The organism is Microbacterium testaceum (assembly GCF_029761935.1).
Lineage (GTDB): Bacteria > Actinomycetota > Actinomycetes > Actinomycetales > Microbacteriaceae > Microbacterium > Microbacterium testaceum_A.
Genome location: NZ_CP121699.1, coordinates 3,002,686 through 3,058,375, shown reverse-complemented (window position 1 = coordinate 3,058,375; position 55,690 = coordinate 3,002,686). Strand labels below are relative to the sequence as shown.

General features: G+C 70.8%; 55 protein-coding genes and 1 pseudogene (1 of these 56 cut by a window edge). 25 read left to right on the top strand and 31 right to left on the bottom strand.

Translation table 11 applies throughout. From position 1 onward, the window contains the following. Window position 1 precedes the first annotated feature (1 nt). Entirely contained in the window at window positions 2-454 is a 453-nt protein-coding gene (locus QBE02_RS14665; RefSeq protein ID WP_279366376.1) for a MarR family winged helix-turn-helix transcriptional regulator, read from the bottom strand. Window positions 455-670: 216 nt separating this feature from the next. Between QBE02_RS14665 and QBE02_RS14660 the strand changes: the two genes are divergently transcribed. The 5 genes from QBE02_RS14660 (at window position 671) to QBE02_RS14640 (ending at window position 5,207) form a co-directional block, all read left to right on the top strand. Then, a complete protein-coding gene (locus QBE02_RS14660) occupies window positions 671-859 on the top strand; it encodes a hypothetical protein (RefSeq protein ID WP_279366375.1) in 189 nt (62 codons plus the stop codon). 173 nt (window positions 860-1,032) lie between these two features. After that, complete coding sequence (locus tag QBE02_RS14655) at window positions 1,033-2,229, top strand: glycosyltransferase (RefSeq protein ID WP_279366374.1); 1,197 nt, start codon at window positions 1,033-1,035, stop codon at window positions 2,227-2,229. A gap of 77 nt (window positions 2,230-2,306) precedes the next feature. Beyond that, window positions 2,307-3,401: a type III polyketide synthase gene (locus QBE02_RS14650; RefSeq protein WP_279366373.1), complete on the top strand. Its 1,095-nt coding sequence runs from the start codon at window positions 2,307-2,309 to the stop codon at window positions 3,399-3,401. Window positions 3,402-3,436: 35 nt separating this feature from the next. After that, window positions 3,437-4,102, top strand: coding sequence for a methyltransferase domain-containing protein (locus tag QBE02_RS14645; protein WP_431844600.1), 666 nt, complete (start codon window positions 3,437-3,439; stop codon window positions 4,100-4,102). Further along, window positions 4,095-5,207, top strand: a complete 1,113-nt coding sequence (locus QBE02_RS14640) for an FAD-dependent oxidoreductase (RefSeq protein ID WP_279366371.1) — start codon at window positions 4,095-4,097, stop codon at window positions 5,205-5,207. The genes QBE02_RS14645 and QBE02_RS14640 overlap by 8 nt, the downstream gene beginning before the upstream one ends. 153 nt (window positions 5,208-5,360) lie before the next feature. On the opposite strand, the gene QBE02_RS14635 is transcribed toward QBE02_RS14640, so the two are convergent. After that, window positions 5,361-6,188, bottom strand: coding sequence for a UbiA family prenyltransferase (locus QBE02_RS14635; RefSeq protein WP_279366370.1), 828 nt, complete (start codon window positions 6,186-6,188; stop codon window positions 5,361-5,363). A 237-nt stretch (window positions 6,189-6,425) separates the two neighbouring features. Between QBE02_RS14635 and QBE02_RS14630 the strand changes: the two genes are divergently transcribed. Continuing rightward, complete coding sequence (locus tag QBE02_RS14630; RefSeq protein ID WP_279366369.1) at window positions 6,426-7,316, top strand: SDR family NAD(P)-dependent oxidoreductase; 891 nt, start codon at window positions 6,426-6,428, stop codon at window positions 7,314-7,316. On the opposite strand, the gene QBE02_RS14625 is transcribed toward QBE02_RS14630, so the two are convergent. After that, window positions 7,246-7,755, bottom strand: coding sequence for a DUF2231 domain-containing protein (locus tag QBE02_RS14625; protein WP_279366368.1), 510 nt, complete (start codon window positions 7,753-7,755; stop codon window positions 7,246-7,248). The two genes, QBE02_RS14630 and QBE02_RS14625, sit on opposite strands and share 71 nt — an antisense overlap. After that, window positions 7,752-8,632: pseudogene (locus QBE02_RS14620) on the bottom strand (manganese catalase family protein). The gene QBE02_RS14625 and the pseudogene QBE02_RS14620 overlap by 4 nt, the downstream one beginning before the upstream one ends. Window positions 8,633-8,876: 244 nt before the next feature. On the opposite strand from QBE02_RS14620, the gene QBE02_RS14615 reads away from it, so the two are divergent. Beyond that, window positions 8,877-9,332 carry an Hsp20/alpha crystallin family protein gene (locus QBE02_RS14615; RefSeq protein WP_056229676.1) on the top strand — a complete coding sequence of 152 codons (456 nt, stop codon included), beginning with the start codon at window positions 8,877-8,879 and terminating at the stop codon, window positions 9,330-9,332. 203 nt (window positions 9,333-9,535) lie between these two features. Here QBE02_RS14615 and QBE02_RS14610 read toward each other — a convergent pair whose 3' ends face one another. Beyond that, on the bottom strand, window positions 9,536-9,895 hold the full coding sequence (locus tag QBE02_RS14610) for a hypothetical protein (protein ID WP_056229680.1): 360 nt from the start codon (window positions 9,893-9,895) through the stop codon (window positions 9,536-9,538). 321 nt (window positions 9,896-10,216) lie between these two features. Between QBE02_RS14610 and QBE02_RS14605 the strand changes: the two genes are divergently transcribed. The 4 genes from QBE02_RS14605 (at window position 10,217) to QBE02_RS14590 (ending at window position 12,829) form a co-directional block, all read left to right on the top strand. Next, window positions 10,217-10,525 carry a helix-turn-helix transcriptional regulator gene (locus QBE02_RS14605; RefSeq protein WP_279366367.1) on the top strand — a complete coding sequence of 103 codons (309 nt, stop codon included), beginning with the start codon at window positions 10,217-10,219 and terminating at the stop codon, window positions 10,523-10,525. A 115-nt stretch (window positions 10,526-10,640) separates the two neighbouring features. Beyond that, window positions 10,641-10,967 (top strand): ATP-dependent DNA ligase, encoded by a 327-nt coding sequence (locus QBE02_RS14600; protein ID WP_279366366.1) that lies wholly within the window; start codon window positions 10,641-10,643, stop codon window positions 10,965-10,967. An 85-nt stretch (window positions 10,968-11,052) separates the two neighbouring features. Beyond that, window positions 11,053-12,246, top strand: coding sequence for an NAD(P)/FAD-dependent oxidoreductase (locus QBE02_RS14595; RefSeq protein ID WP_279366365.1), 1,194 nt, complete (start codon window positions 11,053-11,055; stop codon window positions 12,244-12,246). 130 nt (window positions 12,247-12,376) lie between these two features. Next, window positions 12,377-12,829, top strand: coding sequence for an SRPBCC family protein (locus QBE02_RS14590; protein WP_279366364.1), 453 nt, complete (start codon window positions 12,377-12,379; stop codon window positions 12,827-12,829). A gap of 95 nt (window positions 12,830-12,924) precedes the next feature. Here the strand turns inward: QBE02_RS14590 and QBE02_RS14585 are convergent, their stop codons facing one another. Then, window positions 12,925-13,917 (bottom strand): aldo/keto reductase, encoded by a 993-nt coding sequence (locus QBE02_RS14585; RefSeq protein WP_279366363.1) that lies wholly within the window; start codon window positions 13,915-13,917, stop codon window positions 12,925-12,927. Window positions 13,918-14,616: 699 nt separating this feature from the next. After that, a complete protein-coding gene (locus QBE02_RS14580; RefSeq protein ID WP_279366361.1) occupies window positions 14,617-15,945 on the bottom strand; it encodes a serine hydrolase in 1,329 nt (442 codons plus the stop codon). A gap of 116 nt (window positions 15,946-16,061) precedes the next feature. Here QBE02_RS14580 and QBE02_RS14575 point away from each other — a divergent pair, with 116 nt between their 5' ends. After that, a complete protein-coding gene (locus QBE02_RS14575; RefSeq protein ID WP_264631367.1) occupies window positions 16,062-16,475 on the top strand; it encodes a GNAT family N-acetyltransferase in 414 nt (137 codons plus the stop codon). A gap of 69 nt (window positions 16,476-16,544) precedes the next feature. Here the strand turns inward: QBE02_RS14575 and QBE02_RS14570 are convergent, their stop codons facing one another. From QBE02_RS14570 to QBE02_RS14550, 5 genes are all read right to left on the bottom strand, one after another. Next, the gene (locus QBE02_RS14570) at window positions 16,545-18,053 is read right to left on the bottom strand and encodes a PepSY-associated TM helix domain-containing protein (RefSeq protein WP_431844599.1); all 1,509 of its coding nucleotides are present in this window, start codon (window positions 18,051-18,053) and stop codon (window positions 16,545-16,547) included. Then, a complete protein-coding gene (locus QBE02_RS14565; protein WP_279366359.1) occupies window positions 18,011-19,234 on the bottom strand; it encodes a Dyp-type peroxidase in 1,224 nt (407 codons plus the stop codon). The genes QBE02_RS14570 and QBE02_RS14565 overlap by 43 nt, the downstream gene beginning before the upstream one ends. Continuing rightward, entirely contained in the window at window positions 19,234-19,758 is a 525-nt protein-coding gene (locus QBE02_RS14560) for a copper chaperone PCu(A)C (protein WP_279366358.1), read from the bottom strand. Before QBE02_RS14560 ends, QBE02_RS14565 begins: the two co-directional genes overlap by 1 nt. 10 nt (window positions 19,759-19,768) lie before the next feature. Next, window positions 19,769-20,323: a copper resistance CopC family protein gene (locus tag QBE02_RS14555; protein WP_279366357.1), complete on the bottom strand. Its 555-nt coding sequence runs from the start codon at window positions 20,321-20,323 to the stop codon at window positions 19,769-19,771. 252 nt (window positions 20,324-20,575) lie between these two features. After that, the gene (locus tag QBE02_RS14550) at window positions 20,576-21,178 is read right to left on the bottom strand and encodes a hypothetical protein (protein ID WP_279366356.1); all 603 of its coding nucleotides are present in this window, start codon (window positions 21,176-21,178) and stop codon (window positions 20,576-20,578) included. A 118-nt stretch (window positions 21,179-21,296) separates the two neighbouring features. On the opposite strand from QBE02_RS14550, the gene QBE02_RS14545 reads away from it, so the two are divergent. After that, window positions 21,297-22,319, top strand: coding sequence for an epimerase (locus tag QBE02_RS14545; protein WP_279366355.1), 1,023 nt, complete (start codon window positions 21,297-21,299; stop codon window positions 22,317-22,319). Window positions 22,320-22,421: 102 nt separating this feature from the next. On the opposite strand, the gene QBE02_RS14540 is transcribed toward QBE02_RS14545, so the two are convergent. After that, entirely contained in the window at window positions 22,422-22,580 is a 159-nt protein-coding gene (locus tag QBE02_RS14540) for a hypothetical protein (RefSeq protein WP_167494188.1), read from the bottom strand. A 142-nt stretch (window positions 22,581-22,722) separates the two neighbouring features. Between QBE02_RS14540 and QBE02_RS14535 the strand changes: the two genes are divergently transcribed. After that, window positions 22,723-22,995 carry a hypothetical protein gene (locus tag QBE02_RS14535; protein ID WP_279366353.1) on the top strand — a complete coding sequence of 91 codons (273 nt, stop codon included), beginning with the start codon at window positions 22,723-22,725 and terminating at the stop codon, window positions 22,993-22,995. A 4-nt stretch (window positions 22,996-22,999) separates the two neighbouring features. On the opposite strand, the gene QBE02_RS14530 is transcribed toward QBE02_RS14535, so the two are convergent. Continuing rightward, window positions 23,000-23,959, bottom strand: coding sequence for a helix-turn-helix domain-containing protein (locus QBE02_RS14530; RefSeq protein ID WP_279366352.1), 960 nt, complete (start codon window positions 23,957-23,959; stop codon window positions 23,000-23,002). Window positions 23,960-24,016: 57 nt separating this feature from the next. On the opposite strand from QBE02_RS14530, the gene QBE02_RS14525 reads away from it, so the two are divergent. Continuing rightward, a complete protein-coding gene (locus QBE02_RS14525; RefSeq protein WP_056229741.1) occupies window positions 24,017-24,481 on the top strand; it encodes a GNAT family N-acetyltransferase in 465 nt (154 codons plus the stop codon). A gap of 66 nt (window positions 24,482-24,547) precedes the next feature. On the opposite strand, the gene QBE02_RS14520 is transcribed toward QBE02_RS14525, so the two are convergent. The 6 genes from QBE02_RS14520 to QBE02_RS14495 form a co-directional block, all read right to left on the bottom strand. Beyond that, entirely contained in the window at window positions 24,548-25,441 is an 894-nt protein-coding gene (locus QBE02_RS14520; protein ID WP_279366351.1) for an SDR family oxidoreductase, read from the bottom strand. A gap of 53 nt (window positions 25,442-25,494) precedes the next feature. Continuing rightward, window positions 25,495-27,303 carry a glycoside hydrolase family 15 protein gene (locus tag QBE02_RS14515; RefSeq protein WP_279366349.1) on the bottom strand — a complete coding sequence of 603 codons (1,809 nt, stop codon included), beginning with the start codon at window positions 27,301-27,303 and terminating at the stop codon, window positions 25,495-25,497. A gap of 746 nt (window positions 27,304-28,049) precedes the next feature. Continuing rightward, entirely contained in the window at window positions 28,050-28,652 is a 603-nt protein-coding gene (locus QBE02_RS14510; protein WP_279366348.1) for a hypothetical protein, read from the bottom strand. 970 nt (window positions 28,653-29,622) lie between these two features. Further along, a complete protein-coding gene (locus QBE02_RS14505) occupies window positions 29,623-30,132 on the bottom strand; it encodes a hypothetical protein (protein ID WP_113576068.1) in 510 nt (169 codons plus the stop codon). A 98-nt stretch (window positions 30,133-30,230) separates the two neighbouring features. Continuing rightward, complete coding sequence (locus QBE02_RS14500; RefSeq protein ID WP_279366347.1) at window positions 30,231-36,626, bottom strand: RHS repeat-associated core domain-containing protein; 6,396 nt, start codon at window positions 36,624-36,626, stop codon at window positions 30,231-30,233. After that, window positions 36,623-37,240, bottom strand: a complete 618-nt coding sequence (locus QBE02_RS14495) for a hypothetical protein (protein ID WP_279366346.1) — start codon at window positions 37,238-37,240, stop codon at window positions 36,623-36,625. Before QBE02_RS14495 ends, QBE02_RS14500 begins: the two co-directional genes overlap by 4 nt. Before the next feature lie 206 nt (window positions 37,241-37,446). Between QBE02_RS14495 and QBE02_RS14490 the strand changes: the two genes are divergently transcribed. Next, window positions 37,447-38,007, top strand: coding sequence for a Dps family protein (locus QBE02_RS14490; protein ID WP_056230174.1), 561 nt, complete (start codon window positions 37,447-37,449; stop codon window positions 38,005-38,007). Window positions 38,008-38,097: 90 nt separating this feature from the next. Here QBE02_RS14490 and QBE02_RS14485 read toward each other — a convergent pair whose 3' ends face one another. Continuing rightward, complete coding sequence (locus QBE02_RS14485; RefSeq protein WP_279366345.1) at window positions 38,098-40,689, bottom strand: DEAD/DEAH box helicase; 2,592 nt, start codon at window positions 40,687-40,689, stop codon at window positions 38,098-38,100. A 184-nt stretch (window positions 40,690-40,873) separates the two neighbouring features. Continuing rightward, complete coding sequence (locus QBE02_RS14480) at window positions 40,874-41,650, bottom strand: hypothetical protein (RefSeq protein ID WP_279366344.1); 777 nt, start codon at window positions 41,648-41,650, stop codon at window positions 40,874-40,876. Between the two features lie 90 nt (window positions 41,651-41,740). Here QBE02_RS14480 and QBE02_RS14475 point away from each other — a divergent pair, with 90 nt between their 5' ends. After that, on the top strand, window positions 41,741-42,775 hold the full coding sequence (locus QBE02_RS14475) for an LLM class flavin-dependent oxidoreductase (protein WP_056230183.1): 1,035 nt from the start codon (window positions 41,741-41,743) through the stop codon (window positions 42,773-42,775). Window positions 42,776-42,896: 121 nt separating this feature from the next. Continuing rightward, on the top strand, window positions 42,897-43,367 hold the full coding sequence (locus tag QBE02_RS14470) for a GNAT family N-acetyltransferase (RefSeq protein WP_279366343.1): 471 nt from the start codon (window positions 42,897-42,899) through the stop codon (window positions 43,365-43,367). Between the two features lie 75 nt (window positions 43,368-43,442). On the opposite strand, the gene QBE02_RS14465 is transcribed toward QBE02_RS14470, so the two are convergent. Beyond that, the gene (locus QBE02_RS14465; RefSeq protein WP_279366342.1) at window positions 43,443-43,718 is read right to left on the bottom strand and encodes a hypothetical protein; all 276 of its coding nucleotides are present in this window, start codon (window positions 43,716-43,718) and stop codon (window positions 43,443-43,445) included. A 223-nt stretch (window positions 43,719-43,941) separates the two neighbouring features. On the opposite strand from QBE02_RS14465, the gene QBE02_RS14460 reads away from it, so the two are divergent. Further along, window positions 43,942-45,108, top strand: coding sequence for a GNAT family N-acetyltransferase (locus QBE02_RS14460; RefSeq protein WP_279366341.1), 1,167 nt, complete (start codon window positions 43,942-43,944; stop codon window positions 45,106-45,108). Window positions 45,109-45,112: 4 nt separating this feature from the next. Here QBE02_RS14460 and yiaA read toward each other — a convergent pair whose 3' ends face one another. After that, window positions 45,113-45,580 (bottom strand): inner membrane protein YiaA, encoded by a 468-nt coding sequence (yiaA, locus tag QBE02_RS14455; protein WP_279366340.1) that lies wholly within the window; start codon window positions 45,578-45,580, stop codon window positions 45,113-45,115. Window positions 45,581-45,786: 206 nt separating this feature from the next. Between yiaA and QBE02_RS14450 the strand changes: the two genes are divergently transcribed. Next, entirely contained in the window at window positions 45,787-47,100 is a 1,314-nt protein-coding gene (locus QBE02_RS14450; protein ID WP_279366339.1) for an HNH endonuclease signature motif containing protein, read from the top strand. Between the two features lie 93 nt (window positions 47,101-47,193). Beyond that, window positions 47,194-48,165: an NAD-dependent epimerase/dehydratase family protein gene (locus QBE02_RS14445; protein ID WP_279366338.1), complete on the top strand. Its 972-nt coding sequence runs from the start codon at window positions 47,194-47,196 to the stop codon at window positions 48,163-48,165. Here QBE02_RS14445 and QBE02_RS14440 read toward each other — a convergent pair. From QBE02_RS14440 to QBE02_RS14420, 5 genes are all read right to left on the bottom strand, one after another. Continuing rightward, complete coding sequence (locus QBE02_RS14440) at window positions 48,162-48,728, bottom strand: ribonuclease H family protein (protein WP_279366337.1); 567 nt, start codon at window positions 48,726-48,728, stop codon at window positions 48,162-48,164. The two genes, QBE02_RS14445 and QBE02_RS14440, sit on opposite strands and share 4 nt — an antisense overlap. A 90-nt stretch (window positions 48,729-48,818) precedes the next feature. Next, window positions 48,819-49,880, bottom strand: coding sequence for a phosphogluconate dehydrogenase (NAD(+)-dependent, decarboxylating) (gene gnd, locus QBE02_RS14435; RefSeq protein ID WP_279366336.1), 1,062 nt, complete (start codon window positions 49,878-49,880; stop codon window positions 48,819-48,821). 86 nt (window positions 49,881-49,966) lie between these two features. After that, window positions 49,967-50,470, bottom strand: coding sequence for a bifunctional nuclease family protein (locus QBE02_RS14430; protein ID WP_279366335.1), 504 nt, complete (start codon window positions 50,468-50,470; stop codon window positions 49,967-49,969). A gap of 37 nt (window positions 50,471-50,507) precedes the next feature. After that, on the bottom strand, window positions 50,508-51,128 hold the full coding sequence (locus QBE02_RS14425) for a response regulator transcription factor (protein WP_279366334.1): 621 nt from the start codon (window positions 51,126-51,128) through the stop codon (window positions 50,508-50,510). Further along, window positions 51,125-52,288 (bottom strand): sensor histidine kinase, encoded by a 1,164-nt coding sequence (locus tag QBE02_RS14420; protein ID WP_279366333.1) that lies wholly within the window; start codon window positions 52,286-52,288, stop codon window positions 51,125-51,127. The genes QBE02_RS14425 and QBE02_RS14420 overlap by 4 nt, the downstream gene beginning before the upstream one ends. 146 nt (window positions 52,289-52,434) lie before the next feature. Between QBE02_RS14420 and QBE02_RS14415 the strand changes: the two genes are divergently transcribed. Beyond that, window positions 52,435-53,496: an ABC transporter permease gene (locus QBE02_RS14415; protein WP_279366332.1), complete on the top strand. Its 1,062-nt coding sequence runs from the start codon at window positions 52,435-52,437 to the stop codon at window positions 53,494-53,496. Then, on the top strand, window positions 53,493-54,188 hold the full coding sequence (locus QBE02_RS14410; protein ID WP_279366331.1) for an ABC transporter ATP-binding protein: 696 nt from the start codon (window positions 53,493-53,495) through the stop codon (window positions 54,186-54,188). Before QBE02_RS14415 ends, QBE02_RS14410 begins: the two co-directional genes overlap by 4 nt. Here QBE02_RS14410 and QBE02_RS14405 read toward each other — a convergent pair. Beyond that, entirely contained in the window at window positions 54,169-54,531 is a 363-nt protein-coding gene (locus QBE02_RS14405; RefSeq protein WP_279366330.1) for a hypothetical protein, read from the bottom strand. The genes QBE02_RS14410 and QBE02_RS14405 overlap by 20 nt on opposite strands. Window positions 54,532-54,761: 230 nt before the next feature. On the opposite strand from QBE02_RS14405, the gene QBE02_RS14400 reads away from it, so the two are divergent. Together QBE02_RS14400 and QBE02_RS14395 are read left to right on the top strand one after the other, a co-directional pair. Further along, entirely contained in the window at window positions 54,762-55,043 is a 282-nt protein-coding gene (locus QBE02_RS14400; RefSeq protein ID WP_056230224.1) for a metal-sensitive transcriptional regulator, read from the top strand. Between the two features lie 9 nt (window positions 55,044-55,052). Beyond that, window positions 55,053-55,394, top strand: a complete 342-nt coding sequence (locus QBE02_RS14395; RefSeq protein ID WP_279366329.1) for a heavy-metal-associated domain-containing protein — start codon at window positions 55,053-55,055, stop codon at window positions 55,392-55,394. A gap of 41 nt (window positions 55,395-55,435) precedes the next feature. Here the strand turns inward: QBE02_RS14395 and QBE02_RS14390 are convergent, their stop codons facing one another. Next, window positions 55,436-55,690, bottom strand: the 3' portion of a protein-coding gene (locus tag QBE02_RS14390) for a hypothetical protein (RefSeq protein ID WP_279366328.1). Its footprint extends 39 nt past the window's final position; only the last 255 of its 294 coding nucleotides appear in the window; its start codon lies off the right edge, out of view — the gene reads right to left on this strand; it ends in the stop codon at window positions 55,436-55,438.

Sequence of the window (55,690 nt, the reverse complement as noted above, 5' to 3'; positions counted from 1 at the left end):
CTCAGCCGCCGGCGTGCGCCGTGATGTGCGTGAGCAACAGCGCGACGCGTCGTGCTTCTTCGGGATCGAGTTCGGCGACCGCCTCTTCCACCGCCGCGTCGAACGCGCGCAGCTGCGACCACGGCGGGGCGCCGAGATCGACGATCGCGGTGATGTGGTTGACGCGACGGTCCTCGGCGTCGAGATCGCGGCGCACGGCTCCGCGCTGCACGAGCCGGTCGATGAGAGTGGTCACGCCGGCCGATGTGATGCCGAGATGGTCGCGGACGTGCGTGGGCCGGGCTCCGGGGTTCTCCGCGACGAAAAGCAGGGCGCGCGCGTCGAGCTCGTTCAGAGACAGCTCTCGACGGGCCTCCGCGGCGGCGACGCGACGCGCTTCTCCATAGGAGAGAAGGGCGCGACCGAGCTCCGACCCCGGCGAGGGGGGAGGCGAAGAATCGGGGGACGAGTGCACGACCCATGATCGTACTCATTCCTGCCCAGCGCGCGCGCAGCTTGCACGGAGCGCCCCCGCGTGTTCCACGGGCCCCCGGCGGGCGAACCGGGGGCCAAGCGCACCCGGTGACGCCTGTCAAGCCGGTCTCGGCCCCCGCCACCGCGGTCTATGACGGAGGGAGAGCCGTCGGGAGACGGCCGGACCCCGTCGGGAGACGGGAATGAGGAGAACACCATGATCTACGGACAGCAGAGCGAACGACAGACGGGCTCGGTGTGGAGCATCGCCATGACGGCCGCCATGGGCAACGGCATCGGCCCGCGCTCGATCGAGGAGTCGCCCGCGCCGCGCGCGGAGAAGCGGTGGCCCTGGTCGCGCACGGCCCCGTCCGGCGAAACGATGGTCGTCGCGCACCGCGCCTAATCACCCACCCCTTCACCCGGCGCGTCGGCTTCTTCCCCCGGAAGTCGGCGCGTCGGCTCGTGTCCGGGCGTTCACACGATGGTCTCTGCCGTGTAACCCACCGCACGGGGTCGAGGCCTCAGCATGGGACGACCGCATCCGCGGTGGTAGATCCCGGCTGGAAAGCGACCCCGATGACCCGACCCGTGCGCGTGCTCTCGCTCTACGAAGGCTTCTTCGCCGGAGGGGCGAGGATCCTGCATTCCGACGTCGTGGCGGGTCTCGCCTCCGACGGATCGCAAAAGCATCGCGTGCTGTCGCTCACCTCGGCCGCGCGCCGCGACGCTTCCCTCCAGTTCGCGCGCGACGACACCCGCTTCCGCCGCCTGCAGGACCGCGGGGTTCGCATCGACACCTTCGACCGTGTCGCGGGCGATCGACCGCTGGCTCCCGAGGGGTTCTCGCGGATCGAGCTGGAGCACGCCGCGCGACTGTTCGACGAGGCCGATGTCATCCTCTCGCTCAAGGAGCAGCCGCTGAGCCTCGTGGTCGCGCTCGAGCGCGCCGGACTGCTGCCCGACCGGCCGGTCGCGGCCTGCCTCCACCGATCCGACCCCACCCATTCCGGCCCCGCACTGGGCTGGTTGGTCGAGGCCGCCGATTCCGGCGCGGTGAGCGCGACGATCGCGTGCGCCGAATCCACCTCCCGCGCCTACGCGCGCGCCGGCGTCTCCGCCGGTGAGGCGTGGGTCATCGACAACGGCATCGACACCCGCCGCTTCCGCCCCGGCACGCGCGCCGAGCGCCGACGGATCCGCGGGGGTCTCGGCATCCCGGACTCCGCCCCCGTCGTCCTTCTGGCGGCGCGCTTCGACGCCATGAAGGACCCGGGGCTGTTCCTCCGCGCCGTCGCGGCTCACGCGCGGACCGCGCCCGGCACGCACTACGTGGTGTGCGGGTCGGGTATGACCCGCACCAACCCCGCTTTCGTCTCGTTGCTGGCCGACAGCGGTGTCGACGACGGGGTGGCGCTGCACGCCCTCGGGCTTCGCGAGGACATGCCGGAGCTGTACCGGATCGCCGACATCGTCGCGCTGACCAGCGCTTTCGGTGAGGCGTCTCCGCTGTGTCTCGTCGAGGGAGCGGCATCCGGAGCCGTCCCGGTGACCACGGACGTCGGAGACGCGGCGCGCCTGGTGGAGGGGTTCGGGCTCGTGACCGGGCGCGAGGTCGACGCGATCGTCGAGGCGTGGGGAGACGCCCTCGCCCTCGGCCCGGCGCTGCGGGCAGCCGCTCTCGCGGCCCGGGGGCGCATGGACCGGGGACGCATGATCGCCGACTACCGGACGACCGTCGAGGGCCTGCTCGTCTCGCGCATGCTCGCGGCCTGAGACCCGCCACTGTAGACGGCGGGTCGACACGACGCCATCCCCGCCGAGGGGCGCGAGAACCGTGTCTACAGTGAGTCATGACCGCCCGCATCCTCTCGATCGGCACGGCCCTGCCCGACACTCGTGTCGACCAGTCGACCCTGCGTGACCTGTTCGCCGCACAGCCCGGATTCGACCGCAAGGCCCAACGTCTGGTGGGCGCCGCGTTCGATGCGGCGGCCATCGACACCCGCCACGTGGTGCTCCCGCAGCTCGCGGGCGGTGAGGGCGGAGCGCTCGGGGTCCTCGACGGCGACACCCTGCTCATGCCCCCGACCGGAGCGCGCAACGACGAGTACCGCCGCACCGCTCCGCCCCTTTCCGCGGAGGCCTCGCGCGCCGCGATCGCCGGGTCGGGACGGACTCCGGATGCCATCACCCACGTCGTGACCGTCTCGTGCACCGGGATGTTCGCGCCCGGACCCGACTATCACCTGGTCCGCGACCTCGGCCTCTCCCCCACCGTCGAGCGCTACCACCTCGGGTTCATCGGCTGCGCGGCGGCGATCCCGGCCCTGCGTCTCGCGGCGCGCATCGTCGGCGACGACCCCGACGCGGTCGTCCTCGTCTCGTGCACCGAACTGTGCTCGCTGCACTGGCAGACCTCGTCCCACCCCGACCAGATCGTCGCCGCCTCGGTGTTCGCCGACGGGGCGGGGGCCGCGGTCGTGGCATCCGGAGACCCCTCCCGGGCGGGCTTCGACCTCGACGGTTTCGCGACGCACGTGACCGACGAGGGCGAGAAGGACATGGCGTGGACCGTCGGCGACTCGGGGTTCGAGATGACGCTGACCCCCGAGGTTCCGCGCATCATCGGCCGCGAGATCTCGGCGATCGCCGCCGACGTGATCGGCGACCTCGACGAGGTCGACGCGTGGGCGGTGCATCCCGGCGGACGCAGCATCCTCGACCGGGTGGAGAGCGCCCTGTCGCTGGATGCCACGGCCCTGGCCCCCTCGCGGGAGGTGCTGCGTCAGCACGGCAACATGTCGAGCGCGACGCTGCTGTTCATCCTGCGCGACCTGCTCGCGGACTCCGCGCGCGGCGACGGAGACCGCGTCGCGGCTCTCGCGTTCGGCCCGGGGCTCACGGTGGAGGCGGCGCGTCTGACACTGCGCCGCCCGGCGGCGTGACGGGGTTGTCTCAGCGCGACGTCGCGCTGACCGAGATGATGGACGACCCCGACTGCGATCCCCGGGCGCTCGCGGCCACCTACCGCCGCTTCGACCTCGTGAACCGCCTCGTCTCGGCCTGGGGGCACGTCTACCGCACGCGGGTGCGGCCGGAACTGCGCGCCCTGGGGCGCCCCGCGCGCGTTCTCGACCTGGGCTGCGGTGGAGGGGACGTGCTCGTGCGGCTGGCGGGTTTGGCCGCGCGCGACCGCTTCACGGTCGAGTGCGTCGGAGCCGACCCCGACCCGCGCGCGATCTCAGCCGCTCGCGACCGCGGCCGCCCCGGGGTGCGCTTCGTCGCGCAGGACTCGACGGCCCTGCTCGCCGCCGGGGAGCGTTTCGATCTCGTCATCTCGAACCACGTGCTGCACCACCTCGACGCGGCGGCGCTGGCGAGCTTCACCGGCGACTCGCTCGCCCTGTCGACCGGCACCGTGCTGCACGCCGACATCGCCCGCGGGCGTCTGGCGTACGCCCTGTACGCCGTCGGCATCGCGCCGCTGTCGGCGGGCACGTTCCTGCGCGTCGACGGCCTCCGTTCGATCCGCCGAAGCTATCGCGCGCCCGAGCTCGCCGCGGCTCTCGGCTCGCCCTGGCGCGTGGATACCCCGGCGCCGTTCCGGGTGCTCGCGGTCGCCCGCGGGGAGGCCGGGAATGACTGAGGTCCTCGTCGTCGGCGCCGGCCCCGTGGGACTGGCGTTGGCCGCCGACCTGCGTGCGCGCGGCGTCGACGTCGCCCTCGTCGAGCGCCGCACCGAGGTCGGCGCGGGAACGCGGGCGATCGGCATCCACTCCCCCGCCCTCGCCCTGCTCGAGGCCTCGGGCGCCACGGACGGGATCCTCGACCGCGCGGTGCGGATCGCCCGCGGAGAGGCGCAGGCCGACGGGCGCTTGCTCGCCGCGATCCACTTCGACCGGCTGCGGGCGCGGCATCCGTACGTGGCGGCGCTGCCGCAGTCCGACACGATCGAGGTGCTGACGGCCCTGGCCCCGCCGGTGCGGCGCGGCGTGACCGTGGAGTGGCTGCGACAGGACGGCGGCGGCGTGCGGGTCGGGGTCGCGGGCGGCGGCGAGCTGCGCGCGAAGGTCGTGGTCGTGGCCTCCGGATGGGCGGGACGCTCGCTGGTGTACCGCGACGGGGCCGTGCGCACCCACCACTACCCCGACCGCTACGTCATGGCCGACGTCACCGCGCCGGGCGGACCGATCGCGCGCGTGCACCTCGAGCGCGACGGCGTGGTCGAATCGTTCCCCCTCCCCGGCGGGCGCCGACGGCTCGTCGCCTGGGCGGGTCGGGAAGAGGTTCCGGATGCCGCGGGCTTCCTCCACGACGCCGTGGCTCGACGCACGGGGCTCGAGGTCGACACCGCGGGCGCCTCGACCTTCGGCGTCCGGCGGGCGGTGGCTCCCGCACTGCGTCGGGGCCGGGTGATCGTCGTCGGCGACGCCGCGCACGAGGTGAGCCCGATCGGCGGACAGGGCATGAACCTCGGACTGCTCGACGCGCTGACCCTCGCGCCGCTGCTCGCCCCGTGGGTCCGCGCGGGCGACGAGGCGGGCCTGGACCGTTGGGAGCGCGACCGGCTCGCGTCCGCCCGCCACGCCGCGCGCCTGGCGTTCCTCAACACCCTGCTCGGTCGGGCCGCCGCCCCCGTCGCGCACGCGGTGCGTACCGCGGGGCTGCGCGCGGGCCTGCGTGGAACGGGCGGGGCGCTGTTCACCCGGGCGTACGCGATGCGGTTCGACCGGGCGGCACCCGGGACCTGAGCCGCCGCGCCGGCGGGAGACGTGCACAGCGGCGGATGCCGTGCGCGGCACGCCGCCGAAGACGCCGTTGCCGCGGCGTGCCGGGGTCGGCGCCCGCCGTTGGGCGCGGCCGACGATCGACCGGCCTCATCCGCGACGTCGACCGGCCGAGTCTCAGGCGGCCACGAGCTGGGCGGCCAGCACCAGGGCGGCGAGCATCGTGAGTTGGAACACCGCGCGCCCGGGAGGGCGCACGAACACCAGCACCGCGGCGCCGACGGCGAGCGCGAGGACGGCGACGAAGAAGGCGACGCCGAGGGCCGTGGCATCCGTCCCGAAGAAGACGGCGAGCGCCCCGGCGGCGATCCCCACCGCCGCGAGCACCACGGAACGGCGCGCGCCCAGTCGGTGCGGCAGGCCCCGCACCCCCGTGCGGCGGTCGTCGTCGAGATCGCGGACGACGTTGGTCAGGTGGACGGCGGCACCGAGGGCCGCCCCCGCCAGCGACGCCCACCACGCGGCGAGCATCGGCGGCGAAAGGGACAGGGTCGCGAACGAGGGGAAGAGTCCGAAGCTCAGCACGAAAGGCGCAATCGAGACGGGCGTCGACTTGAGCCCCGCATTATAGGCCCAGGCCGAGGCGAGAGCGACGGCGTGAGCAGCGACGAGGCCTGGTCCGAGCGGCAGCGACAGCACGACGGCGAGGATCGCGGATGCCACGGCCACCGCGAGCGCGCGCTCCGGGGTGACCGCTCCCCCGGCGATGGGCTTGTCGGTGCGTCCGACCGCGGCGTCGCGGGCACCGTCGATCGCGTCGTTCGAGAGACCGACCGAGACCTGACCGGCGAAGACCGCGGCGACCAGCACCGCGAGGCGCCAGGTCTCGAGTCCCGCGGCGACGCCCAGGGCGAGCGACAGGACGGTCACGACGAGCGTGGGCCCGGGGTGGGTCGCGCCCCACAGGGCCCGCAGGGGCGACCTCGGGGTCACGCTATCCGTCACGCGTCCGACGCTACCGCGCGGCGGCGGTTCGCCGGCCTCCGTCGTGCATAGCGGCGGAATCTCCCACGACGCGCCGCGGACCGGCATCCGGGGACGGCGTGTCGACCGCGCGGCCCGCCGTCGTGCACGCGCCGGTGGCTGCCGCCGTCCGTCAACCCCCGCGGCATCCGACCCGTCGCCGCCTACCGTCGCGACAGCCGGGGCAGCAGCGTTCCGCACAAGCCTCGAGGAGCCCCGATGCCCCAGGTCGTCGTCATCACTGGAGGATCCCGCGGGATCGGCCGTGCCACCGCACTGCGTTTCGCCCGAGCGGGGGCGCGTCTCGTGCTGGTGGCCCGAGACGATGAGGCGCTCGCGTCGGCCGCGGCGGAGTGCCGAGCCCGCGGCGCCGAGGTGCAGACGGCGTCGATCGACCTCGCCCGCGCCGATGGCCCCCGGCGCGCTGCGGACCTCGCTCTGATGCGGTTCGGGCGGATCGACGTGTGGGTCGCCTCCGCCTCCGTCTTCTCGTACGGCTCTGTCGAGGACACCCCCGACGAGGTGCGCGACCGCGTCATCGAGACGAACCTCACCGGGCACATGCGCGCGGCCCGCGCCGTCATCCCCCATTTCCGCGCGGCGGGCCGGGGCACGATCGTCTTCGTCGGCTCCCTGTACTCGCAGGTGGCGGGCCCGTACGTCTCGTCCTACGTCGCCGCCAAGCACGGACTGCTCGGGTTCACGCGGTCGCTGCGGCAGGAGATGCTCGCTCATCGCGGCATCCGGGTGAAGATCGTGCTCCCGGCGAGCATCGACACGCCCATCTACCAGCGCGCCGCCAATTCGACGGGGCGCACGCCCTTCCCGCTCCCGCCGGTGGTGTCGGCCGACCGCGTCGCCCGGGCCATCGTGCGGGTGGCGCGAGGACCCCGACACGAGGTCGGGGTGGGAGCCGCGCAGTTCGTGACCCGCCCCCTGCAGTTCTTCGCTCCGCGCGTGTACGACCGCTTCATCCGTGCGCTGCAGCATGCCCTGGGGCTGCGCCGTCGCCCCGCCGCAGCGACCACCGGAGCGGTGCTCACCCCGCAGCACGACCCCGGCGCGGTGAGCGGGGGCTGGTCGCGCATCCCGCTGCGCCGCCCGCGCTGACCAGACCGGGAAGGACCCCGGATGCCATGGCATCCGGGGTCCCGTGGACAGCTTCAGGCTGCGGTCTCGAAGCCCTCTCGCTGCGTGTTCTCGCGAGCGCCGTGCGGTGAGCGGGGGTGCCCTTCGGGATGCGCGACATGTCGAGCAGCCCGAGCACCGAGGCGCCCACGGCTCCCCCGAGCCCGATGGCGATGAGCCAGCGCGAGCCTTGCGCGAATCCACGCGGATCGTCGGCGGCCAGGCTGAGCAGATCGAACACCAGGCTCGACGACCAGGCCCCGATGGGGATGGTCACCGCCACCGGGTGGAACGGGTGCCCGTACGGCCCCGCCACGATCGCCCGAGGCACCTTGGCCGCTCGCATCGCGGGGAAGCTCGCCCCGCTCCGCGGCGCCGAGACCGTCGAGGGCCCCGGCGTCGCGGCATCCGTCCCGCTCATTCCTTGTTCAGCGCGTCCTGCGCGCGCCCGGCGAGCTTCTCGAGCGTGTTCGGCAGCTCGGTCGTCCCGTAGAACCGCACGTCGGGCTTGGTGGGCGGGGGCATGGGCACGCCCGCGGGGGGCTCGGGCAGGTAGGTGAACTCGCCCCTGCCGTCGGGGGTCGGGCCCGAGGCCCACGTGCCGTCGCCGGCCTGGGCGCCGTCGCTGAAGTTGATGTACTGGTACGCCACGTCGCGGTCCTCCTTGTCGAGGGGGAAGTTGCTGAGCACGGGGAGCTTCTCGTAGCCCTCGGCCTGCAACTCGGCGGCGGCCGCTGCCCACTGGTTCTGGTGCATCGTGTCGCGCGCCAGCAGGAAGGCGAGCAGATCTTTCACGCCGTGGTCGTCGGTCTGGTGATAGAGCCGCGCGACCTGCACACGGCCCTGCATCTCGGCGTTCGCGTTCGCGGTGAAGTCGGCGAGCAGATTGCCGCTCGCGGTGATGAAGCTCCCCTGCCACGGGTTGCCGTTGGAATCGACGGGGCGCGCGCCGGCGCCCGCGACGATCCCGTGCTGGATGTCGGTGCCGCCGATCACGGCCGCCACGGTCGGGTCGTCCTGCACGGCCTCCTCGGTGATCCCGAGCGGCGACTTCTCGAGCAGCTGGGCGATCATGATCGCGAGCATCTCGACGTGGCCCATCTCCTCCGCGCCGATGCCGAACACCAGGTCGCGGTACTTGCCGGGCATGTGCATGTTCCAGGCCTGGAACTGGTATTGCATCGCGACGGAGATCTCGCCGTACTGCCCGCCGAGCACCTCCTGGAGTTTGCGGGCGTAGACCGCGTCGGGCTTGTCGGGGGTGGCGGAGTCGGCGGTTCTTGCCGGTGGAAGTACATGTCTCTCCTCACGGCGCCGGGGGGATGGCCGGGTGACCGGGGGCGCGTGAGGGCTACGAAACGTCTGTTTCCGCCCTTCACGCGCGGGGATTGTGGGGCGCCGCGACGTGGGCCACAATCGCGCGCCCGAGTCTTGGCACTCTCCAAGGGTGAGTGCTAATCTGAGTGCAGTTGAGCCGTACCGACTCAACTTCACAGAACATCCGGGATGCCGAGTCCCGACCGATCGAAAAGGAGAACGACCATGGCCACCTACGACCCCTTCCGCGACCTCGACCGCCTCGCGTCGACGCTCCTCGACGCCCGCCGCGGCGGTGGTCCGCGACGGATGCCGATGGACCTCTACCGCGACGGCGACCACTACGTGCTGGCCGCAGACCTGCCCGGTGTCGACCCCGGCTCGGTCGACATCGACGTCGACGGCCAGCTGCTCACCATTCGCGCCGAGCGCACCCTCGGCTCGGGCGAAGGCGTCAAGTGGATCACGCGTGAGCGCGAGACGGCGTCGTTCGTCCGCCAGCTCAACCTCGGCCAGGGCATCGACACCGACGGCATCAGCGCGTCGTACCGCAACGGCGTGCTGAGCGTGACGATCCCCGTCAGCGAGAAGGCGAAGCCCCGCCGCATCGCCGTCTCGACCGACGAGCGCGACGGCGTCATCGAGGCGCACGAGAGCACGCCTCAGCTGATCGAGCAGTAACGGCGCGATCTCGAGGGGCGGTCCTGCGGGGCCGCCCCTTTCGCGCGCCTGGGCGCGATGACGACGTCGCTTGTCAAGGGTCTGGCCTTTGCGCCCGCGCGATCGGAGAGTGCCGCGGTGCCCCGCCCGTCCGTCGCCGCGTGCGCGAGGGACGCAGCGAAGCCCCGGGCGTCGCGAACGGGCCCGGGGCTTTCGAGGGTGGGTCAGAGGTCTTCGGGAGCGAGATCGCCCTGGCCTTCTTCGCCGAGTTCGACCACGCCCGGGTCCATGCCCTGGGAGTCGGTGCCGGTGGACTCGGGGTGGATGTCCTCGAGCGGGATGTCGCTGTCATCGGCGGGGATCTCCGCCGGGTCGGCGCCCGTCGCGGTCGCCGGGTTGATGTCGTCGGGGTCGGCACCCTCGTCGAGGGCCGTCGTGGCGTCCCACTCCGCCTGCGCGGGGTCGAGCGTCGGGTCGGGCTCGATGGAGGTGTCGCCGTCGCGCAGGGGCTGCACGCCCGCGATACCCACGTCGGCGGCCGGGGTCGTCGCGTCGGGGGTCGGGTCGATCGAAGCGTCGCTCATGGGGGTCCTTTCGTGGGACGCACGTCACCGCCGGGATCAGCGGTCCCCTCATCAAACGGGGCGCACCGCCCGCGACCCCGCCCCTTGACACGCACGTCCCCGCCTTCGTACGGGGAAGAGACGGGATGCCGCCCCTCGCCGCGGCGGGAGGAACACCATGGCTGACAGGCTGACGGTCCGCTCGCGCGGAATCGACGACGTAGAGCGCGTCTGGCAGCGCTTCGTGCCGAGCGCACGACTGGAGCGCGTGGACCCGCAGCGGGTGTCGTCTACGTCGACGCCCTGCAACGCTCGCACCAGCGCAGGGCCGCCCCGCGCACCGTGCGCCGCGCGATCGCCCACATCGAGGCGCACGCGAAGGAACCTCTCACGCTCGAGGACATCGCCGTGGCATCCGGGATCTCCTCCCGCGGGCTCCAGCACGCGTTCCGCCGCGCGCTCGACACGACGCCGATGGAGTATCTGCGCCTGGTCCGCGTCGTCGGCGCGCACGAGGCGTTGCGCGCGGGCGTCCCGGTATCGGTCGCCGAGGTGGCCCGGCGGTGGGGCTTCTCAAGCGCCTCGCGCTTCGCGCGCTACCACCGCGATCACTACGGGCGGAACCCCGCGCAGGTCGCGCGCATGTTCTGACGCCGTAACGCCTTCGGTCTCGTCGTTGCGCGCGGCGTGCCGGGCCGTGCCCGATCGCACACAGCGAATGCACAGTGAAAAGCGGAGCGGGCACGGTGCCCGCGAGAGGACCACGTTGGGCACGTTCATCTACGAGAGCTGCGTTCGCAACGACTTCGAAGACCGTCTTGTCGCACACCTGCAGGTCGTCGTCGGCAACAAGCTGCGACGGGGCGAACCGTTCTCCTTCGTGTGGAAGGACGACATCAGCACGGGAGGCGGCCGCACCTCGGTGTGGGTCCACCCGCGCTCGAACCTGGTCTTCACCTTCAACGGAGGACGACCCCCGACCCTGAACCGCGCGTGGCTCGAGGCCCTCATGTCGACGGCGAACTCGCCCACCGGGCTCTACGTCGTGCCCGAGCCCGCCGAAGACGCCGCCCCGCCGGAGTCCTTCGCCTGACGCGTCGGACGCGGAGCGTCGGGTGTCAAGGCGCTGGCCGCACGCCGCTCGAGGCCCCACGGTGAGGGAGACGAGAGGATCCCCCATGACCGACTCCCCGCGCATCGTCGTGATCGGCGGCGGAAACGCCGGCCTGTCCGTCGCCGGGCGCCTGCACCGCGCGCGCCTCGGCGAGATCACCGTGATCGAGCCGCGCACGACCCACGTCTTCGCCCCTCTCCAATCGCACATCGCCGGAGGCACCGCGCGCGCGTCCGAAGCCTCGCGGCCGCAGGCCGACGTCATCCCTCCGGGAGTGCGGTGGCTGCGCGATGAGGCCTTCACGGTGGATGCCGACGCCCGGCGCGTGCACCTCGTCTCGGGCGGGCGGATCGACTACGACCAGCTCGTCGTCTGTGCGGGAATGCGCATGGCCTGGGAACAGGTCCCCGGTCTCCCCGAGGCCATGGCCGCCCCCACCGGAATCTCGAACTACGACTACCGGCTCGCCGCGAAGGCCTCCCCCGTGCTGCGCGACCTGCGCTCCGGGACGGTCGTCTTCACACAGCCGCCCGAACCCGCCTCCTGCGGAGCAGCCGCGCAGAAGCCCATGTACCTCGCGTGCGACTGGTGGCGGGCGATCGGGGTGCGCGACGACATCCGCGTCGTGTTCGTCTGCCCCGACCCCGTCCCCTTCGGGGTCCCGGCGATCGACGACGAGCTTCGCCGCAAGCTCGACGAGTACGGCATCGAGGTGCGGTATAGCCAGGATCTCCGACGGGTGGATGCCGACTCCCGCACGCTCGTCATCGGCCGGGGCGACACCGAGGAAACGATGGCGTACGACGTCCTGCACGCGGTCCCCCCACAGCGGGCGCCGGAGTGGATCGCGGGCAGCGGGCTGGCGGCATCCGACGATCCGCATGGCTTCGTCGATGTGGATCCCGAGACCTTGCAGCACGTGCGCCACCCGCAGATCTGGGCCGTGGGCGACGCAGCGACCGTCGCGACCCGACGCTCGGGAGGAGCGATCAGACAGCAGGCGAAGGCGCTCGTGAAGAACATGAAGGCCGCGATGGCGGGGCGTGCGCCCTCCGCGAAATACAACGGTTACAGCGTCGTCCCCTTCACCGTCTCGCGCGGCACCGTCGTGTTCGCAGAATTCGACCGGAGGGGCCGACTGCAGCCGACGGTGCCGTTCTGGCGCTCGCTCTACCGCGAGCGGCGACTGTCGTGGCTCGCGGATCGACGCATCCTGCCGTGGGTGTACTGGCACCTGATCCTGCGCGGCCGCGCCTGACGCCGCGGCCGGAGCAGACGGCACGCACGCGTATAGGCCACGAGGGCCGATCCCTCAACCCCCGGGCCTCGAGACCGGCGGCGAACGAAGACTGGGGGTAGCCCCGGAAACCACACGAAAAGAGGACACCATGGCACAGGTCATCGAAACCGTCGACGTCAACGTTCCCGTCCGCGTCGCGTACAACCAGTGGACGCAGTTCGAGGAGTTCCCGCACTTCATGAGCTTCGTGGAGTCGATCACGCAGAAGAACGAGACCCTCACGCACTGGAAGGTCAAGATCGCCGGTGCCGAGCGCGAGTTCGACGCCGAGATCACCGAGCAGCACCCCGACGAGCGCGTCGCGTGGAACAGCGTGGGCGGCGACGAGAACCACGCGGGCGTCGTCACCTTCCACCGCCTGTCCGACGACGAGACGCGCGTCACGGTCCAGATCGACTGGGCGCCCTCCGGCGTTCTCGAGAAGCTCGGTGCCGTCTTCGGCGCCGACGATCACTCCGTGAAGAAGGACCTCGAGAACTTCAAGAAGTACATCGAGTCGCGCGGTGCCGAGTCCGGCGCCTGGCGCGGCGACGTCAGCTGACGACCGCTCCCCCACGACGAAGCCGGGTCCCGCGAGGGGCCCGGCTTCGTCGTGTCAGGACGCGGGATGCCGCGGCATCCGCTCCGCAACGGCTGTCACCACTGCGGGTGGATCTCCGCGCGCAGGCGACGGTCGTACACGTCGTGCACGAGGGCGTCGAACGCGTCGAGGTCGAACCCTCCCTCGAGAAGATCGGCCGCTGCCGCATTGGCCTGCGCCTGCGCCGTCGACCGGGCCCCCGGGATCACGGAGGTGATCCCCTCGCGCGAGGCGATCCACGCCACGGTCGCCGCGGGCAGGCCGATGCCCTCGGGGAGGGACGCCTTCAGCTCGTCGGCGGCGGCGACGCCCTCGTCGAACGGGACGCCCGAGAACGTCTCGCCCTTGTCGAACGCCTCGCCGTTGCGGTTGTAGGAGCGGTGGTCGTTCTCGGCGAACGTCGTCGAGCGGGCGTACGTGCCCGAGAGCAGTCCGCTCGCCAGCGGCACGCGCGCGAACACGGCGACGTTCTTCTCGGCCGCGAGCGGCAGCACCTCGTCGAGAGGCTTGAGCCGGAAGGGGTTGAAGATGATCTGCAGGTTGGTCAGGTTCGGTCGCCGCAGCGCCGAGAGAGCCTGATCCATCGTCTCGACCGAGGCGCCGTAGGCCGCGATGACCCCCTCGGACACCAGCTGATCGAGAGCGTCCCACGTGGCGTCGTCGTCGATGACGGCCGACGGCGGGCAGTGCAGCTGCACGAGGTCGAGCGTCTCGGTGCCGAGAAGGCGCCGCGACCGGTCGAGCCACACGCGGAAGTTCTCCATCACGTAGTTCTCGGGCACCTGGTCTTCGCGACGGCCCATCTTGGTCGCGACGGTGACGTCGTCGGCATCCCGGCTCTTCAGAAACGCCCCGATGGTCTGCTCGGACCGGCCGTCGCCGTAGACGTCGGCGGTGTCGAAGAGGGTGACGCCGGCGTCGGCGGAGCCCGCCAGGACGGCGCGCGCGTCGTCTTCGCTGACATCACCCCAGTCGGCGCCGAGCTGCCAGGTGCCGAGGCCGATGGCCGAGACCTCGCGGCCGGTACGGGAGAGGGGACGCTGCTGCATTGCGGTTTCCTTTCGAAGCTCCGTCGAGCCTATCCAGCCCCTCCGACACCGGGGCCGCCCGGGACCGGATGCCGCGGACCGGCGTCGCGCAACCCCGCCCCCGCTCGCCGGGCGGCGACCTAGCGTGGCGTCACACCCACGGAAGGATCAGCATGGACACCCCCGCCGACCGGCTCCCCGGAGCCGACGAAGAGAACCTCGTCCCCGAGTCCGACGGTCTGGCCGCCGACATCCCCGCCGGCGCCGCGGGGGCCGACTCCGGCGCCGTCGGAACGGCGCGGATCGATCCCGACGACGAGGCGCGCCTGCAGAACATCTCGAGCCAGAACGACCTGCCCGGCGTCGGCACCCGCGCCGCCGACGGCCTCACCGAGCGGGACTCGAGCGAGGGCGGGTCGACCTCGCGCCACACCGAGGACACGCAGGGCGCCGATCACCACGCGACGGAGAGGACCCCCGTCTCTCCCCCGCGACGCCGACGGCGGCGAGGCGCACGTGGACGCCGACGACCCGATCGCGGCGTTCCAACCGGGCGTCGGCCGCGACTCGGCGGCATCCAGCAAGATCGCCCAGCGCCTCCCCCACTCCGACGACGCCTGACCGGCCCGCGCGGGAGGTTCGGCCGCCGGCGCCTCCCGCGCCCCGTCCCCACGATGGGCTCGCGGATCTCCCACCTCGCCGGAGGTCGAGCCCGTGCCGTCAGTGCGCCAGACGCAGCGCGTCCTCGGCGAGGTGGAAGAAGTCGGTCATCGCCTCCGACACCGCCGCGGCGTCGGTGTCGGCCATCATCAGCACCACCGTCGCCTCCCCCATCTCATCGCGCACGAACCAGCTGCCGGTGAGCACGCCGCGACTCGACCCGCCCTTGAACGCCACGTACGGCCACGTTCCGACGTCGAGTCCCTGCCCCGGGTTCTCGCTCAGGATGCCGAGCACCTCGGCATCCTGGGTCTGCTGCAGCGCGCGATGCACGGCGGCGACGTCGGCGGCCGAGGCGAACCAGTCGAAACCGTCCTGCCACTCGGGCGTGACGACCTTCTCGCCCTCGACGGCGAGCGGGGCCGCGTCGATGCGGTCGAGGAGCGCGCGCTTGCCCGCCTCGTCGGCCGCCTCCCACTCGGCGCGCACGGCGGGGTCACCCCAGCCGAGGGTGAACAGCTCCTTGGTCGAGACGAAGGGCCGCAGCGCGGCGGGATCGGAATGACCGCTTCGCGCCACCGCCGCCTCGACGCGCTCGCGTCCGAGCCGGGCGATCAGCAGGTCGGTCGCGGTGTTGTCGCTGATGCGGATCATCGCCGAGGCCGCCTCGCGCACCGACACCTCGGTGCCGGTGGGAGCATCCTGCAGCTCGCCCGAGGGGAGGCTGCGGTCGGCGTCGTCGAGCACGAGCGTGTCGTCCCACGACAGGTCGCCGGATGCCACGGCATCCGCCACCGCCAGGAGCACGTACAGCTTGAACACCGATGCCAGGGGCGCGGAGCGTTCGGCGTCGATCGACACGACCGTCTCGTCACCGCGCTGCACGAGCGCGCTCACCTGGCCGGGCAGCTCGCGCAGCCGCTGCTCCACCTCGTCGAGCGAGGTCGAGGGTTCCCACGCGGGGGCGACCGGACCCAGCAGCATCGTGGTGACGCGCCCGGCGGAATCGATCGCCAGCGTGAGGTCGAACGGGTCGCCGAGGGCACCGGCGAGCGTGGCACGGGCCTGCGTCTCGGTCCCGGTGTAGGCGGTCACGGTGAAGGGCGCCGCCGGACGGATCTGCCGGTTCACCATCTCGGCGACCTGCTCGGCCGGCACCTGCTTCTGGAAGTTCTCGTCCAGCACGCGGGCCCACGCGCCGGGGGTGGTGTCGTCCTCGGCCTCGAACACGTCGATGATCCACGTCATGCGCTCTCCCACCGGGGTGGCGGGGATGTCGACGGATGCCGCGGGACTCCCGCTCGGAGCGGGTTTCGCGCTCGCGCACGCGGTGAGGGCGGCGACGGCGACGAGGGAGACGAGGGCGGTGAGGCGACGGGCGAGAGTCACGGGGGTCCTTCCGGCGGGGTCCTCCCACGCTAGGACCGCGCGGCGTCTCCCGCCTCCCTCTCACGGCGGAGAAGATCCGGCCGGACCGCCGGGGCCGTTTCTGGGAGGCTGGAACCGTGAACGATCTGCGCCTCGAGCCCCTCGCTCCGTCGCTCGACGATTACCTCGAGCTTCGCCGCGCGTCCGGACTCACCCCGAAGCGCCCCGATCAGGGCGCACCGGCGCTCGCGAACAGCTGGGCGTGGCGACGGGTCGTGGATGCCGACGGCCGAGCGGTCGCCATGGGCCGGGTCGTGGGCGACGGCGGGTGGTACTTCCTCGTCGCCGACATGGCGACCCTGCCCTCTCATCAGCGGCGAGGGCTCGGCCGCCGGATCCTCGAGGACCTGCTCGCAGAGATCCGCGAGAAGGCCCCCGAGGGCGCCTACGTGACGCTGCTGGCCGATCCGCCGGGCCACGCGCTGTATCGGAGCCTCGGCTTCACCGAACCGACGAGCGGCTCCGTGACCATGCACCAGCTCCTGGGCTGACGGGCGCGGGGCGGCACCCCTCGGACGGCCGCCGATGAGGCGTGTCCGCGGGATGCCGCCCCGGGGCGCTCAGCGCGATGCGGTGCCGCGCGACCCCGCGGCCCCGGCGCGGCGCGCGCGCCACCCGAGCAGGAGGTCGATCACCACGAACGCCGCGAGGGTGTAGCCCACGAGCGGCAGGAACAGCCCGATCGCGATCGCGACGACGAGGACCGCCGCGATCCCCCACCACGGCGCGCGACCGAGCACCCCGCGCGCGGGGGCGGTCGCGAGGCCACGGGTCGGCCGCCGCTTCCACCACATCGCGTATCCCAGCACCACCAGGGCCGCGATGCCGAGAGCGAGCGCGAACAGCACGAGCTGGTTCGCGAGGCCGAACATCGTCCCCATGTGCAGGTCGATCCCCCAGCGCGACAGCTTCGCCAGCAGCGGGAAGTCGGCGAAGTCGATCCGGTCGGTCACCTGCATGCTCGATCCGTCGATCGCGACGGCATCCACCTCGGTCGGGAAGCTGCGGTGGATCTCCTGCACCACCCACGCCTTCCCCGCGGCGGCCGGGGGTTTGATCTCGACGTCTCCGCTGTTGACGTTGATGCGCTGCGCGATCGCGAGGACCGCGTCGAAGGTCGCGGGGTTGGCCGCACCCGTCGGCGACGAGGCCGCGCCGCCGTGTCCGGCATGCCCGGCGTGCTCACCGCCCGCGGCCGCCGCGCCGTCGAGCGAGGTCGTCAGCGCGGGAGTGCCCTCTCCGACGGCGGCGCGCAGGTCGGACACGTGGGCTCCCGCGAACGTCGACCAGGTGATGCCCGTCGCCGAGAGGAACACCGCGCCGAGCACGACCCAGATCCCGACCGAGGTGTGCCATCCCGACAGCCGTCGGTACCCGGTGTGACGGCGGTTGGGGCGCAGCAGGTCGCGGCGTCCCCGGCGCGAGCGCACGAAGCGTCCGAGCCACAGTCCGAGTCCCGCGAGAGCGACGATCCCGAGCCAGGATGCCGCGAGCTCGCTGTACCAGCGCCCTGCATCGCCCAGGTGGAGGGAACGGTGCAGGTCGCTGATCCAGTGCCGCAGGGGCAGGGCGCCGCTCGTGCCGTAGGCGGGGAGGTCGCCGCGGATCTCGGTCGTGGCCGGGTCGACGAAGATCGCCCGCGTGGTGCTCTCGGGCAGTGTCTCGTCGGCGAACATGACGCGCGTGGTCGCCCCGGCCTCGGGGGCGGGGCGCACGGCGACGGGCGTCGATCCGTCGCCGAGATACGCCTCGGCCGCTTCGATCTGCGCGGCCAACGGCACCCCGGCGGCATCCGAGGCCGCGGTCAGCTCGTGCGCGTAGACGACCTTCTCGAGCGTCGGGGTGACGGCGTAGAGCGCTCCGCTCACCGCCGCGACGAGGATGAACGGTCCCACGAGGAGACCTGCGAAGAAGTGCAGGCGCCGCAGCAGCGGGGTGAACCATCCGCCGCGGCCGGGACGCATGGCCGCACCCGGGCGGGGAGCCGGTGCCTCCGCGGCGGGCTCGGCGGGTTCGATGGTCGTGGTCACGACAGGATCCCCTCTCCGATGAAGCCGCCTTCGCGGCATCCCGGTGGCACCGCGAACACCGCCGATCCGATGGGGGTCGTCCACTCGTTGAGGAGATCGAGCTCGTCGAGTCTGCGTTGGATGGGCACGAACTGCCTTTCGATGTCTGCTTGGAACGACACGAACAGCAGGCCCGCGTCGCTGACCGCGCCGGCGGGCGGCGTCTGGTCGTAGTTGTAGCCGCGGCGGAAGATCCGCTGCGTGGGGTCATCCGGACGCGAGCGCCGCAGGTGCGAGAACTCGGCGATGACGGGGAAGCCGATGGCATCCGTCGCGTCGAAGTCGGGTTCGTCGAACTCGTCGGTGCCGGTGAGAGGGGCGCCCGAGGACTGGAACCTCCCGACGGCCTGGTCGCGGCCGGGGCGGTCGAGGTGGTCCCACTTGTCGAGGTCCATCGCGATGCGCCGCACCACCATCCCGGTTCCCCCGGCGAGCCATCCCTCCCGCGCCCAGACGATGTCGTCGAAGGCGGTGGTCCCGGGCACCGGGTTGGCGGTGCCGTCGACCTGGCCGAAGAGATTGCGCATCGTCGTCCCGGGGCGCTCGGTGCCGTGCGCCCGACGGAAGCCCTGCTGCACCCACCGCACGGCGGCGAACGCCCGCGCGTCCTTGAGCAGCATGCGCGCCGCGTGCGCGACGGTCACGGGGTCGTCGGCCGCGACCTGCAGCAGCAGGTCGCCGTCGCCGTACTCCGGCCGGAGGCGGTCGATCCCGAACGCCGGGAGCGGCTGCAGCCAGGCCGGGGCGGACGCTCCCGCGCGCGCGACGAAGGCCGGTCCGAACCCGAACGTCACCGTCAGTCGCGCGGGGGCGACGGCCAGCTCGGGTTCGGTGTCGGCCAGGGCGCCGCGCCCCTGGGTCAGCCGGGCGGCGTCGTCGGTGAGGGTGCGCATGAGCCGTCGCATGCCGTCGCGATCGACCTCGGCGAGAAGGTCCAACGCGATGAGCGAGACGTGCGCCTGCGCGTCGGTGTCGACGCCTGCCTGATGCGTCCCGTAGAACGGCACGGTCGTCTCGCCGTTCAGCGGCGTGGACGCCCCGGGATCCTGCGCGCGGGCGGACACGGCCGCATCGATCCCGATCGCCGCCGCCGCCCCGACGCCCGCGACCGCCCCGCCGAGCAGGAAGGTGCGTCTGGTCGCACCTCCGCTGTCGGCGGGGCTTCTGTCTCGGCGGGCCATCAGTGACCCATGTCCATGTCGCCCATGTCGCCGCCCTCGTAGTTCTCGTTCGCGCCCGAGAACTCCTTCACGGGAGCGGTGATCTCGGCCGTCGAGTCGTCGGCGAAGGTGAGCGTGATGGTCGTCTCCTCGCCGGCGCGCAGCGGCGAGGTGACGTCCATGAACATGAGGTGGTTGCCGCCGGGCGCGAGCTCGATCGATCCGCCCGCGGGGATGACGAAGCCGCCCTCGACCTCGCGCATCACCATCTGACCGGACTCGTTCGGCACGGTCTCGTGCAGTTCCATCGCGGAGGTCGCCTCATCGGTCGCCGAGACGACCGTGAGATCGGTGTCGCCGTCATTGCGCAACTGGCCGAAGCCGGCGGTCATGCCGCTGTCGGCGGCCTTGACCCACACGTCGGTCGAGGTGAACGCGTCGGCCTGCGACGAGGCAGGGGTGGTGGATGCCGGGGCGGAGCAGCCGGCGAGGGCGAGAACGGCGGCGACGGCGAGGGCGCTGACGCGCAGGGTACGGAGGGTCATGAGAAGCCTTTCAGGACTGTGCGTCGCGCGCGGCGCGACGGCGGAGGAAGAAGAACACGACGAAGATCGCGAGGGCGACGGCCGCTCCCGCGGCGGCGACGACCACGACGCGGGGGATCCCGGCCGCATCGTCGAGCACCGGATCGGATGCCGCCTCGGCGGCGGGGACCGCGGCGGCGCGCTCGAGGGGAGCGCCGTCGCCGACGGTGAAGGGCACGACGCCCGAGATGGGATGACCGTCGCTCGAGACGACGCGCCACCGCACCTCGTACCCCGCGGCGGGCAGCTCACCGCGCAACGGCACGGTGACCACCCCCGCGGAGAGGAGGGGGTCGGCGCCCGCCCAGTCGACGCCGTCGGCGTCGGCCACGACGACCTCGGCGCCCACGTCGAGCACGTCGGCCGAGAAGCTCAGGGAGATCTCATCGGGGGCGGATGCCAGACGCTCACCCTCGGCGGGTGTACTGGACAGGAGTTGATCGTGGGCGGATGCCGGGACGATCGACGCCAGAACGACGGCGACGGCGACGGCGATCCCGCCCGCGAGGGCACGGAAACGGAACATGGGGCACTCTCCGGGTGCACGCGGCACCCGTACATCGGCGCCCGTGCGGAGGCACGGGGCCGCAGCCTCGTGAGCACGGCGGACGCGGCACGCGCGGCGATGCGGGGAGGCCTCGGCGTGGCGTCCGTGGCCGGCGCACGAGGGCACGGGAACGAGAAGACGTCCGGACGACGTCGAACGACCCCGCCCGGGCGCACGAGGCCCCGTCGGGATCGACCACCCCGTCGCCGACTCAGGCCGACGGGGCGGAACTCACGCGGTCCGTGCCGGTGGCCCGCGCCGCCTCACGGATGCGACGATGAGCGCCGAGACGGGCCGCACGACGGCCACCACCTCGGCCGAGACACGGCGCAGCGGCGCCGGCCCGAAGGTCGCCGCGATGATCCGGGCGCGCGCGCGGACCCAGGCGATCGAGCGCTGCGCGAGCTCGCGCAGGGCCGCGAGCGTGCGTTCCCCGCGGTGCAGGGCCACGGTGGTGACGAGGGCCGCGACGGCGTGCCACGCCCACATCCCGGCATCCGTCGTCATCACGTGCGGCATGGCGCCGCTGGTGACGGCGGCGGGCACGGCTCCGTGGACGTGTCCCTCGGCTCCCGGCCGATAGCTGCCCAGCACGAAAAGGGTGTGGAACAGCACCTGGCTCACCGCGACCGCCAGGCCGAGCCGCAGCGCCGAGGTGCGGCGGCCGGCCAGCGCGGTGCACGCGACGAACGAGAGCGAGAGCGGCACGACGATGCCCAGGATGCCGGGAACCTCACCGCCGCCGGAGACGTGCGACAGCAGGGCGACGAAGGTCGCGACGGCAGCGGCGGCGGCACCCCGCGCGACGCGCGTGCCCCGGCCGTGTCGTCGCATGGCCTCCATTGTGTCAGTCACGGCGCACACGCCCGACCGGATCTCCGCGATGTCGAGCGACCGCGCGCCCCCGAGGACGACCGGCTCGCTACGATCGGCTGCGACGACAGGAGTCCCCGTGACCGATCACCCGCCTGCTGCGCACCCCCGCGCCGTCGTCACCGGCGCGAGCGGATTCGTCGGGCGAGCGCTGACCCGCGCGTTCGCGCAGGACGGCTTCGACGTCGTCACCGTGGGCCGCTCCGGCGACGCGACCTGGGCCGATCCCGACGGGATCGCGCGTCTCGTCGACGGCGCCGACGTGCTCGTCAACCTCGCCGGCAAGATCGTGTCGTGCCGGTACACCGACGCAAACCGCGACGAGATCCTGCGCTCCCGTGTCGACACCACACGGGCTCTCCACACCGCCGTCCGGACGGCAGAGCGACCGCCGCGCGTCTGGATGAACGCCTCCACCGCCACGATCTACCGGCACGAGACCGAGAGCGGCAACGACGAGATCGACGGCGTGATCGGCGAGGGGTTCTCGGTCGACGTCGCCACGAGCTGGGAGCGCGCGTTCTTCGCGGGCGACCTTCCCGAGACCCGGCGCGTGGCCCTGCGCATGGCGATCGTGCTCGGCGACGGCCCCGCCACCCGCATGCTGTTCGCCCTCGCGCGTCTCGGGCTCGGCGGTCCGCAGATCGACAGCTGGTGGTTCCCGCACCGCCGCTACCGCGGGATCGGCGCCCACCCCACCGGTCCCGTGTGGTCGTCGTGGCACCGCACGCGCGGTCGCCAGCGCTTCAGCTGGATCCACATCGACGACGTCGTGGCATCCGTCCGCTTCCTCCGTGATCACGACACGCTCTCGGGGCCGGTGAACCTCGCCGCGCCGGGGGTCGGCGACAACCGCACGCTCATGCGCGAACTGCGCCGGGTGGCCCGGATGCCGTGGGGCCTGCCGGCCTGGCGGTGGATGCTCGACCCCGCGATGGCGATCCTGCGCAACGAGCCCGAGCTGGTGCTGAAGAGCCGGTGGGCGGTCCCCCGCGTGCTCACCGACGCCGGTTTCACCTTCGCGTTCCCCGAGCTGGGGGCCGCCCTCGACGACGTCGCGGCGACGCGTCGGCCGCGGGCGCGCGACCTCTTCTCCGCCTGAGCGGCGGGGCGGGGTCGAGACGCCGCGGAACGACGACGCCACCCCGACGCGTCCACACGGGGGTGGGACGCGCGGAGCGGCGCGATGACGTGGGAGCGGCGGTCAGACCTGTCGACGGATGAAGCGCATGAGCGCGGCGATGACGCCGATGATCAGGATGACGATCCCGATCCAGAGCAGGAACTTCACGGCCTCGACGAAGACGCCGAGGAAGAGGAGCACGAGGCCGACGATGACGAGGATGATGGCGAGAGCTGGCATGACTCCACTCTCCGCGCGACCGTGAGAACGCACAGCCGCCTTGACACGAAGAGCGGATGACGGGATGCCGCGTGTCAAGACCGCGGCGGGCTCGGCACGCGGGGTCTAGCGTCGGGATCACCAACGATCTCAGGAGGCGGCAATGACCGAGCGCGACGTCAACGGACACGACTCAGGACACGGCACCGGTCCCGGTGAGGGCGAGTACACCGACGTGCAGCTGCCGGACGGCACCGCCGATCGGGGAAGCGCCGACCTCCCCGGCGAGTACGTCGACCGCGAGAACGTCGACGGCAGCGCGTCACGGCCCCGCACCGACGACGCCGGCGCCTACACCGACGTGGAGCAGCCCGGCGGGCACGAGTCGCGCGAGAACCTCGACGACCCCGGCGAGTACACCGACCGCGATCGCTGAGTCCTCAGCGGCGGAGCGTCGTCTCGGGCTCCGTGCGGTACACCGCCCGGTACGCGGCGACGAACGACGCGGCGTCGGTGAAACCCCATCGCGCGGCCGTCGCCTCGACGGTGGTCGTCGCGGGGTCGGCCTCGACGAGGTCGGCGTGCGCGGCGCTGAGGCGCGCGAGCCCGAGGTAGCCCTCGGGGGTCGCCGAGATCTGGCCGTTGGCGGCGAAGGCGCGTCGCAGTCCCCACACCGACGTTCCCGCCGCCCGCGCGGCATCGTCGATCGTGACCGGGAGCGAGGCGTGATCGTCGATCCACGCCGCGGCACTCGAGTAGATGAACGCCTGCTCGAGGGCCGACGCGCGTCTCTCCCGCGGGTCGCCCACGAGCGCGAACGCCTCCAGCGCGGCCACCGCGAGCGTTCGGCCGAGGTGGGCGCGCACGAGCGGTTCCGACATCACGGGGATCTGCGTGAGGGCCCACTGCTGCGTCGCCAGCCAGTAGTCGCGCAGTCGCCGCGAGACGGGACCGGCCGCGGCGAAGCGGACGCGCAGCGACTCATCGCCGTAGACGGTTCGCGCCGTCCGGGTGAGCCACTCGGCGTCGAAGGCCACGACGTCCACGCGGGTATGGTCGGCTCGGGCGGTCAGGTCGTCACCCGGCTGCAGGATGCCGGGTTCGATGCTGTACTCCCCCTGCTCCTGCCCGATCCGCCACGCGTACCCCGGCGTGGACGAGCAGATGTAGAACCGGTCGGACTCGTGGGCGACGTCGACCCGAGCTCGCCACTCAAGGCGCCGCAAGGCGAAGGACCCGTCGCCGACCGAGTGCTCGGAGTACGCCGCATCGTCGGCCTGCAGATCGACGTGACCGTACTGCGAACGCAGCCAGGCGTCGGTGGCGGCGATGTCCTCGGTGTGGACGCGCTCGTTGAAGAAGTCGTTCATGTGCGGGGCGGCCGAACGCCCGAAAGACACGGCAGCACTGCCCATGATAGTTAACCCCACCCTCTGAGAAACCCCGAAAGGATCCCGATGGCCGACTCGCCCACCATCCGCCCCATCGACACCGACGACGCCGGCGAGGTGCTGACGATCCAGCGCGCCGCCTTCGCGAGCGAAGCCCTCATCTACGGCGACCCCGACATGCCCCCGCTCACGCAGACCCTCGAGGAGTTGCGCGCCGAGCTGGTCGAGAACCTGGGGTGCGTCGCCGTCACGGACCACCGCATCGTCGGAGCGGTGCGCGCGCGCCGCGACGGTGAGCTGTTGCTCATCGGTCGCCTGGCCATCGCCCCGGATCAGCAGGGCGAAGGCCTCGGGACCCTGCTCCTCGCCGCCGTCGAGGAGCGGGGGCGTGAGGCCGGAGCCACCGAGGCCGAGCTGTTCACCGGCGGCCTGAGCGAGGCCAACCAGCGCCTGTACGAGCGCGAGGGCTACCACCGCTCCGAAGAGACCGCCGACGGCGAGATCTTCTACCGCAAGTCGCTCACCGACTGACGGTGATGCCGGATGACGCGAAGGCCGCCGCCCCGATCGGGACGACGGCCTTCGCGGAGGTGAGGCTTACGGCGTGGGCATGCCGCCGTTGACGTTCAGCGTCTCGCCGATGACGTAGCTCGACTCGGCCGAGGCGAGGTACACGTACGCCGGCGCGAGCTCGGCCGGCTGACCCATGCGTCCCAGCGGGGTCTCCTCGCCGAACTCGTCGACCTTCTCGTCGGGCTGGCCGTCGGTCACCTGCAGCGGCGTCCAGATCGGGCCGGGGGCCACCGCGTTCACGCGGATGCCCTTCGGGGCGAGCTGCTGGCCGAGGGCCTTGGTGAAGGTGTTGATGGTCGCCTTCGTCGAGGCGTAGTCGACGAGGATGGGCGCGGGCGAGTACGCCTGGATCGACGTGGTGTTGATGATGGTCGAGCCGGGCTTCAGGTGCGGCACCGCCTCCTTGCAGATCCAGAACATCGCGTACACGTTCGTCTTGAACGTGTCGTCGAACTGCTCGTCGGTCAGGGTTGTGACGTCCTCGTTGAAGATCTGCTTTCCGCCGTTGTTGACGACGATGTCGAGGCCGCCGAGGCCCTCGACCGCTTCCTTCACCAGCGTGCGGGCGTACTCGCGCTCGCGCAGGTCGCCGGGGATCTGCACGACCGTGGCGCCCGCCTCGCGGAGGATCCCGGCGATGCGATCGGCATCCTCCTTCTCCTGCGGCAGGTACGACATGGCGACCGAGGCGCCCTCACGGGCGAAGGCGATCGCGGTGGCGGCGCCGATGCCCGAGTCGGCACCGGTGATGAGGGCCTTGCGCCCCTTCAGCCGCTCCGTGCCGACGTAGGTGTCCTCGCCCAGCTTCGCCTTGGGGGTCAGCTCGGCGTCCAGGCCGGGCTCTTTCTGGTCCTGCGACTGCGGGTCGATGTCGGCGTACATCTTCGACGGATCGGTGAACGTGTACTGCGTGCTCATGGCGAGTCCTTTCGTGGGGGATGGATGCCGGGACGAGGCGCCCCGGCGAAGGTTCAGCGGTCGCCGAGTTCGGCGTCGTCGACGACCTCGCGGATGACGAGCGCGGCGTTGATGAGGGCGAGGTGGCTGAGCGCCTGAGGCAGATTGCCCCAGAAGGCCCCGTCGTCCTCGGCGATCATCTCGGAGTAGATCCCGACGTCGTTGCCCTGGGCGACGAGAGCGTCCATCGCCTCGATGGCCTCGGCGTGCCGGCCGACGCAGGCCAGGGCGGTCGCCCGCCAGAAGGCGCACGCGACGAAGGTGTGCTCCTCCTGGTCCATACCGGTGTAGCGGTAGACGAGGTGGTTCTCCGTGGTGAGACGCTCGGTGATGGCATCCACCGTCCTCGACATCCGCTCACCGCGGTCGAACCCGGTGGGCGCGTGCAGCAGCACCGAGGCATCGAGATCCTCGCTGCCGGGCGCGAGGGTGTACGCCTGGAGGTCTTCCGACCAGCACCGCTCGTCGACCCAGCGGTGGATGCGGTCGCGCTCGGCACGCCAGCGGTCGCCGTTGTCGGGGATGTGCCCGCCCGCTGCCAGCCACTGCGCATCGTCGAGCGCCTTCCAGCAGCCCATCTTCGACGAGGTGTAGTGCCGCAGCTCCGGGAGCTCCCACATGCCGGAGTCCTCGCGACGCCACAGATCACACGTGCGGTCGGCGACGTCGGCGAGCAGGCGCCCGGTCTGGATGTCGAGGCGGTTGCCGGCCTCGACGTAGGTGCGGCAGAGGGCGATGAGGTCGCCGTAAACGCCCAACTGCAGTTGGCCCTGCGCGGGGTTGCCGGTGACGACCGGCTGGTTGCCGTTCCACCCCGGCACCTGGTGCTTCTCGAGCCCGATCTCCGCGTCGCCGTCGAGGGTGTACATGACCTGCACCTCGGGGCCGTTCTTGCGGATCGTGCGCAGCAGCCACGAGATCGCGGCGTGCGTCTCCTCGCGCAGGCCGAAACCGACCCACGCGTGCGCGGTATAGGCGAGGTCGCGCACCCAGGCATAGCGGTAGTCCCAGTTCTTGCCGCCGCGCGGGTTCTCGGGCAGCGATGTCGTCGCCGCGGCCGCGATCGCGCCGGTCGGGCTGAAGAGCAGGAGCTTCAGGGCGAGGGCGCTGCGCTGCACGTCGTCGGCCCAGGGGCCCTCGTACGAGAACTCGTCGGACCACATCTCCCACCCGCCGATGGTGCGGTCGATGCCGCGGTCGACGTTCTTCGCGTCGGGGATGCGCAGGGGCTCCCCCTCGGTGGCCGCGATCACGAGCAGGTGCCGCGAGCCCTTCGTGGCGGTGAAGCCTCCGTCGATGCTCTCGTTCCCGGCATCCGGCTCTCCGTGCACACCGTGCTCGTGGCCCGTCACCGCGAGCGAGACGTGCCCGATGCGCATGATCGAGAAGCCGTCGATGCGCTCGGTCCACGGCGCCGCCGACCGCAGCATTGTGCCCGGCTGCACGCACCAGGCGAATTCGACCTCGCCCTTCACGCCGTCGACGCGGCGCGCGAGCTCCGCCCAGGGCAGGCGCCCGGCGATCCCGGTGACCATCGCGTCGGTGACTTTCGCGACTCCGGTGGCGGTGGTGAAGGTGGTCTCGAGGACGTTCGTGCGCGGGATGTACCGGCGGGTGACCTCGTACTCCTCGACGGGAGCCAGCTGGATGCAGCCCCCCGCGGACTCGTCGACGAGACGCGCGAACACGGGACGTGAGTGGATGTTCGGCAGCGGCAGCCAGTCCACTCCCCCGTCGAGCCCGATAAGGGCAACAGTGCGTCCGTCGCCGATCGCGGCGTAGTCGCGCAGCGGGCGGGACGGAGCGGGCGGAGTGAGAGGCACGTCTTCACGCTAGGAACGGCCCCGAGCAGCGGGGGCGGGGTTGCCCGACTGATGCCGAGCGGCTACGGCCGCGTCATCCCTGAGTCGCATCGAGATTCTGAACATGTCGTCGAATGACGACAACCTCGACACAGCCAGGCCTGTTCACGTCGCTACGAGCTGTTCGACCTCGGGCCACGACCGTGGCGCATCTCCGACGTACCACGCCTGTTCTAGACAAGTCACGTACCCGCCAGCGATCCACACGAGGATCTCTCCGACACGCTCCCCGGAACCATCGATCACGAAGGTGCGAATGCTCAATGGACCATCTGATCCACTCAGCCGCGGGGCGGAACGTGGTACATACAGGTCTAACATCGTCGTCGACTCGTTGAGCTCTTTCGCAGCGGCAGCTTGAGCCATGAGGGCACTCGACCACTGAGGGTCTCCTTTCGCGATCGCCATCAGCACTTTCTGGTACTGCTTCATTTTCGACGCCCTCCGTTTTGTGGGATGACCATGAAGCTCATCGCAAGGTAAAAAACTGGATGACGGCGACCACCCACCGCCCACCCGACAGCCCGCACACTGACCTGACCCGCGTTCCGGCTTCCCCCGGCATAGGTGCCTCGACAGCCCCAGCTCATTGGCCCACAGCCCCGCACCGTGCTGAGATGCTGTGCGGAGCTTCGGACTGAATGTTTGGCTTGCTAGGACCTGCGGCTGACGTCGAGCTTTTCGAACACCCTCGCGTGAATGTCAGCTCAAGCGTTCCAGGAGTTCGCGCGCACGTTCGCATACAGTTGCCGCCAGATCGAATGATCGTTGCCAGGGCCGCTCGGGCGAAGCGGGCTAAGAAAGTCCTCGAAAGTCATCGGCTTGTGGACCTGAGGTTCGAGGTCAAGCGGGAACCTCGACCAGATGAGCACTACGTCCCAATCGCGGTCGCCATAGAGGCACCACGACTCCGAGTCGCCGACGATAACCATGCCTTCGAACATATCTTCCGGAACGTTATACCTATTGAGAGGATTCACTCGATCGGCGCTCAGCGCCAATTCATACGATCGTTTGATGCTCTCTGCGCCAATGGCGAAAGCGGGGTAAACGCCGAAGTAGTCGAGCGCCTCGCCGCGCCCCCAACCCATTATCTCTATCCCGGCATCTCCACACTCTGACGCAATATATTGCAAAACTGACCCAAATCCGCGTGACAGAATCGTCAAGAAGTCATATGTATAAACGTACCCGCCGCCACGAAAGGGCCAAGCGGGCAGCACCGAGTTCACGTCACATAGGTCTGTCATCCGAGCGCGCATGGCGTCAAATTCATCCTGGCTGTGGGCGAAGATCACTTGATCACCCATGGTCACTCTCCCGGCAATACGATTTTCACAAGCTGTCCTGATTTCGACGTGAAGTCGACGCTCCAACCATCCCAACTGTTTGCTTCTTCTCGGTCTAAATACTTCTTAAAGTTATCCATGAATTCCTCAACACCCACATCTGTTCTAAATTTCGGATCGAACCGCACCCCAACCGGCCCACCGTCCACACCAAAGTCTCCTTGAGGGGCGCAAAGGGTCCGCTCAAGGTCACGAGCAAGGTGCCTGTGTCACAACACCAGTGGGAGACAGCCAGTTTCCGTTCGATATCTGCGCCTTGGATGACACTGAGAACTGCGGGTTCGGCCCCGTCAACTCGCTTGCGGAATCTCCGAAGTAGATAAAAATCAGACTGCCGTCGCCCATCTCGAGTTCTTTGCCTTGAAAATCCAGCCCACTTGGACCCGTTCGAAGGGAAAAGGCTTCACGATTGTGCAAAGAAAAACTTCCGTAAGCGGACACGACCTCATCTTCCCCGTCCTCCGACAAACTGCTGCGATGGTGGACTCAAATATATCTGTAAGGCCCAATTTCAGGCCCGCACCACACAAACTCCAGCCCGCCTCTACCCTCTGTCGCAAAAATTGGGAAAGCATTGTTCGAGCTCCATAGACAAGAGGTTAGGGTACTTCCCAGACTGGCAATTGCAACGAGCGACGCCAACACGCGCATCCCATTACGAAGCATTTCGTTTCTTTCGACAAATTTGGTCATAGTTCCCCTCCTTCAATCCAGCTTCGAGTTCGAAATAGTTCAGACATCCGGCGTTCCCGGTGAGTGCCTGCGAAACTCCCGCGGCTCCTATGTAATAGACCCCAAACGAACCGCACCCCACCCGCCCATTATTCGAAATGATTGCAGTCGGCGTCGACGTGCCACCCGCCGCTCCGTAAGACTCTCTAGGTCGAGGGGGACACAGTTGACCGCTGGCGATGTGAGCACCTCGCTGCAATCAGTCGTCCGCGGCGACGACAAGATTCAAGAGATTCCGGCCGGGGGAAATCGCAACGAACTCATGGAACCCGTCAACCCCGACCACGTCCCCCCACTCACGTCTCGCCAACGTGCCTAGCAAAGGAAGCTCCCATACATCGAAGCCAACGGGAACGACGCTCTCAACGAACGCTTCCAAGTCTGACGAGAACGACTCCGGCTGCGGCCCATGCAAATCCGCCCACATTCTTAGCCGTGTCAAAACCCGGTCCCTATCGATCGGATTGAATTTGGAGGCGCGTATCGCGTCTAGTTTGTATGGCCCATGAACTCGCCCACCAGGATCAGCGGCGTCCGATCTAGGGACGTCATATCCGTGGTCGTACCAGGGGCTTGCGATAAGGCTGGCCAACACCTCAACAGCAGCTGCCGGCTCAACCACCTCAAACCTCCGCACATCGACCCAACGATAATCTCCGCGCGGGAACAGCATTTCACTGCCGCCTAAGTAGCGCAGTCTCTCGGCCATGCTCTTTTGCTCCAATCATCGCTCAGCTCGTCTCAGTTTTAAGTTGCGCCATCTTGCGAAGTAGGGGCGTCTGGAAGAACGCGATCACCGTCCTAGACTTACCCGCCTATGTGAATCTTCAACTGCTTACCCTCTCCCGCAATTTTTATGTCGATGGTGGGGCCGACCGACTTGGAGGTAGGGCGCCAACCGATGCGCGTGCCGTCCGCGAGCAGAAAAGCGCTGCCGCCATTCCCCGGGTTCGCAACGGGTGACGCGCCAGCAGTCCAGTTTTCATAAATTCTCAACAGCTCATCCTCTGTGGAAACTTGCCGCACGTTTGGTTGCTTGCCGGCATCGAGCTTGCTCCAGGTCTCCAGCAGGGTCTCTCGCGATACCAGCGGAACCTTCGGCGGCACAACAACGTCGGGCGCTCGAGCGGCACCTCGCGCGGCGGCCGCCCCTACAGCGATCAAGGGAACCGCTGGCCTGATGGCTCGGTCGACGCCTTGAGTCCAGTCCCAGAGATTTTGGACCCACTGGTCTTGTTTGCGGATGTTCGCTTCGGCGTATGCTCGTCCGCAGGCCTCGTTGATGGCGACCTGGCCCGGGCTCGTACCCACCTTCATGTCTCTGCCGCAAGCGATGGTCGGCGGCGGCGTCGCTTTGACGGCGGGGCTGGGCTTCGTGTCGCACGTTGTGTAGGAAAAGACACACCCGCTGCGACACGACCAGTCCGAAGCTGTGCACCCTGTCATGGATGCGACGTGGCGAAGCGCGGTCGTCTGTGCTGAGCGGGATGCGGGCTTTCGAATCGTTGACTTCGCGGCGGGCCCCCGCAACCCCTTGTGAGCAGACGCGAGCGCTGGGATCGAGAAGCTCCCGACCGACGAGTTTCGCCGGTTCGCGAGGTTGAGGAAGCCCACGTTGTTCCTCTGCGCCTGACTGGCGAAAGAGGCGGGACGGACTGACCGGGTGCCTTCGCTGGCGCGCATATGCACGAACCCGAACGCGTCTGCGTAGGTGACGCGCGAGTTCTTGACGTAGGCGTATCTGTTGAGGGATTGCGGGTCGTCTTGCTGGCCGCGCCAGGTGTCGGCTTGCAGCCAGGACCCGAGGGAGGGGTCGTAGTTTCTGGCGTAGTAGTCGCTCGTCCCGAGGGTGGCATCACTCGGTTGCCCGTCGTAGCCGACGGCACCCTTCCACCCGGTGGTGGCGTAGGACGTGTTCCCGAAGTCGCCGTAGGCGACGAGGTCGTCGAGCATTCCTCCGTTGGTGGCGGTGGCGGTGACATCACGGGCATCGCCCAGGAGCCAAGACACCCCCGCGGGACCGGACTGCACCAGCGCGTCCCCACCCGCATCTCGGAGAACGCTGGACGCCCCGTGACGGGAGCTACCACCCGCCGTGGGGAGGAGCCCGTCCCACGCGCTGGTCGCGCGGTCGGTTCCGTACGCTTCGGTGTCGCTCGAGCGGACGCGCCGGTCGAGACCGTCGTAGACGTAGGACGTCTTCCGCCCCTCGCCCGCGGTGCCGGTAAGTCGTCCGGCGGGGTCGTGGGTGTAGGTGGTCCGCTCTCCACTCTCCGTTGCCGAGGAGCGCGAACCGGCAGCGTCGTACTCGTAGCGTGCCCCGTCGGAGGTGGAGGTCACCCGTCCGGCGGCATCGAGGGTGGAGGTGACGGTGCGGCCCCCGGTGGTGGCGCTGGTGCGGTTGCCGGCCGCGTCGTACCCGTATCGGGTGGTCTCCCCTGAGTTCGTTGCGGATTCGATGAGGCGGGCGAGGTCGTCGTACCCGTACGACTGCGACGCCGCGTCCGCCGCCCCGTCGGGGGCGGTGATGGTGCGTGCTTTGGTGGCGAGGGACCCGTCGGGGTTCCAGGTGTAGTCGTAACTCAGCGACGCACCCGCGGGCGCTGCGGGTGCCGGCGCGGGCAGGGTCCGCCGGTCCAGGTAGGCCGCGGTCTTGACGCACTCCTTCTTCGCCGCACCCGCGACCGGCAGCGTCCGAGAGCCGAGATAGTCGTCGATGTTGCGGCATCCGTCGACCTGTGTCCGCAACGCCGAGACGGTGCTCGCCACAGCCGCGGTCGTCCCCTCGGTGGGCAGGGGGGTGGTGTGGGCGACACGGGTGACGTCTCCGATCGCGTCGTAGGCGACGCTGGTGTGCACCCCGTTCGGCCGCTCGATGCCCGTGCGCCGCCCGACCGCGTCGTAGGAGTAGTCGACCTCACCGTAAGGAGTGGTCTGCGTCGTCGCGCGCCCCGCAGCGTCGTACGCGAACCGCGTGACCGTCCCGTCCGGCAGGGTCGTGGCCGCGGTGAGACCTGTGGCGGTGTACTCGTGCGTGAGCTTCTGCCCGTTGGAGTCGAGCTGCTCGCGCATGCGGCCGACCTCGTCGTAGATCCACCCGGTCACCCCGGCGGGGTCGGTCATCGCGATGGGCCGCTGCTCAGCGTCGTATTCGAACGTGACATCCCCGTCAGTGCGGGTGAGAGTGGCGATATCGCCGCGCGCGTCGTAGCGGTACGCGGCGATCAGACCGACCCCGTTCGACTCCCGCTGCACCCGCCCGGCGGCGTCGTACGCCGTTTCGGTCCTCTCGCCCGCGGGCCCCCTCTCGACGACGGGGCGACCGGCCGCGTCGTACTCCCACCCCGTCGTGGCGCCGGTCGGTCCCGTCATCCCGGTCAAGAGTCCGGTGGCGCTGTAGGTGTAGGTGGTCGTGACATTGGTGTCGCTGTCGGCGGGAGCTGCGGCATCCGCGGCTTCGATCACGGTCGTCAGGTTGCCGACCGCGTCGTACGCGTATGTGGTCGTGACGCCGTTCGCGTTCGTCGCGCTCGTGCGGCGGCCGGCGCGGTCGTAGGCGAGCCTCTGCTCAGCACCGAGCGCATCGACGGTGCGCACCACCCGACCGACGGAGTCGTATTCGACGCGGGTCTCGGCCCCCAGCGGATCGGTCTCGACGACGACCCGCCCCACCGCGTCGTAGGTGGTGCGGGTCACGGCCCCGAGCGGGTCGGTGACGCTCGTCGTGCGACCGCCCGCGTCGTACGTGAACGTCGTCCGCGCGCCGTCGGCGTCGACGACGGCAGTGATCTGACCGGCGGCGTCATATTCATAGCGTTCGACGGCGCCGGTGGCATCCGTCATCGCCACCACCTGGCCCGCCGCGTCGACTTCGAACAGCGTCGGGTTGCCGAGGCGGTCGATCGTGCCGACGAGGTTGCCGTCGACGTCGTAGACGAACTCGCTGGCATATCCGGCGGGGTCGGTGACCTTCGTCACCCGATCCAGTGCGTCGTACGCGTAGGCCGTCACCCCGCCGGCGGCGTCGGTCTCGGTCGCCACTCGTCCGACCTCGTCGTAGGTGACACTCGTCGAGACACCGGTCGGATCGGTGGTCTTCACCGTCCGTCCGAGCTCATCGAGGGCAAGAGAGGTCACCGCCCCGGCGGCATCGGTGACGGCGGTCGGGATGCCGGTGGCATCGACCTCCTGCTCCCAGCGGCCGCCGTTCGGGTCGACGACGCCGGTCTCGCGGTACGCCGTATCCAGCAGCAGGTGTGTCGTCGCGCCCTCGGGGTCGGTCGACGAGACGAGGTTGTCCTCGCGGTCGTACGCGTACCCGGTCTCACCGCCGTCGGGAGCGATGGTTTTCACCATGCGCAGCAGGGCGTCCCACTCGTACCGGGTCACGGCACCGGTGGCATCCGTCGCCGAGGTCAGGTTGTCGTTCCGGTCGTAGGTGAACGTCGTCCGCGCACCGGTGGCATCGACGGTCGCGACAATGCGGTCGCCCGCGTCCCACTCCCATGTGGTGACAGCGCCGAGCGGATCGGTCACGGTTGTCAGCCTGTTGCTCGCGTCGTACCCGTAGGTCGTGCGGTGCCCCAGCGGATCAGTCAGCGCGGTGAGGTTGCCGCGGGCGTCGTACTCGTACCGGGTCCTCGCCCCCGACGGTGCGATCGCCGCCGACAGATCGCCGCCCGGGGTGTACTCGTACCGCATAGACGTCCCATCCGGCCGGGCCTCGCCCGTGACGAGGCCACGCGCGTCGTAGGTGTACGCCCAGGTGCGTCCGAGCGCGTCGATTCGGGAAGCCACCTGACCCGACGGGGTCGAGGTGTACCGGGTCTCGTGGCCCGCGGCATCCGTCTCGCTCGCCAGATTCCCCACCGCGTCGTAGACGTACCGCGTGGTGCGTCCCGCCTCGTCGGTGTGCGAGGTGACGTCCCCGCGCGCGTCGAACTCCCACCGCGGGACCTGCCCGGCGGGGTTCTCGACGCTGGTGATGCGGTACCGGTCGTCGAAGCCGAAGACGCTCCGCCGGCCCTCGTTGTCGGTGTAGATCGTGCGGCCCGCCTCGTAGACGAAGCGCCGCTCGGTGCCCTCCGCGTCGCGCTGAGAGACCACCCGGCCCTGGTCGTCGTACACGTTGACGAGGTACGTCGAACCGGAAGCGTCGGTCGCGGTGAGCATGCGATGCGCCGCGTCGTACGTGAACGAGCGGGTGCCGCCGGTCGCGTCGATGATCGACGCGAGGTTCCCTGCACCGTCGTACGCGAGGCGCCACGTGCGCCCGTCGGGAAGGCGGAACGCCGTGACGCGCCCGACGCCATCGCTCTCCAGCGTCACCGTCTGCCCCGCGGCATCGGTCACCGAGGTCAGGGGCACGAACTGGTGCACGTTCGGGTCGGCGGCGCCGTAGGTGAGGGTGGTCGTGGCGCCGGACGCGTCGGTGTGGCTAACAAGCTCTCCGATGCCCTCGATATCGGCCGCATCGAACACCCACGACGCCCCCTCACGGTCGGCGAGGCGCAGACGCCCCGCCCCCGCCTCGACGAGGGTCAGGTCGGGATCGTCGGCCGAGGTGTAACCGCCCGCCCCGTCCGGGGTGAAAACGTCCGACGCGCCGTCGCCGCGCACGGTCAGCACGGACCCGTCGGAGAAGCGTTGCGCCCGTGCGCCGAGGCTGAATGACCACCCCGCCCCCACCCGCGAAAGGCGACCGTCCTGCGCGTTGAAGACGAGGGTCGCCTCGATCGCCTGCGCCCCCGGCCCGCTGAGCGAGAACAACGGGAACGACTCCACCAGGTTCCCGGTCGAAAACGACACCGGGTCGGCGCCGTAGATCTGGTGATTCTGGTAGCCGAGGTTCCGCCAGCGGGCGAGCTCCGCCTGCGAGGGCGGAGAGGGCCACCCCCCGGTCGCCGGGTCGGAGCAGTCGAACCCCTGCGTTTCGAGGTAACCACCGAGAGAGCGGAACGCCCCGTCCACGATGCTGCCGAACCCGTGATCGATCACCGGCCGGTCGAAATTGTGGTCGAGGTACAGCGCCTCGACGTGCGCGTACGCGCCCGGCAGGTTCGCGTACTCCGCGAAAGGGAAGTTCCGAGTGGATGCCGCCCGCTTCGCCGGACGCCCGGTGTACGCCGGCATCTGGTCGACGAACGACTGCGCCAGAGCGTTGTCGCCGCCGCGTCCCCGCGAGAACGCCAGCGTCCCGCCCTCCCGCTCGGTGCCCCACGCGAATCCGCGGAACGTGTTGAAACCGAAGCCCACGGTCGCGTCGGGCTTCGCCGCCTCGGCCACCCGTGCCCGGGTGTCGCGCGAGACATAACGCACGCCCGCGGGTCGCGTCACGGTCACCCGAGCGAGGCACCGGTCCTCGAGCATCCCGCGCAGGCGGTCGACGAGGTCCCCGTTGTAGGGGAACTCCGACGCCGGCGCGGGCGTCTGCACCGACCCCTCGTCGTTGTCGGGGTCCAGCACGATCCGAGGTCCGGGAGCGGGGACGAACGGGATGCCGATCACCACGAACTGCGACAGGTGATCCGACTCGCCCCGCACCGTGCCCGTCTCGGCGTCGAAGTACGACGGCAACAGCGACCACGGCTCACCCGGGTCGGAACGGGTGTAGATCTGCAGCGTCGCGGGATCAACCCCCGCCTCGGCGACCCGGGCCGCATCGACCGCGAGGGTCAGCGCGATACCCGGGGTGACGTCGTACACCGGGGGTCCGTCTGCGGACTCATCGTCAGGGACCTCGTGCAACTCCGCAGGGAACGAGGTGAGCCGCTCGCCGTCGGCATCCGTCGCCGTGATCTCGACCACATCCGACACGACAGTGCCGGCCGTCTCAGCCGCCGCGGTGCGCATAGCCATCGCCTCGTCGGCAGGTTGGCGGGCTTCGAGCGTGACGCGGCGGTCGACCTCGTGTCCGGAGAAGACCGCACTCACACCGAGCCGGTCGGCACGCAGGGTGGACGCGGCACCGGGGTCCAGGGTTGCCGAACCCGCCGGCGCCGGCGCCTCCGAACGCGGCTCCTCAACGCCCGCCACGGATGCCCCATAGGACGCGTCGGGCGACGCCGCCTGGCGCACGCGCTCCAGCACTTCAGCCCGCGCCACGGCCGCGAGCTCCGCCGCGGTGGCGGGCGGCTCCGCGACAGCGCCGCCACCGAAGACCACCGCGGCCGTGACGACGGCCGCTACAGCGCGACGGATCACGCGCTCGTCCCCGTGCCCGCCCGGCGGCGACGCGTGCGCAGCGCGACCCCCACAGCCAGAGCGATCGCTGCGGCGACGGCGACCCACAGCGCCACGGCGCCGCCCGTCACGGCGAGATCGTTCACGCGCTTCACACAGGCGGCCAGCTCTGCGGCATCCGAGACACCGTTGGCGTCGTAATCCTCCGTCCCGTCAGCGCACGTGCGCGTGCCGCAGATGACGAACTCGACCCAATCCCCGATCCGATCGCCGTCGGCGTCCTCCGTGGCGTTCGAGCAGGTGTCGGAGCCGCAGACGAGCCGCTCCGCATAATCGGGGATGCCGTCGTCGTCTCTGTCGGAAGTCGGCGAGGCGCACGTGGTGTCACCGCAGGCCGGAACCTCCGTGGCATCCGGGATCCCGTCACCATCGCGATCCTCCACCCCCGTGGCGCACGTCGCCGACCCGCACACCACACGCTCGACAGCATCGGGAATGGTGTCGCGATCAGCATCCGCCGACGCGGACGCGTGAGCCGGCGACGCCATCGCCGTCGCCACCACCGGCCCCACCACCACGGCGACCAGCAGCGCCATCATCACGGACAGCGAACGGAAAGCAGTAACGGAGCGCATCGGATCCTCTCGACAGAACGCACCTGAACGTTCCCTCTCCGAACCTGATGGCCCCGCCCAACGAACACCCGCCAGAACGGCGGATTACCCACTTTCGGTGACGGCGATTTATCCGGTTACCGCGCCCCCGCGGACCTCGCAACCCCCCGACGCCCCTTTGATGCCGCGCCTAACGTCGCTATCGACCGCCAGCGAAAGGAACGCGCATGTCCACCACCACCAAGGACGCCCCCACCAAGAACCGTCGCCGCCCCGCGCGCGGAGGCAGCGGTCCCGAGACCACCGACGAGCAGAACGCCGAACAGGGCTTCCAGGCGTCGGAGAAGCTGACCGACGCGCTCCAGGCCGTGCTGGTCGACCTCATCGAGCTGTCGATCCAGGGCAAGCAGGCCCACTGGAACGTCGTCGGCAAGAACTTCCGCGACACCCACCTGCAGCTCGACGAGATCATCGACGCCGCCCGTGAATTCGGCGACGAGATCGCCGAGCGCATGCGTGCCCTGCACGCTCTGCCCGACGGCCGCAGCGACACCGTCGCCGAGACCACGACACTGCCCGAGTTCCCCCAGGGCGAGGTCGACACCGCCGAGGTCATCGACCTCATCACCGAGCGCCTCGACGTCACTGTCGGCACGGTGCGCGACGTGCACGACGACGTCGACGACGAAGACCCCACGAGCGCCGACATCCTGCACGGCGTGCTCGAGCGCCTCGAGCAGCTGTCGTGGATGGTCAGCGCCGAGAACCGCGTCGCCCGCACGTCCTGACGACGCGACGACGACACCGGATGCCGGGGCCTCAGGGCCTCGGCATCCGTCGTTCGCGGTCCCCCGGTTCCGACAGGGGCGGCCAGGGCGTCAGAGCCGCAGCACCTCGGTGACGCGCACGATCGCCGTGCCCTCCTCCTCGGAGGCGGCGAGGTCGACCTCGGCGCGGATGCGCCAGTCGTGGTCGCCGGCGGGGTCGTCGATGATCTGCTCGACGCGCCAGACGCCGTCAGAGGCCGACGACTCGTCGATGACGACGAGAGCGGAGGAACGCGCCGCTCCCCCGGTGCCGATCTCGTCGTGCTCGTCGAAGTAGCTGTCGAGGGCGCTCGGCCAGTCGACGTCGGGGTCGAGCTCGACGAGCTCGTCGTCGCGCTGCAGGGCGGCGAGCTGCACGCGGCGGAACATCTCGTTGCGCACGAGCACGCCGAACGCGCGCCGGTTGGTGAGGATCGACGGCGGAGCGGCAGGCACCACGGGGGCCGTGGGGTCGTCCGCGGGGTTGATGAGCTGCTCCCACTCGTCGACGAGGCTCGAGTCGACCTGCCGCACGACCTCGCCGAGCCACGCGATCAGATCGAGCAGGTCGGGGGTCTGCGCGTCGACCGGCACGGTCTGGCGGATCGCGCGGAACGCGTCGCTGAGGTAGCGCAGCACGAGGCCCTCGCTGCGCGCGAGCTGGTACAGCGAGACGTACTCGCCGAACGAGCACGCGCGCTCGTACATGTCGCGCACGACCGACTTCGGCGACAGCTCGAAATCGCGGATCCACGGCTGGCTCGAGGCGAACACCTCGTACGCCTGCGCGAGCAGCTCGTCGAGGGGCTTCGGCCAGGTGATCTCTTCGAGCAGTTCCATGCGCTCGTCGTACTCGATGCCGTCGCGCTTCATCGCCGCGACGGCTTCGCCGCGCGCGCGGAATTGCTGCTGCGACAGGATCGGGCGCGGGTCGTCGAGGGTCGACTCGATGACGCTGACGACGTCGAGCGCGTAGTGCCCGGTGCCGACCGAGGACGCCGGGGGCACGGCATCCGGTCCTCTCCCGAGCTCGACCTCGGGGTCGAGCATCTCGATCGCGGCGAGCGCGAACGGCGACAGCGGCTGATTGAGCGCGAAGTTCGGCTGCAGATCGACGGTCAACCGAATGCGCGAGTCGCCAGGAATCGTCGCTTCCGCACCGTCGGAAGCGACAGATTCTGGCGACTCGCGCGGGGGCAGGACCTCCACCACCCCGGCCTGCACGAGCGTGCGGAAGATCGCGATCGCGCGGCGGGCGAGCTCGTACTGGCGGGCGCGGGGCTCGTGGTTGTCGAAGACGAGCGAGCGGACGTTGCCGAACACGTCTCCGCCGCGCGCGATGACGTTGATGAGCATCGCGGCCGACAGCTTCATCTGCGGCACGAGCGGCTCGGGCTCGGCGGCGACGAGGCGATCGTAGCTCTGCTCGGTCCAGTTGACGAAGCCCTGCGGCGCCTTCTTGCGCACGATCTTCTTCTGCTTCTTGAGGTCGTCGCCGGCCTTGAGGATCTGCGCGGCGTTCTCGATCTCGTGATCGGGCGCCATGACGACGACGGTCCCCGCAGTGTCATAACCGGCTCGTCCCGCGCGCCCGGCGATCTGGTGGAACTCGCGCGCCGAGAGCTGTCGCATGCGCGTGCCGTCGTACTTGGTCAGCGCGGTCATGAGCACCGTGCGGATCGGCACGTTGATGCCGACACCCAGGGTGTCGGTGCCGCAGATGACGCGTAGCAGGCCGCGCTGCGCGAGCGTCTCGACGAGGCGGCGGTAGCGCGGCAACATGCCGGCGTGGTGCACGCCGATGCCCGCGCGCACGTAGCGTGACAGCGTCTTGCCGAAGCCGGTCGTGAAGCGGAAGCCGCCGATCGCCTCGGCGATCTCGTCGCGCTGCTCGCGGCCGATGATCCGGATCGACGACAGCGCCTGCGCGCGCTCCATGGCCGCGGCCTGCGAGAAGTGCACGACGTAGATCGGCGCCTGCTTCGTGTCGAGCAACTCCTGCACCGTCTCGTGCACGGGCGTGCGCGCGTACTCGAAGTGCAGCGGCACGGGGCGCTCGACGCCGGTCACCCGCGCCGTGGGCCGACCGGTGCGACGCGAGAGGTCGTCGGCGATGTCGGTGACATCTCCCAGGGTCGCCGACATGAGGATGAACTGCGCGCGGGTCAGCAGCAGCAGCGGCACCTGCCACGCCCAGCCGCGGTCGGCCTCGCCGTAGTAGTGGAACTCGTCCATGACGACCTGGTCGACGTCGGCGTCGGCCCCCTGCCGCAGGGCGAGGTTCGCGAGGATCTCGGCGGTGCAGCAGATGATCGGGGCGTCGGAGTTGACCGACGAATCGCCCGTGACCATGCCGACGTTCTCGGCGCCGAAGACGTCGACGAGGGCGAAGAACTTCTCGCTCACCAGGGCCTTGATCGGTGCGGTGTAGTACGTGCGTCCACCCCGGGAGAGGGATGCCGCGTGCGCGGCCACCGCGACGAGCGACTTGCCCGTGCCGGTCGGGGTCGACAGGATCACGTTCGCACCCGAGACGATCTCGATGACCGCCTCGTCCTGCGCGGGGTAGAGCGTGAGGCCGCGGGAGTTCGCCCACTCGACGAAGCCCAGGTACGCGGCATCCGGATCGGCGCCGACCGGAACGTGCTCGAGGAGGGGGGTCACTCCCCCAGCCTCTCATCCGCGGGGAGCCCGCGAACCCGCGGACGGGCCGCCCCTCTCGCGGACGCTGCCGTCGTCGTCGCGGGAGGCGCCGCAGTCGCGGGTGCAGCAGCCGCGCGCCGCAGTCGCGATCGCGTCAGCCGCGGGCGCCGCCGCAGTCGCGGTCGCCTCCGCAGTCGCGGTCGCGTCAGCCGCGGTCGCTGAAGACGCCGACGTTCTCGCCGTCGAACACGAACTGCATGCTCGTGCCGATCGGGAACCGCTGGATGAACGCATCGGGCATGCCGTCGGCGACGACGAACTGCACGGTCGCCGGGAACACCCCGGCCCCGCACCCGCCGTAGACGAAGTTGCCGCGGAATGCGCGGGTGTCGTCTTTACCCATCTCGTCGGCGTCCAGCAGGTAGAGGCAGGGAATGCGATTCTCGGTCGCGTCGGTCGGAGACCGACCCGTGAACGCGGCGATGCCGTAGTAGTTCTCGTAGGCGCGCTCCGCGCCGGTGCGCTGGCCGAACACCGGCGGCACCGCGGCGTCGGGGGCGGGCACGAGGGTGTCGACCTGCGGAGCGCCCGCCGCCGCGCTCACCGGGACGAGAGTCAGGCTCGCGGCCGTCGCTGCGCTGGCGAGGGCGGCCACCACCGCGAGGGAGGCCGCCCAGACCCAGAGCCGGCGTTTCGACCCCACGAGGGCGGGGCGCACCCGCGGGCCGTCGTCGCCGCCCTCGTCCTCTTCCTCGTCGCCGTCGCTCTCGCCGTCGGGGGCGACGAGAGCGGCCCGTGAGCCCGCGGCGGCGGCCGCGGAGGTCAACGGCACGCGCGGCGCGGGTGGCAGGCGATCCTGCCGTTCGAGATCCTCGAGCTCGCGCAGCCGCGCGACGGCGGTCGCGTCGTCGGCGATGTCGGCGTGGGGACCGTACGCTCTCGCGCGGAGCAGTCGCAGCTCCTCGCGCACGTCATCGTCCATGTCCTGAATGGTTCCACACCTGCACGGCGTCCGGGGTCGTGCGCGGTGTATGCGTGGGAATAGATCGCGCTCTGTCGCGTTGCACCCGATATGCGCTCCTTCGGCACACTCTCCTTCGGCCACTACGGCCCCCTCGGCGGCGGCCGCCAGCTCACCGCCGGCGACTCGATGCTCCAGGCGATCGATCTCGCCCAGGGCATGGACGACCTCGGGGTCAACGGCGTCTCGTTCCGCGTGCACCATTTCGCTCGCCAGCAGGCGGCCCCCATGCCTCTGCTCGCCGCCATCGCCGCCCGTACCTCGCGCATCGAGGTCGGCACCGGCGTCATTGACATGCGGTACGAGAACCCGCTCATGCTCGCCGAAGAGGCGGCATCCGTCGACCTCATCAGCGGCAACCGACTCGCCCTCGGCGTGAGCCGTGGGTCACCCGAGACGGTCGTCCGTGGCTACGAAGCGTTCGGATACACCGGCTCCGAAGACCCGCGCGGCGGCGACATCGCCCGCGAGCACTTCGACCTGTTCCTCCGCGCGATCGACGGCGAAGGGCTCGCCGAGCGCGACCCCCTGAGCCCCTTCGGTGGAGGCACAGGTCTTCAGCGCATCGAGCCGCACTCCCCGGGCCTCCGCACGCGCATCTGGTGGGGCGCCGGCACCACGGCGACCGCCGAATGGGCCGGACGCCTCGGCGTGAACCTCATGTCGTCGACCCTGCTCACCGAGGCCGACGGCACGCCCTTCGACCTGCTGCAGGCCCAGCAGCTCGACGCCTTCCGCGCCGCGTGGCGCGAGGCGGGTCACGAGGGCGAACCGCGCACCTCGGTCAGCCGCAGCATCTTCCCGATCGTGACGGCCGAAGACGAGATGTACTTCGGCGGCTCGGCTGGCAGCGACCAGATCGGCGTGATCGACGGCATGCGCTCGACCTTCGGCAAAACGTACGCGGCCACCCCCGACAAGCTCGTGGAGCAGCTGCAGAACGACGCCGCGGTGATGAGTGCCGACACGCTCATGCTCACGATCCCCTCGCAGATGGGTGTGGAGTTCAACCTGCGCCTCGTCGAGAACTTCGCGAAGCACGTCGCTCCCGCCCTCGGCTGGCAGTCGACGCTCGCGACGGTCTGAGCGAACCCCGAACGGACCCGGATGCCGATCGCCTCGGCATCCGGGTCCGTTCGGCGTTTCGGGGAGACGCGACCGTCGTCGTCACGCGCGGGACACCGCCGGCGGCTCGTACGGTAGGCGGGTGAGCGTCGTCATCCGCACTGCAAGCTTCCCCCGCGACGCAGGATCGGTCTCCGCGCTCGTCGGCGACTATCTGCGACGGACCGAGGCCGAGAAGGCGGAGCACGGACTCGTCGATCCGCACGCCGCGATGCCCGCCCGTTACACCCGTGAGATCGACGACCCCGCTACTGTCTTCGCCGACCACCGCGTGCTGGTCGCCGCGGTCGACGGCGTCGATCACGGAGTGCTGGCGGTCGGTTCCTCCGAAAGCGTGACCGAGATCTCCCGGTTCTGGGTGAGCCCCGACGCCCGCGGGCACGGGGTCGGGTCGGCGCTGCTGACGGCCGCGCTGCGCGGAGCGACGCGGCCGGTGCACCTCTCGGTGTGGGAGTGGCGCGAGCCCGCACTGCGGATGTACCGCACCGCGGGCTTCGGGGTCGTCCCGTCGTGGGACGAGCGACCGGGGCTCGTGTGCCTCGAGCTGCGGTGAGGTGAACCGCGCAGGCACCCGCCGGTCGGGCTCGTCAGCGCGCGGCGTCGGCGACCGTGTCGAGCGCGACCGGGATCACCGGTAGCCCGTCAGCCCCTGCGAGCGGGCGATCGTCTGCGACACGAGGTACTCACCCCACGCCACCGCGTACGCGCCGAGAGCGGTCCACACCCACGCGGAGGGCAGGATGCCGACGAGCCCGAGCAGCGCCGCGATCGTCAGCACGACGACGACAGCAAGGACCGGCACGATCGCCCGCGCGCCGATGACACCCGCGGAGGTACGCCAGATCACCAGCAACGCTCCCGCCGTCGCGACGAGGAGGATGACGGGGGTGAACCACGGCCCCAACGCGCCCATGGTGATCGCGGCGCCGACACCGGCGGTCGTGAGCGAAGCGGTGCGAAGGGTGCGGATCCTCGTCGGGGAGGGCGAAGCGGCGATGGGAGGCTCCTTCAGAGGGGCGGAAAATCCGGAGGGACGGGACGCCGTCAACAAAGGCGCGCGCCCGGCGTTTCCAGCGTACCCACGCCGCGATACGACTCCGCCGGGCGTTCGTGTCTACGGTGGGCGGGTGGGTATCTCTCTGACGCGCGCCGCCCTGTCCGAGCCGGACGACCGGGCCGCGCTGACGGCATTCCTCATCTCGAACACGTTCCCGTTCCACGTGCGCACGCGTCCGACCGCGGAGCAGGTCACGGAAGCCATCCGCGCGGGTTCGTGGGACGGCGACGACATCGAGACCTTCTGGATCGACGACGAGACGGACGGCCGCATCGGCGTGCTCCGTCTCGACGATCTCGACGACGCCACCGCGATGGTCGATCTGCGCCTCGCCGATGCGGCCCGGGGGCGCGGGCACGGTTCCGCCGCGCTTCGGATGGTCACCGAGCACGTCTTCGCCCAGCACCCCCGCGTCATCCGCCTCGAGGGTCAGACCCGCGAGGACAACGTCGCGATGCGCCGCGTCTTCGAACGCTGCGGGTGGGTGCGGGAGGCGTACTACCGCGACGGCTGGCCCGTCGAGGGCGGTGAGCCCGTGGCATCCGTCGCCTACAGCGTCTTGCGTCGCGACTGGGTGAGCGGGATTACGACACCGGTACCGCGCGGGCCCGAAGTAACCCTCACAGGCGAGCTGCGCTGCGCCGATGCCGTCGAGGCCGAGCGCGTGCGCGCCCACCTCGACGAACACCTCGCCCTCACCCGCGCCGAGGCGGGGTGCCTTTCATTCGACGTCACCCCGACCGAGACCGACGGCGTCTGGCGGGTGTCGGAGCGCTTCATCGACGAGGCTGCGTTCGACGCCCACCAGCGCCGTGTCGCGTCGAGCACGTGGGGACGCGAGACCGCGGGGATCCAGCGCTCCTCCGTCATTCGCGGGAGGGCTCTGGATGCCGATGCCCTCATCGCCACGGCCTGGGCCGCCGAACAGATGCTGCTTCACCCGGCCGTGCGCGCGCATGCGGGAGAGCTCGAGCGGCTTCTCGATCCCGACTTCGTGGAGATCGGTCAGTCCGGTCGCCGATGGACGCGGGACGAGATCATCGCCGCACTTCGAGAAGAACCGGGGGCCGACCCTTCGCCCGCCATCGAAGAGCGAGCCGCACGGGTGCTCGGACCCACCACCGTCCTGCTCACCTATCTGCTGAGATTCGAGGACCGTGTCAGCCGCCGGTCGTCCCTCTGGCGGTGCGACCCCGCACCGCGGTGCCTGTTCCACCAGGGGACGCCGGTCGGCTGACGCCTCACCCCATGGTCGGGTAGCCGGTGGGCTCGACGGGCGCGGTGTCGGGGTGGACGTTGCGGAACGCGGCGAGGTCGCGCACGTTCTTCTGCACCGCCACGACGGCGAACAGGCTCATGGCAAATCCAATGCCATAGAACCCCTTTTCCGACAGGAGGAGTTCGGCGTTCCAGAGCCCGACGGACATGAGGGCGAGGGCGACGAGCAGCATTCCCCACGCGACGCCGAGGTAGGCGCCGGTGACCGGGATGTCTTCGGCGCGGTCGCGCACCGCCTTCTGCACCGAGATGGCGGCGAACAGCCCGAGGAGGAACACCGAGAGGTAGAAGCCCTTCTCGGCGAGCGTCATGTGCGCGTTGTACAGGCCGATGAAGTACACCGAAGCACCCAGCCCCAGCGCCACCCACGAGGCCCCCACGAACGCTCCGGTCGGGCGGCCGAGCATCTGCTGTGTGTGGATATCCGTCATCTTTCCCACCCCTTCGTCGGGTCCCCTGACGGGGACGTATGCCGTGGCGGAGAAGCTAGCGGAAGGTTCATGCCGAAAACGCCATGCGGCGTGTTCTGTGGATGAATCGACCTCCTCAGACCGATTCGCGACCAGCTCGCGCCTACCCATCGCCGGCGCCGGGCGAGGGCGGGAGCAATGTCGGAGGTTGGTGGAAGCATGTCTACATGAGCCACCCCGCCGCTTCTCCGCACGAGGCGGACGACGCGGTGCTCGACGACGTGGTCACCTCCCTCGTTCGGATCGAGGCGGCGATCTCCGCGTTCGAGGCGGAACGGTTCCGACAGCTGGCGCGCGCGCATGCCGTCGCTGCGGGGCGAAGCGCTCACCGACCCCGCTCCGTTCAGGAGCGCGAAACCGTCCTGCGGTCGATCGCCGCCGAAGTGGGCGTCGCGCTGCGGTGGCACGACCGCACGGCGCAGCGCCGCATCACCGAGGCCGGCGCACTGGTCGAGGACTTCCCCACGACGGTGACCGCGCTCGAGGCGGCGAAGATCACGGCGCGGCACGCCGAGGTGATCCGCGAGGTCGGGGCACCCCTGCTCGAACCGGAGAGCCGCCGGGAGTTCGAGCGCCGCGTCCTGACTCGCGCAGAGCGCGACACGGTCGCCGGCACTCGCGCCTTCGCCCGGGCGGTCGCCGAAGAGCTGGAACCTCGCTCGATCACGGAGCGCCACCACGACGCGGTGGACACACGTCGCGTCTGGGTCGACGACGACATCGACGGGATGGCGCAGCTCGGCGTGATCGACAGCGCGGCGAAGATCCGGGCGATGTTCGACCGACTCACGCGACAGGCGCGCGCCGTGCGCCGGGTCGTCGATGCGGGCGGCGGAGAGATCGGCGTCACCGACACCCGGTCGATCGAGCAGACGCGCGCCGACCTGCTGTGCGACCTCGTGCTCGGCGGTCGACCGGTCATCGACCCGACGCACGCGCACCTCCCGGGAGGGTTGGGAGCGATCCGGGCGGAGGTCTCGGTGGTCATCCCGGTGTTGACCGCCGTCGGCGCCAGCGAGCGCGGCGCGATGCTCGACGGGTGCACCCCCGTCGACGCCGATACGGCGCGCCACCTCCTCGCCGAAGCACCGGGGTGGGAGCGCTTGCTCACCGACCCGGTCACGGGCGTGGTCCTCGGGGTCGACCGTTACCGTCCGACTCCGGCGATGCGTCGCTTCGTGCGCCTCCGCGACGTGCACTGCCGCTTTCCCGGATGCCGTCAGCCCGCCCGCCGCTGCGAGATCGACCACAACCACGATCATGCGAAGGGCGGTCGGACGAGGCTCTGCAACCTCGCGTGCCTGTGCAAGCGTCACCACGTCCTCAAGACCGAGACCCCCTGGACGGCCGCCCAGCAGCCGGACGGCAGCATCGTGTGGACGAGCCCGCTCGGGCGCCGCACCACCGACCCGCCCGAACGTCGGGTCGCCTTCGCGCCCGACCTCGATCCTCACCCCGACCCCGACCCCCCGCCGTTCTGAGCACGTTCGCGCCCTCCGCCAGCCGACGCCGCTCCCTCCGCCGAGCGCGAACACCGTCGCCTCTCCCCCACCTCGGGTGATTGGCTGACCCGCATGGGACGCATCCTCATCCTCGGCGGGACCGCGTGGCTCGGCCGCGCCATCGCGACGCACGCCGTCGCACAGGGTGCCGAGGTCACCTGCCTCGCCCGCGGCGAATCCGGCGACGCCGCACGCGGCTCCCGGCTGGTCCGCGCCGACCGGGCACAGCCCGGCGCCTACGACGAGGTCCGACACGAGTGGGACCAGGTCGTCGAGCTCTCGTGGGACCCGGGGTTCGTGGCATCCGCCCTCGACGCCCTGGCCGATCGGGCGGCGCACTGGACCCTCGTCTCAAGCGTCTCGGTGTATTCCCGCTCCGACATACCCTTCGCCGACGAGACGGCGGAGCTCGTGGAGCCGACCGATCTCGGACGGTACGCGGATGCCAAGGTGCACGCCGAACGGATCACCTCGGCCCGGCGCGGGGACCAGGCGCTCCTGGCGCGGGCCGGACTCATCGTGGGGCCGGGCGACCCCACCGATCGCTTCGGCTACTGGCCCGCACGCTACGCCCGCGGCGGGCGGGTCCTCGCGCCCGAGTCGACAGGTCGTCACGTCCAAGCGATCGACGTGGACGACCTCGCCGCGTGGATCGACCTCGCCGGCCGCACGGGCATCACGGGTCCGGTCAACGCGGTCGGCGAGGAGCTCCCCCTCGCCGCGGTGCTCGCGGCGGCCCGCGACGCGGCCGCTCACGACACACCGGGAACGCCGACCGAGACCGTCACGCTCGACGACGACATTCTCACCGCGCGGGGCGTCGCCTACTGGGCCGGGCCGCGCTCGCTGCCCCTGTGGCTACCCGAGAACGCGGGAGGTTTCGCGCGCCGCAGTGACGCTACCTTCGTGGCATCCGGAGGGCGTCGCCGCTCTCTCGCCGAGACGATGCGCCGCACGCTCGACGACGAGCGCGAACGCGGACTGGACCGCCCCCGCCGAGCGGGACTCACCCCCGCCGAAGAGGCCGAGGTCCTCAGCGCCTAGCGCCCGTTGCGGTCGGCTGCGGAGCGGGGAGGTGCCGACGAGACCTCGAGCTTGTCGAGACCGCGCAGCGAGGTCCAGATGAGCTCCTCGCCCTTGGCGGCGTGCTGAGACGCCCGCACCGCGCGCTCGTCGGCCCACGAGTTGAGTACGTGACCCGAGTGTCCGCGCACGTGCTCGAGCACGACGTCGGGGAGCCCCGCGGCCCGCCGCGCATCGCGCGCCGCGATCAGCGCCTCGAGGATGCCCTGGTTGGCGACCGGCTTCTTCGCGCTCGTGACCCAGCCGCGACGGCGGTGGCCGTCCATCCACTTCGTGTACGTGTCGATCGCGTACTTCGAGTCGGCCTGCACGACGAGCTCGCGCACGTCGGAGTGATCTGTGATGGCGTACAGCAGACCGAGCAGCTCGCCGATGTTGTTGGTGCCCTCGGGGATGGACCCTGCCGCCCAGTGTCCGTCTTCGCCGACCCAGGCCCACCCGGCGGGGCCGGGGTTGCCCTTGCACGCGCCGTCTGTGGCGACGACGTAGCGGTCGGAGGACGCGGGCGACTCGGTACTGCTCATCCCTCTAGTCTCCCCCGGAGCGCCGCGCACGAACGACGACGCCCCCGCCGACGGTCCGATCGACCGGCGACGGGGGCGAGGGCGTCCACGTCAGTCGCGGCCGCTCTCGGCCTTCTTCTGACCGGCCTCGAGCACGTCGCCGGCGGGCAGCTCCTGGTGCCCGCCGAACTGCAGACGCATCGCCGAGAGCACCTGATTGGCGAAGTGGTCCTCGCCGCGCGAGGCGAAGCGCTCGAACAGCGACGCCGCCAGCACCGGCACGGGCACGCCCGTGTCGACCGCCGCCTTGACCGTCCAGCGACCCTCTCCCGAGTCGGACACCCGTCCGGCGAGGCCGTCGAGCGTCGGGTTCTGCGCGAGCGCGGCGGCGGTGAGGTCGAGCAGCCACGACGAGATGACCGAGCCGCGGCGCCAGAGCTCCGTGACCCGGGCGGTGTCGATGTCGAACTGGTAGAACTCCGGCTCTTCGAGCGGCGCGACCTCGGCGGAGTGCTCGCCCTGGTGCAGCCCCGCGTCGGCGTTGTTCAGCACGTTGAGCCCCTCGGCGAGAGCGGCCATGATCCCGTACTCGATGCCGTTGTGAACCATCTTCACGAAGTGACCGCTGCCGGAGGGGCCGCAGTGCAGGTAGCCGCGCTCCTCGGTCGTGTAGTCGCCGGTGCGCCCGGGCGTGCGCTCGACCTCCCCCGGTCCGGGCGCGATCGTGCGCAGGACGGGTTCGAGATGCGCGACGGCTTCGTCATGGCCGCCGACCATCAGGCAGTACCCGCGCTCGAGACCGAACACGCCACCGCTGGTGCCCACGTCGACGTAGTGGATGCCGCTGTCGTCGAGCTTCTTCGCCCGGCGCACGTCGTCACGGTAGTTCGAGTTGCCGCCGTCGATGATGATGTCGCCCGGCTCGAGCACCTCGGCGACCTCGTCGACGACCTTTCCGGTGAGACCGGCGGGGATCATGAGCCAGACGGCGCGGGGCTTCTGCAGCTTTGATGCGAGGTCCGCGATGCTCGTCGCCCCGGTCGCCCCCTCCGCGACCAGGGAGGCCACGGCATCCTGATTCACGTCGAACACGACGCAGTCGTGACCGTCTCTCATGAGTCTGCGGACGATGTTGGCGCCCATTCGTCCGAGTCCGACCATGGCGAGTTGCATTGGTTCCCCGTTCGTCGTGGATCACGGACCGCGGCACGCGGCCCTTCCGCGAGTCTAGGAGCGTGCGGAGGCACCCGGGATCGGTGCTAGCCCTGGAAATCGTCGGGATCGACGTGGTCGAGGAACCTGCGGAATTCCTCCACGCGGTCCTCGTCGGCCCCGTCCCCGTCGAGCTCCACGGCGTCGTCGGGGACTCCGGCCTCGTCGAAGACGGCATCCGCTACGAGGATCGGCGCATCGGCACGGGCGGCGAGGGCGATGGCATCCGAGGGGCGGGAGTCGAACGTGCGGGGCCCGACCGGGGTGTTCAGCAACACGCGCGCGTGGAAGGTCCCCTCGTCGAGATGGGTGATCTCCACCCGGTCGACCGACGCGGACAGCTCGCCGAGCATCGCGGTCATGAGATCGTGCGCGAGGGGGCGCGGCGATCCCGTGCCCTCGATCGCGACGAGGATCGACATCGCCTCCTGCGGTCCGATCCACACCGGCAGCACCCGGTCGCCTTCGATCGCGGTGTCGACGGACTTCAACAGGATGACGTGCTGTTGCGCGGGATCGAGCGCGACCCCGACGACGCGCACCCTGATCATGGGGCCATCGTAAAGGCCCGCGCACCCGCGTGAAGGATCAGCGCAGGATGCCGAGGGCTCGAGCCGCCGAGACGGCGGCGGTGCGAGAAGAGACGCCGAGCTTGGAGAACACGTGCGCGAGGTGCGACTTCACCGTCGCGTCGGTGATGTGCAGGCGCGCGGCCACCTCGGCGTTCGAGGCGCCTCGCGCGACGAGACGCACCACCTCGATCTCGCGCACCGACAGGGTCACCCGCGGCTCGCGCAGACGGGCGAGGAGGCGCCCCGCGATCGCCGGGGCCAGAGCGCTCTGGCCGGCCGCAGCGGCACGGACGCCGGCGAGGAGCTCGTGCGGCGGGGCGTCCTTGAGCAAGTACCCGCTGGCTCCCGCCTCGACGGCGCCGAGGATGTCGCCGTCGGTGTCGTAGTTCGTCAACACGAGCACGTACGGCGGCGCAGCGAGCGCCCGCACCCGTCGGGTGGCCTCGGCTCCCGCCGCCCGCTCGCCGAACTGCAGGTCCATCAGCACGAGCTCCGGCGCGAGCGACGCGGCGAGGGCGACGGCCTCGTCGGCGGTGGCCGCCTCGCCCACCACCTCGATGTCGGCTTCGGCGTCGAGCAGAGCGCGCACACCCGCCCGCACCACCGGGTGGTCGTCGGCGATCACGACGCGGATCATGCCGCCCCTCCCGGAAGGACGACGGTGATGGTCGATCCCTCGCCGGGCGCGCTGTCCACATCGAGCACGCCGTCGAGCTGGTCGACGCGCTCGCGCATGGCGCGCAGCCCGAAGGAGTCCGTCCCGGATGCCGCCTGCTCGGCGCCGCTCGCGTCGAACCCGACGCCGTCGTCGCTGATGGTCAACCGTGCTCCTCCTGCCTGCGGGACGAGTCGGATGCGCACGCAGCGCGCCCGCGCGTGCTGGGCCACGTTGGCGAGGGCCCCTTGCGCGATGCGGAGCAGGGCGGTCTGGGCGTCCATCGGCAGCGAGACCGCGGCATCCACCTCCACCTCCACGTCGATGCGCTCGCGAGTGCCCCAGCCGGCGGCGAGACGCTCGAGGGCGGAGCCCAGGCCGCGATCGAGGCTCGGCGGAGCGAGCTCGCGGATAAACCGACGCGTCTCGGCGAGACCGTCGGCGGCCGTCTGGCGTGCGAGGCGCACGTGCGCGATCCCGGGGCCGTCGGCGTCGGCCCGCTCCGCCGCGTGCAACAGCATCTGAATGCTCGACAGCCCCTGGGCGACGGTGTCGTGCAGTTCGCGGGCGAGTCGCGCGCGTTCGGCGAGCGTCCCCTGCTCGCGCTCGGCGGCGGCGAGCCGACCGCGCGTGGCGATCAGTTCGGACATGAGCGCCTCGCGCTCCGCGGCCCGCCTCTCCAGAGCCCCGTAGCCCAGGCCGATCAACAGCGCCACCCCCGCCCCGACGACCGGACCGACGACCCCGCCCACGGTGAGCCCCCCGTGCACGGCGAAAGCGGCGATCGTGAGGGCCGTGGTGCCGACGACGGCGAGCGGTCCGGCCGCCCCCTTCAGGACGTGCAGGTACAGGAAGAACAGGGGGAACACGAGGTACGCCGCTTCGGGCACGAGCCACACCAGCGCCGCCCACACCACCGTGAGCGCCACCACCCACACGACGCTGCGCCGCGAGCGCCCCGAACGCGCGACCCAGAGCCCCGCGAGGTACACGACCCCCAGCACGCCGGCGAGCACGAGGGCGAGCAGCGATCCGTTCGTCAGCAGGACGCGCGCGACGACGAGGGCGAGCAGGCCCCCGAAGAGGGCGTGCAGGCCCACGCGCAGCCCCGTGAAGACGGGGGCGAGGGGTCGATGGCTCATGTCACGCTCCAGGCTACGGATGCCCGGACTCAGGCGGATCATCCGAAAGGTGGAGAGAGAGTTCGCCCACCCCGCTGATGACCGCGAGCGCGCCCCTGGCGAGGCTGGAACGGTGCCGGCGAGAGTCGTCGGCGGAAGGAGGCGACGTGTACGTCGCATGGCGCGATCTGCGGTTCGCCCGCGGGCGATTCGCCCTCATCGGGGCGGTCGTCGCCCTCATCACCCTGCTCGTCGGCTTCCTCTCGGGGCTGACGGGCGGCCTCGCCGCTCAGAACGTCTCGGGCGTGCTCGCCCTCCCCGGGGACCGGCTGGTGCTGCACCCGGTCGACGGCGCGAGCGCGACCTTCGCGGACTCGGCCATCGAGGCCGACACCGTCGCCGCCTGGCGCGCGGCGCCCGGAGTCGACACGGTCACCCCCGTCGGCATCACGCAGATCCGGGCCGAGGGTCCCGGCGCCTCGACCGCCGTCGCCCTTTTCGGCCTCGACGCGGGTACGGCCTTCGGCGCCCCGCGCCGCGACGACGAGGTCGACCTGTCGGCGGGCGCCGCGAAGGCGCTCGGGGCGGCGGTCGGCGACGACGTGTCGATCGCGGGCTCGTCGTACCGCGTGGCCGCGATCCAAGGTGACGAGTGGTACAGCCACACGCCCGTCGTCGCGCTCAGCACGGCGGCCTGGACGACCCTCGCCCAGCGTCTGGGTGGGACGGGGCAGCCGACGGTGCTCGCCGTCACCGGCTCCCCCGCGTGGGATTCCGTGGCCGCCGACACCGGCACCACGGCATCCACCCCCTTGGCGAGTCTCACGGCGCTGTCGACGTTCCGTTCCGAGATCGGTTCGCTCGCGCTGATGATCGCGATGCTCTTCGGCGTCTCGGCCCTCGTGGTCGGAGCCTTCTTCACCGTGTGGACGATGCAGCGCTCGGCCGACATCGCCGTCCTCAAGGCCCTCGGCGCGAGCACCCCCGCCCTCGTGCGCGATGCCCTCGGTCAGGCGTCGGTGGTCCTCGCCATCGGGGTCGGGGTGGGGATCGGTCTGACCGCCCTGCTCGGAGCCGTCGCCGCCGGCTCCCTGCCCTTCGTCCTCAGTCCGCTGACGACCCTCGCGCCCGCGGCGGTCATGATCGCGCTCGGCCTGCTCGGCGCGGCCGTCTCCCTGCGCACCGTCACTTCGTCCGACCCTCTCACCGCCCTCGGGAGCACCCGATGATCCTCCTCGACGACGTCACCCTGACCTACCCCGACGGAGACGCCCGCGTCACCGCCGTCGACCGCGTCACGCTGGAGGGACGGCCGGGCATCGTCACCGGCATCACCGGTCCCTCGGGATCGGGCAAATCCAGCCTGTTGGCCCTCGCCGCCACCCTGATCCGTCCCGACTCGGGGCGGGTGATAGTCGACGGGACGGATGCCACGAGGCTCAGCGCTTCAGGAGCGGCGGCGCTGCGAGGGGACCGCATCGGGATCGTGTTCCAGCAGCCGCAGCTGCTGCCCGCCCTCACCGCCCGCGAGCAGCTGCGGGTGATGGCGGAGCTCGGGGGCCCCGGCCGGCGCGAGCGCCGCGCTCTCGTGCGCTCGCGGGTCGACGACCTGTTGGAGGCCGTCGGACTCGGCGCCGTCGGGGACCGTCGTCCCGCCCAGCTCTCGGGGGGCCAGCGCCAACGCGTGGCGATCGCCCGTGCCCTCGTGCATGAGCCGCGAGTGCTGCTGGTGGACGAGCCGACGAGCGCCCTCGACAGCGCCCGCGGCGCCGAGATCATGGCATTGCTGTCGCGACTGACACGCGAGCGCGAGACGGCGACCCTTCTGGTGACGCACGATCTGGTGCACGCCGAGGCCCTCGACGAGATGGTCGAGGTCGTCGACGGGCGGGCAGCCCTGGTCACCAGCCGTAGGCGTTGAACCACGCGCGACGGCGATCGGCCTCGGTGCGCGACTCGTCACCGCGCCAGGAGTCGTGCGGCTCCAAGAGGCCCTCGCCGTCGCGGGTCACGAACGCCCAGCAGACGGGGCACAGCGCGCGCCCTCCGGGGAACCCGTCGTCGAGGACCGGGGCGGGCTCGGCGGGGGTCCCGGCCGCGGCGCACTCCGGCGGGTCCGCCTGCAGGTCGTTCCACAGCAGGCGTCCGCCGGTGCGGTGGTGAAGGCCGCGGTGGCCGTCCTCACGGGTGCAGATCTCGCCGTTTCTTCGGCTGAGGCACAGCCTCCGGGCGGCGCCCGGAAGCGCTGCCAGTGTTCGCGTCATCCTTCGATTCTCGCCGCTGCGAGCGCAGCGGGGGCAGGTGCGGGATGCGCACGGGGCGATGGGGGCCGGTGGGGAAGGGATCGGCGGTCATCGCTGACCACCACCGGTGCGACGAGAGAACATGTCGACCTCCTGATGGTTCGACCATCCGCCCGCGAGCCGAGGATTCCGAGGGGGTTGACAGGACCGGGGACGGTGCTAGGCATACCCCACGGGGGTATCATCGGGGCATGCACGGATACGAGGGCCACAAGGACGACCTCCTCAAGCGCCTGCGACGGGCCGAGGGCCAGGTGCGCGGCATCGCGCGCATGGTCGACGACGACCAGTACTGCATCGACATCCTCACCCAGGTCTCGGCGGTGACGAAGGCGCTCGAGAATGTCGCCCTCTCCCTGCTCGACGATCACCTGTCCCACTGCGTCGCCGAAGCCGCCGCGCAGGGCGGCCCCGTCGCGGAAGAGAAGCTCAAAGAAGCCAACCAGGCCATCGCCCGGCTGGTCCGCTCGTAAGGAGAACCCATGACCGAACAGCGCCTCGACCTCGGCCTCACCTCGCCCCGCTCCTCCGGCGGCGGCTGCGGCGACGGATGCGGGTGCGGCCACGGGGCCGCGGCATCCCCCGCCTCCCCCTCCCGCGCGGACGCGGGGGCGTCGACGGTCCTCCGCGTCGAAGGGATGACCTGCGACCACTGCGTGCGCGCGGTGACCGAAGAGCTCAACGCCCTCGACGGCGTGGAGGTCGTCGACATCGACCTGCGCGCGGATGACGCGTCGCTCGTGCGCATCACCTCGACGGGCGCGGCCGACGAGACCGCCCTGAGCGCCGCGATCGACGAAGCGGGCTACACGCTCATCCGCTGACCGAGGACGCACCGACGACCGGCGTCACCACGCAGGCGGACTCAGAGGACGTGACGCACCAGGGCGTCGACCGCCGCGTGGAAGGTCATGTGCTGCGACACCTCGACGGCGCGGTCGTAGCGCGGGCCGCCAAGCGCCACGAAGACGGCACCGACGACCTCGACGTACCCGACGATGTACCCCTCGCGGGCGACCTCGTACAGGTCGAGGTCGATGCGCGTCCACGGGATCTCGGTAAGAGCGGGCGGGGCCGCGAGCGGTGTCGCCCCGGCCTTCGCCGCCGCGCGGGCAGCCTT

Coding starts and splice junctions, on each gene's coding strand:
- gnd (WP_279366336.1), bottom strand. CDS start 49,880: ATGCAACTCGCCATGGTCGGACTCGGACGAATGGGCGCCAACATCGTC.
- QBE02_RS14645 (WP_431844600.1), top strand. CDS start 3,437: ATGATGGACGACCCCGACTGCGATCCCCGGGCGCTCGCGGCCACCTAC.
- QBE02_RS14520 (WP_279366351.1), bottom strand. CDS start 25,441: ATGAGCACGCAGTACACGTTCACCGATCCGTCGAAGATGTACGCCGAC.
- QBE02_RS14400 (WP_056230224.1), top strand. CDS start 54,762: ATGCACGGATACGAGGGCCACAAGGACGACCTCCTCAAGCGCCTGCGA.
- QBE02_RS14585 (WP_279366363.1), bottom strand. CDS start 13,917: ATGCAGCAGCGTCCCCTCTCCCGTACCGGCCGCGAGGTCTCGGCCATC.
- QBE02_RS14560 (WP_279366358.1), bottom strand. CDS start 19,758: ATGACCCTCCGTACCCTGCGCGTCAGCGCCCTCGCCGTCGCCGCCGTT.
- QBE02_RS14490 (WP_056230174.1), top strand. CDS start 37,447: ATGTCCACCACCACCAAGGACGCCCCCACCAAGAACCGTCGCCGCCCC.
- QBE02_RS14495 (WP_279366346.1), bottom strand. CDS start 37,240: ATGCGCTCCGTTACTGCTTTCCGTTCGCTGTCCGTGATGATGGCGCTG.
- QBE02_RS14565 (WP_279366359.1), bottom strand. CDS start 19,234: ATGGCCCGCCGAGACAGAAGCCCCGCCGACAGCGGAGGTGCGACCAGA.
- QBE02_RS14550 (WP_279366356.1), bottom strand. CDS start 21,178: ATGCGACGACACGGCCGGGGCACGCGCGTCGCGCGGGGTGCCGCCGCC.
- QBE02_RS14410 (WP_279366331.1), top strand. CDS start 53,493: ATGATCCTCCTCGACGACGTCACCCTGACCTACCCCGACGGAGACGCC.
- QBE02_RS14480 (WP_279366344.1), bottom strand. CDS start 41,650: ATGGACGATGACGTGCGCGAGGAGCTGCGACTGCTCCGCGCGAGAGCG.
- QBE02_RS14590 (WP_279366364.1), top strand. CDS start 12,377: ATGGCACAGGTCATCGAAACCGTCGACGTCAACGTTCCCGTCCGCGTC.
- QBE02_RS14610 (WP_056229680.1), bottom strand. CDS start 9,895: ATGAGCGACGCTTCGATCGACCCGACCCCCGACGCGACGACCCCGGCC.
- QBE02_RS14395 (WP_279366329.1), top strand. CDS start 55,053: ATGACCGAACAGCGCCTCGACCTCGGCCTCACCTCGCCCCGCTCCTCC.
- QBE02_RS14450 (WP_279366339.1), top strand. CDS start 45,787: ATGAGCCACCCCGCCGCTTCTCCGCACGAGGCGGACGACGCGGTGCTC.
- QBE02_RS14630 (WP_279366369.1), top strand. CDS start 6,426: ATGCCCCAGGTCGTCGTCATCACTGGAGGATCCCGCGGGATCGGCCGT.
- QBE02_RS14405 (WP_279366330.1), bottom strand. CDS start 54,531: ATGACGCGAACACTGGCAGCGCTTCCGGGCGCCGCCCGGAGGCTGTGC.
- QBE02_RS14445 (WP_279366338.1), top strand. CDS start 47,194: ATGGGACGCATCCTCATCCTCGGCGGGACCGCGTGGCTCGGCCGCGCC.
- QBE02_RS14535 (WP_279366353.1), top strand. CDS start 22,723: ATGACCGAGCGCGACGTCAACGGACACGACTCAGGACACGGCACCGGT.
- QBE02_RS14475 (WP_056230183.1), top strand. CDS start 41,741: ATGCGCTCCTTCGGCACACTCTCCTTCGGCCACTACGGCCCCCTCGGC.
- QBE02_RS14650 (WP_279366373.1), top strand. CDS start 2,307: ATGACCGCCCGCATCCTCTCGATCGGCACGGCCCTGCCCGACACTCGT.
- QBE02_RS14640 (WP_279366371.1), top strand. CDS start 4,095: ATGACTGAGGTCCTCGTCGTCGGCGCCGGCCCCGTGGGACTGGCGTTG.
- QBE02_RS14420 (WP_279366333.1), bottom strand. CDS start 52,288: ATGAGCCATCGACCCCTCGCCCCCGTCTTCACGGGGCTGCGCGTGGGC.
- QBE02_RS14625 (WP_279366368.1), bottom strand. CDS start 7,755: ATGAGCGGGACGGATGCCGCGACGCCGGGGCCCTCGACGGTCTCGGCG.
- QBE02_RS14555 (WP_279366357.1), bottom strand. CDS start 20,323: ATGTTCCGTTTCCGTGCCCTCGCGGGCGGGATCGCCGTCGCCGTCGCC.
- QBE02_RS14440 (WP_279366337.1), bottom strand. CDS start 48,728: ATGAGCAGTACCGAGTCGCCCGCGTCCTCCGACCGCTACGTCGTCGCC.
- QBE02_RS14510 (WP_279366348.1), bottom strand. CDS start 28,652: ATGGGTGATCAAGTGATCTTCGCCCACAGCCAGGATGAATTTGACGCC.
- QBE02_RS14540 (WP_167494188.1), bottom strand. CDS start 22,580: ATGCCAGCTCTCGCCATCATCCTCGTCATCGTCGGCCTCGTGCTCCTC.
- QBE02_RS14595 (WP_279366365.1), top strand. CDS start 11,053: ATGACCGACTCCCCGCGCATCGTCGTGATCGGCGGCGGAAACGCCGGC.
- QBE02_RS14655 (WP_279366374.1), top strand. CDS start 1,033: ATGACCCGACCCGTGCGCGTGCTCTCGCTCTACGAAGGCTTCTTCGCC.
- QBE02_RS14660 (WP_279366375.1), top strand. CDS start 671: ATGATCTACGGACAGCAGAGCGAACGACAGACGGGCTCGGTGTGGAGC.
- QBE02_RS14505 (WP_113576068.1), bottom strand. CDS start 30,132: ATGGCCGAGAGACTGCGCTACTTAGGCGGCAGTGAAATGCTGTTCCCG.
- QBE02_RS14430 (WP_279366335.1), bottom strand. CDS start 50,470: ATGATCAGGGTGCGCGTCGTCGGGGTCGCGCTCGATCCCGCGCAACAG.
- QBE02_RS14525 (WP_056229741.1), top strand. CDS start 24,017: ATGGCCGACTCGCCCACCATCCGCCCCATCGACACCGACGACGCCGGC.
- yiaA (WP_279366340.1), bottom strand. CDS start 45,580: ATGACGGATATCCACACACAGCAGATGCTCGGCCGCCCGACCGGAGCG.
- QBE02_RS14570 (WP_431844599.1), bottom strand. CDS start 18,053: ATGCCGCGAAGGCGGCTTCATCGGAGAGGGGATCCTGTCGTGACCACG.
- QBE02_RS14425 (WP_279366334.1), bottom strand. CDS start 51,128: ATGATCCGCGTCGTGATCGCCGACGACCACCCGGTGGTGCGGGCGGGT.
- QBE02_RS14615 (WP_056229676.1), top strand. CDS start 8,877: ATGGCCACCTACGACCCCTTCCGCGACCTCGACCGCCTCGCGTCGACG.